This is a genomic window from Paraburkholderia sediminicola, from assembly GCF_902859805.1.
Classification (GTDB): Bacteria; Pseudomonadota; Gammaproteobacteria; order Burkholderiales; family Burkholderiaceae; genus Paraburkholderia; species Paraburkholderia sediminicola.
Genome location: NZ_CADIKC010000001.1, coordinates 1,378,458 through 1,436,128 on the forward strand (window position 1 = coordinate 1,378,458; position 57,671 = coordinate 1,436,128).

The window sequence follows — 57,671 nt, forward strand, 5'->3', positions numbered from 1 at the left end:
GTTTCAGCGTGACCATGCCGGAGGCCGGGTCCACTTTTCTCACCTCCGCATCCGTGAGCGCCGCATTCGACGAGTCCTTTGAAGCCGCCGGCTTCATGGACATGTTCATCCCCGCCATATCGTCGCCCGCAAACGCGGGGGCCGCAGCAACGGCGCCGAAAGCAGCAAACGCAACAATCCATTTCTTCATTGAAGTTCTCCAGTTTGAGTAGTTGGCACGGGTGTGCCGGAAGGTACTGCGTGAGAAAGCTGTACGTCGGGCAGACGTTTCGCGCGGCGGCGTTGCAACAGAAACCACGCTGCGGGAATCACCAGCATCGAAAGGATGGGCGCCGTGATCATCCCGCCCACCATGGGGGCGGCAATGCGCTGCATGACTTCCGAGCCGGCGCCGTGCCCGACCATGATCGGTATGAGACCCGCAAGCACGACCGCGACCGTCATCGCCTTGGGGCGCACACGCTGTACTGCCCCCTCTCGAATCGCATCGAGAAGCAGCGCTTCAGTGAGCGGCTCGCCCGCGTCGAGTCTGCGATTCAACGCGCCCTTCAGGTAAAGCAGCATCACGACACCGAACTCCGCGGCCACGCCCGCGAGCGCAATGAATCCCACGGCTGTCGCGACAGACACGGCATGCCCCAACATCCAGATAAACCAGAGGCCGCCGACCAGCGCGAAGGGCACCGTCGACATCAGCAGCAGCGCGTCACCCACAGAGTTGAACGTCAGAAAAAGCAGTACGAAAATGACCACCAGCGTCACGGGAATGACGGTGCGCAACTTCGCCGCCGCTCGCTCCAGATATTCGAACTGACCGGACCACGCAATCGAATAGCCCGCGGGCAGCGTCACTTTCTCCGCAACCACGCGCTGCATGGCCTGCACGGCCGAATGCAGGTCCGTGTCGCGGATATCGACATACACGTACCCGGCGAGCCGCGCGTTCTCACTGCGAATCATCGGCGGGCCATCGGCAATCGTGATGTGCGCCACGTCCGCCAGCTGGATTTGCGCGCCGCGCTCGGTCACGACTGGCAGCTCGCGCAGCTTCTCGAGCGAATCGCGGATTTCGCGTGGATAGCGGACGTTGATCGGAAAGCGCTCCCGGCCGGCAATCACCTCGCCGACGTTTTCGCCGCCGATCGCGGTGGACACGATCGACTGGATGTCGGCAACCGCGAGGCCGTAGCGTGCCGCTGCCAGCCGGTCGATATCGACGTCGATGTATCGGCCGCCGTTCAGGCGCTCGGCGAGTGCGGACGTCACACCGGGCACGGTCTTGACCGCTGCTTCGACCTGCGTTGCAACCTTGTCGATTTGCCCGAGGTCGGGGCCCGAAATCTTGACGCCAACCGGCGTCTTGATCCCCGTCGACAGCATGTCCAACCGGTTGCGAATAGGCGGAACCCACACGTTCGAGAGCCCCGGCACTTTGACGGTGCGGTCCAGCTCGTCGATCAGCTTCTCCGGCGTCATGCCGGGCCGCCACTCGCTGCGCGGCTTGAACTGAATCGTGGTCTCGAACATCTCGAGCGGCGCGGGGTCGGTCGCCGAGTCGGCACGACCAGACTTGCCGAACACGGTCTGCACCTCCGGAACAGTCTTGATGAGCCGGTCGGTCTGCTGCAGCAGTTCACTCGCTTTCTCCGTCGAGATGCCGGGCAGCGCGGTCGGCATATACAGCAGATCGCCTTCGTCGAGCGGCGGCATGAATTCGCCGCCGAGCCGCGAAAGCGGAATCGCCGACGCTGCGAGTGCAAGCACCGCCAGACCGATCGCGACCCACGGCCGACGCAACGTCGCCTCCAGCAACGGGCGATATAGCCGGATCAGCACGCGGTTGATCGGGTTCGCGTTCTCGTGCGGGATGCGGCCGCGGATCAGCAAACCCATCAACACCGGCACCAACGTCACCGACAGCCCCGCCGCCGCCGCGATCGTGTAGGTCTTCGTGAACGCCAGTGGAGAAAACAGCTTGCCTTCCTGGCCTTCGAGCGAGAACACCGGAATGAACGACAGCGTGATGACGAGCAGCGAGAAGAACAGCGCCGGCCCGACCTCCGCGGCCGCCGTGGCTATGAGTTCCCAACGTTCGGCCGAACTGATCGCCTTGCCAGGATGCGCGTGCTCGTACGCTTCGAGATGTTTGTGCGCGTTCTCGATCATCACGATGGCCGCGTCGATCATCGCCCCGATGGCAATCGCAATACCGCCCAGCGACATCAGATTCGCGTTCACGCCTTGATACCGCATCACGATAAAGGCGGCCAGCACACCCAAGGGCAATGACAGGATGGCGACGAACGCACTGCGCAGATGGAACAGAAAGACCGCGCAGACGAGCCCGACGATAATGAATTCCTCGACGAGCTTGTCCTTCAGGTTATCCACCGCGCGTTCGATCAGCTGTGAGCGATCGTATGTCGTCACGACTTCCACGCCCGCAGGCAGTGAACGCTTCAGCTCGGCGAGCTTGGCCTTCACTGCGTCGATGGTGGTCAACGCGTTCTTGCCGGAACGCATCACAATGACGCCGCCCGCCACTTCGCCCTGACCGTTCAGCTCGGCGATACCCCGTCGCATCTCGGGTCCGATCTGGATACGCGCGACGTCACCCAACAGCACAGGCGTGCCGGCGTCGTTCGTACGCAGAACGACGTTGCGAAAGTCATCGAGCGTGCGCAGGTAACCGGACGAGCGCACCATGTATTCGGACTCCGCCATCTCGACGACTGACCCGCCCGATTCCTGATTCGCCTTGCCCAACGCGTCGGCAACCATCGTCTGCGTGATGCCGTAAGCGCGCAGTTTGTCCGGGTCGAGCACAACCTGATATTGACGCACCATGCCGCCGATGCTCGCGACCTCGGACACATCCGGTACCGACTTCAGTTCGAACTTCAGAAACCAGTCGTTCAGCGCGCGAAGCTGTCCCAGGTCGTGCTGCCCGCTACGGTCGACGAGCGCATATTCGTAGACCCAGCCGACACCGGTCGCATCGGGCCCGAGCGATACTGTCGCGCCCGGAGGCAGCTTGCTCTGCACCTGATTCAAATACTCGAGCACACGGGAACGTGCCCAATACTGGTCGGTTTTGTCGTCGAACAGAACGTAGACGAACGCATCGCCGAATGACGAATACGCGCGAATGGTTTTCGCCCCCGGTACACCCAGCAGCGTTGTGGTGAGGGGATAAGTGACCTGGTCCTCGACGACCTGCGGCGCCTTGCCCGGGTACGACGCCTTGATGATGACCTGCGTGTCGGACAAGTCAGGCAGCGCGTCGAGCGGCGTCTGCATCACCGAGTAGACGCCCCATGCCGTGACGAGCACGGTGGCAAGCAGCACCAGAAAGCGGTTGTAAATCGACCATCTGATAAGACGCGCGATCATTTGGCGCCTCCTACCGGTTCGACTGTCGTCAACTGGTAGCCGCTGTCCGTCTGCCGGAATGCGAAGTGCACTACGTCACCGGGTTTTGCGTCCGGGAAGGCCGTGGGCGATGGTTTGCCGAATGCCATCGTCATCTTGCCCCAGCCCAAAGCCGGGACCGGCTGGTGGGAGAAGGTGATGTCTTCCGCGGTCACCTTTTCGACCCTGCCGGTGGTCTCGTACGTACCGGCCGCACCGGATGCGGATGCTGGCACGGATGCGCTCGCGCCAGCGTTGGCGCTCCCCGCAAGGCGAGGAAGAACCGATTTAAGGCTGGCTTCCGAATCAATCAGAAACTGGCCGGACGCCACGACCTGGTCGCCATCGGTCAAGCCGCTCAGCACTTCGGTTTCGTCGCCTGCATCTTTGCCGACGGTGACATTCACCGGCTGCAAACGGCCATCGCCGTTCCTGACGATAACCACGCTGCGCTTGCCTGTCGTGATGACCGCTTCGGATGGAACAAGCAGACGCGAAGCCGGTTTCTGCGCGCCGACCCGCACGCGCATCAACATGCCCGGCGTCAGCTTGAACGCTGCGTTGTCGATCTCGAGACGCGCCTGCAGCGTGCGGCTGCCCGTGCTGATACCCGGCAGGATTTCGCGGATCTGCCCTTTGAAGTGCTGAGTGGGATCGCCCGCGAATGCCGCGTCCACGGTCATGCCCGGCTGCACGGTCAGCGCAAGAGATTCCGGTATTTCGACGATGAGCCACAACGTCGAGAGCCCGGCGATCTTGGCGAGCGTCTGCCCGGGCGTCACCATGGCGCCATCGCGGACGTTCAGCTCGCTGACCACACCCGTTTCCGGCGAGGTCAGCACGACATGCGTCTGCGCCTTTCCGCTCCGGTCGAGATTCGCAACGACACCATCAGGGATCGACATCGCCCGCATGCGCGCGCGAGCCGCGTCGAGCATGCTGCTGTCCATGCCGCTGCGTTTGAGTGCGAGGTACTCTTCCTGCGGCGCCAGCCAGTCCGGCACGAAGAGCGACGCGATCGGCGCGCCCTTCGTTATCCGTTGCATCGGTGCGTCCGCGTACAGGTGGTCTATGTAGCCCGTGACGCGCGACTGCACCACGGCGGCGCGCGATTCGTCGAATTGCGTGGTTCCGACGGCATCGAAGCCTTCGGTCACCTCCTGCCGTCGCGCCGTTGCGTAGCGGATGCCGAGGTTCTGCTGCAAGCCCGGATCGATTTTGACGCCGCTCGTGCCCGCGTCATCGGCGAAGACCGGTTCGAGCTGCATGTCCATGAAAGGCGACTTGCCCGGCTTGTCGAAATGCTGATTCGGCACCATCGGGTCGTGCCAGTACAGCACCTTGCGCCCCGTCTTCGGGTCGATCTTGTCGCCTGCCGCAGATGTCGCGGCGGGCATCGTAGCGGCAGAAGCCGAACCCGCCTGCGTGGAATGACGCGCGCCGGCCAGGTAGCCTGCGCCTGACAAAGCGGCGGCGGCGAACGCAACGAGAACCGCGCGTGCCAGTTGTTTCTTTTGCATGGTGCTCTCCTTCACTGGCTGATGGACATCGACGCGGGCACGACCTGGTATTCGAGCTGGGCCCAGGTCTGGGACACCTCGCGCCGAAGGTCGAGCACCTGTAGCTGAGCGTCGAGCAATGCACGTCTGGCAGCAAACGCATCCGCAAGCGACCCGCTACCCGCCTGATAGGCCGCGGCGGCAAGCTGGACGCGCCGGTCCGCAGCGGGCAGCAGGGAGTCGGTGAGATGGGTGATGCGCTCGCGGCCGCTGGTGAGGGTCGCCGACTGCGTGCGGATATCCGCTTCGACTTGCCGTTGCGTGTCCTCGTACATCAGCCGCGCCTTGGTGCCGAGTTCCGCCTTCTCGTCGGCGTCGCGGTTCTGGCGATTCTTGCGATTGATCGGCAGCGGAATGCTGACGCCGACCGAAACCATGTTCGAGTACTGCCCGCCACGCTGTTGATAAGAGACTTCCCACGTCCAGTTGGGACTGCGGTCGCTGTTGGCGACAGCCGTATCGGCATCGGCGACGGCGATGTCCCGCGAAGCGGCCACGAGCGCCGGCTGAACGTCGCGAAGCTCGTCGGGTGGCAGAGACGACACATACGATTGCGGCGCGGGCGGATCGCCGCTCACGTCGAGAACCGGTGTGGCAGTCCAGCGGGACAGGCCGATCAGTGCGGTTTGAAACGTCTGTTGTGCTTTGAGCAGCTGATCCTGCGTCTGCGCGAGCATCGCCTGCGCCTGAACGACGTCGGCTGCGCTTGCCTTGGCTCCCCGGTAAGACGCTTTTGTCGCGTCCAGTTCGTGAGCCATATGGCGCACCAGCTCCTGCTGCAACGCGAGCGCCTGCTTTGCATAGACGGCGTTTAACCACGCAACCGCCGTTTGTTGCCGCGTGTTCACGAGCTGCAGCAGATAGCCGGCTCGCTCGCGGTCCACCACATCGTTCGCCCGCGCGGACAGCAAGCGGCGCTTATCACCGGATACCCATTCCTGCTCGATGCCGATACGGCGCATGGTCATGAAATCCTGACCGATGGTGAACCGCTGCGATCCGTTCACCGGCAGGTTGTCGATACCCGCTTTGAGCATCGGGTCGGGCAACTGACCGGCCCGGACCGCGGCATCGGAACTCGCGCGCACAGAGGCCTGTGCGGCCCCCATGGCGGAAGAGCGGTCGGTCGCGGCCTGAAGCGCCGCGTCGAGCGTTAAGCTCGCTTGCTGAGCGTGCGCCGCGCCGCTCGCGAGAATCAGCGCGGCGAAAAGCGAGCGCGCGCGCAGTGGTGGCCGCCGGTTTAACGGCGTGCAAAAAATGAATGGCATGTTCTAACCCCAACGGCGAACTCCCAAAGGGAGTCCACGTCCTGAACGCAGGACGACCTCACCGCAAATGCGGTGAACCTGTCAGCAAGGGATTAGATGGCGCGAGGAGGTCGCCACGGTCCGGTCGGCTCACGGACCGGCAGCGACTGCGCGTAGTGGAAAACAACGGTGCTCGACAACCCGGCAGGCCGGGTTATGCCGGTCGGAGAGACCGGGTGATACAGACTGCCGATCTGGCATTGAGCCATTACCTTGCAGAAAAAGCCCTTGGTCTTTTCGGGCTGCGATGAATGCATCGACTCGCAACCGGGCATGTCAGCCGACATTGCGTCGCTCTCGTCGGCACTCATGCTCATCTGCATCGGACAATCTCCCGTCAAGCCGCTAGCCGCCAGCCCACTAATGGGCAGCGCAGCGCATAGCAACAGAAGGAGCAACGTCCGCAGAAATTTCATGCCGGAGATTATAGCTGCAGTAATTTAACCGGGTGCGTCGGATTGGCTAACAACAGCAGGATCGACGTTGATGCGAAAAAAACGCCCCATGTGGGGCGTTCTTCGTTTGAGCGTCAGCTTGCGGCAGGGCGCGACGTTGCTTAGACGGTCGCTTCGACAATCGCTTGCGTATGGGCCGATCTCATCAACCCTTCGATCATCTTCGCTTCCGCGTTCGCGATCTCGCTCAACGATGCGATCGACAGTTGCCCATCCAGAATCGCCAGCGCGGTGCAAAGACGGGCGTATTCGCTGTCTTCAAGCACCCAGGCGCCGTCTTGATGCTCACGTGCGTCGAGCTGCACCATCGCCGCATGCGCGCTTTCGATATCGGCAATGACGTCTTCACCGAGGCCAAGACGCGCCAACTCTTGCGACACCAGCAGATGCCGGCTCAAGGTCAGGTGTAAATCCCGCGTGCCCCGACCGCGCCGGAATGCATCGAGGGCGGTGTAGCACTGCAGGAGCATCGCCTCGGTGACAGGCTCGTGGGCGGTGCGGCTATAGGTCAGCGCGCGCAGCAGCGGGGACATGGCCGGCTGGGTGTGCTTGCGGACTCGCGATTTACTGGACATATCGATTCAACCTCCTTCGCTAACTCTCGGCTTTGCCACCGAATGCTGTGCTCTCCGGTGGCAAACGCCGCCGATGCGTCGGCGGCTTGACAGGCCCTTAATGTGAGTCTGTGTAGCCATCATGGCAAGCAACTATTAAGACAGACTTAAACAACTCAAAGTCTCGAATGTGCGCGGCATCCCGCCACGCGCGAGCAGATTTTCCGCTACGGCTGGCCGGAAATGCAACGCTGCCATATAGGTTCGGATCGAATAAATACAAGTCACATCGGACGCGCCGACGAAAAAAAAGCCCTGTTCCCGCGAGGGAACAGGGCCGGACAGGATGGAAGAGTCGTACAGGCGCGTGGATGCTTGCCGACTTTTATAACCATCACAAACTACCAAAGCTGTTGCTGCAAGAACTGCTATTGCGCTATTGCGGTGCTGCTTTACTGCTGTATGGCGGTGTTGCGGTGCTGCTCTACTGCGGTGTTGCGGTGTTGCGGTGTTGCGGTGTTGCGGTGTTGCGGTGTTGCGTTACAGCTCGGTCCCTCGCCATCAACATCACCTCGCTGCAACCCCCTGCTGATCCGTGCGCATGACTGCTGCGATCGCGCACTATTTGCATTGCTTCGACTTCCTACTGCTTTGCTGCCCTGCCACGTTGGTCAAACGCGGCAAACTGCCATCAACGGTACGGTTCAAAACAACGCGGGGGAAGACCGCGTCGATGGGCTCGGTGACTTGTCGCTCCATGGAAAACAGTTTATGTGAACACACGAAAATGCAATTGCGCGAAACGAGGGGAATTGGCAGGCCAGTTTGCCGAATCGCCACGGGGTGGCGGTTTCTTCAGACTTGAGCCACGAACGTAAGCGCCCGAAACACAAGCGCATGGTAAAAAAGCGCTGCCGCTGCAACAATCCACGACAATTCTTTCTCACCGCCCGCGCATCGGAAACGTTACCCGCATGTCCGTTCAAGAACCTGCCCTTACCCTGCGCCCCGCGCAGGAAGCCGACGAGCGCTTTCTCCTCGAACTGCGCAAGGCCACCATGACCGAGCATCTGGCACGCGCCGGCGAATCCGTCGACGATGCCCAGCATCTCGCGCGTCTGCACTATCGCTACGATGCAGCGCAGGTGATTTGCGTCGATGGTGCGCCGGCTGGTTTGCTGAAAGCGTATCGCACCGAAACCGAGTGGTTCGTCGTGCAAGTGCAGATCGCGCCCGAGCATCAAGGCCGCGGGATCGGCGAGCGCGCGCTGCAAACTGTCCTGCAAGCGGCGCAGGCCGACGTATTGCCGGTGTGCCTCAAGGTCCTCAAGGGCAATCCCGCCAGACGCCTGTACGAGCGCCTGGGCTTCGAAATCGTCGCCGAAGAGGAAATAGAGTTTCTGATGCGGCGCGCACCGCACGCGTCAGCCTGAATTCGAGCAGAATGACCGTCTGACAAAGACGGAACGAAACCCGCTATGACCTTTCGCGACACCTCAGCCATCGAGAGCTGGCACGCCCACGTTTACTTCGATTCAGGCAGCCGCGACGCCGCGTGGGCCTTTCGCGAGCAAATCGAAGCACACTGGAACGGCAAACTGCAACTAGGCCGCTTTCACGAACGCCCAGTCGGGCCGCACCCGATGTGGTCGTATCAGCTCGCATTCGCGCAGGAGCAGTTCGCCGAGCTCGTCGGCTGGCTCACGCTGAATCACGGCGCGCTCGATATTTTTCTGCACCCGAATACCGGCGACGCCTTGCGCGACCATCGCGATGCGGCGCTGTGGATCGGTCGTTCGCATGAGCTCGTACTGAGCGCTTTGAACTAGGTGCCAAGTCGCGCGTAGCGCGCCCAAGCGCACTAGCTGGCCCAGTCACATATTCGAATACGAATTGCACCAGCCGCGTCCGGCGACCTGCTTGTCGCCGAACAGCGTGCAGCCACCGTAGGCGTCGGTAGGCTTGCCCTGGAATAGCGAACAGTTGGCGCAGGTTTGTCCGGCGGCGTAGCCAGGGAATTTCGCCTTGTCGACCTTCGCCGCGTCCTCTTTATAGCCGACGGCCTGCGCCTTCGGATCGGCTTCGCTCAGTGCGTTCGCGGTGTCGGCGAACGCGGCGCGGGACAGCATGAGCGATGAGCTCACGCCCACACTCAGCATCAGAAAATGGCGGCGTGAGGTTTTCATCATGGTCCGATGGGAAGTGGGTAAGAGGAGCGCCCGTCAATAGGGTTCAATCGAGAAGTCGCGTGAACCGTTCAACCGGTTCGCGATCGGTGCGTAACGTATTGACCAGCGCGTTTTCGTCGGCGAAACCGAGCGACATGCCGCACACCAGTTGCTCTTCGGCCGGCAGGCCGAGATGCTCGGCAATCACGCGATGAAACTGCGTAAAAGCCGCCTGCGGACAGGTATCGAGGCCGCGCCCGCGCGCCGCCGTCATGATCGCCTGAAGGAACATGCCGTAGTCGAGCCAGCTGCCGAGTTCCATCACCCGCTCGATCGTGAAGAACAGGCCAACCGGCGCGCCGAAGAACCGGAAGTTCTGCGAGTGCTGTTCATGCATGCGCGCCTTGTCGCCCTTCTCGATGCCTAGCAGGCCGTACAGATCCCAGCCGATCTTGCGGCGGCGGTCAATGTACGGCGACACCCATTGGTGGGGATAGTAGCGATACTCTTCCTGATACAGCGCATCGCGCTGAGGATCGTCATAGGCGGCGACCAGCGCCTGCGACAGGCGCGCGAGCGACTCCCCCGTCACCACATACACTTTCCACGGCTGAGTATTGGTGCCCGAGGGCGCGCGGCTGGCCGCTTCGAGAATCGCCTCGATATCGGCGCGCGCGACCGGCGTGGGCAGAAAGGCGCGGATCGACCGCCGCGATATCAACGCGGCGTCGACCTGATTGGGGGACGTGGTCATCGGCAGAAATCCGGCAGGGCCAACGGTTTTTGGCGGTCTGCGACGATTCTAGCGCGAGCGCCCACTTTTCCGCTGGCGGGCGTGCAGGGTGCCGGGAGGGCGCGCCAACCGCTGCGGCGCGCCCTCAGGGTCTGCTAGAGCAGACCCATACACACGGCAGCAATGATGGACCCGATCACCAACACCGCGCCGACGGTTTTGCGTTTGTTCAACTCCGTCCAAAGCAGGACGCCGGTGAGCGACAGCAGAATGATGCTGCCCGCCAGCGTATCGATCAGCAGCACCCAGCCGACGCTCAGGCCGACGCCCTTGTGCAGATTCGTGAGCGTCGCGAGAAACGAGTTTTCACTGCGCTTGACCGTCACATAGCCATTGCCGACCCAATACTCCGCGGCGGTGTTTTCGTGCGGCGACGAAAAGGTGAGCTGCCAGTGCTCGGGCTGGAGCACGCTGCGCTCACCCCACGCCACCGGATGCGCAGGCTCTTTCTGCGCGCGTCCCGGGGTACCGGCCAGTTTCAGCTCCTGTTTGAGCCACTTGCCGAGTTCGCGCGGCGTTTCCGGCGCCGGCTGCGGCAGCGGCACCTGCACGACTGAAACCTGCGGCTCGCCGGTCGACACCTTGAGCGGCCCGCCACGATGATTCAACAAAAAACCCGTGGTGCCGAACAGCAAACCCAGCGCAGCGCCCCACAAACCGATCCAGCCATGCACTTTGCGCAGCCATTTGACAAAGGTGGCGCGGCGCGAGCGCTGCTGCCGTGCTTTCAGTTCGTCGCGGTCGAGCCGCTGCGGTTCGACGGCCTCGGCGTCGATGGACTCAGCCGGCCGGAATTCAATAGCCTCGGGTACGCTCACGTTTCGCTCCAGGTGCGCAACAGGTTGTGATAGCAACCGACGAGGCTGCGGCGCGCGGCATCGTCGGCATGCGTGGCGTTCAGACGTTGAATCGCCGTGTCCATATCGAATAGCAAGGCGCGCTGCGTGTCGCTGCGCACGAGGCTTTGCACCCAGAAGAAGCTGGCGAGGCGCGCACCGCGCGTGACCGGCGTGACCTGATGCAGACTGGTGGCGGGATAAACGATCATGTCGCCCGCCGGCAACTTGACCTGTTGCACGCCGTAGGTGTCTTCGACAACGAGTTCGCCACCGTCGTATTCGCCGAGTTCGGAGATGAACAATGTCACCGACACGTCCGTGCGCAGCTTCACGCCGTTGGGCAGCACCCGCACCGCGCCGTCCACATGGCTGCCGAATTCCATGCCGCCTTCGTAGCGATTGAAGAGCGGCGGGTACACCTGATTCGGCAACACTGCGCTGATGAATAACGGGTTGCGCTCGATCGACGCGAGAATCACGTCGCCGAGTTCACGCGCGAGCGGCGAATGCTCGGCGATCTGCTGGTTGCGTTTGACCGGCGCGCCCTGATAACCGGCGGTCGCGCGGCCATCGACCCATGCGTCGCCGGCGCTGTCGAGCCGCTCGCGCACAAAGCGCAACTGTTCGGCGTTCAGTACATTGGGAATGTGCAGCAGCATCTTGAGTTTCCTTGGCCTCTTGACCTCGTTACGTCGGCCTGCCGTTTGCGGGAACAGCAAGCCTACCGTAGCTATGAGACACGCTTCAGAAGCGGTAGTCGAACGTTGCCAGCAACGTGCGTCCGATACCGGGCACGGAACGGCCTCCGTCCGACGGAATCAACGCGTCGTAGTACTGCTTGTTGGTCAGGTTCAGCAGGTTCAGACGGATGTCGTATTTCTTCGCGTGATACGCCGCGGTCGCATCCCAACGCGTGTAGCCCGGCACCTGCACGTAGTTCGTGTTCGACGCGTAGCGCGGCGACATATAGGTCGGGCCGCCGCCGATTTCCCACTGCGGCGTGATCGCATACGTGGTCCAGAATGTGAGCGTGTTGCGCGGCGTATTAGCCGGCACGTGCCCTTGCGTGCCGTCGAGCGCCTTCAGGATGATGGCGTCCATGTAGGTGTAGCCGCCAAACACTTGCCACTTGTCGGTGATGTGTCCCGTCACGCCGGCCTGGAAACCATCGACGCGGATGTCGCCGTCGAGTTCGTATTCGGTCGGCGAAACTTGCGTGCGCGCGTTGGTCATTTCCTCGCGGAAGAACGCGGAGGTCACCGAAATATTGCCGCCCAGCAGATCCCACTTGCCGCCGATTTCATACGATTTGGTCGACTCCGGCGCGAGGTTCTGCGTCAGGTTGGTGACCGTCAACGCCTCGAGCGACGGATCGAACGACGTGCCGTACGACACGTAGTACGACTGCCAGTCGGTCGGCTGATAAATCACGCCGGCGCGAACGCTGGTGAAGTAGTTGGTCTGCGTCGCGTAGCCTGGCAAGCTGATCGTGTTGTGGATCTGCGCCTGGAAGCGATCCCAACGCAAGCCGCCGATCACCTTCCAGTGCTGGCCGATCGACACGGTGTCGTTCACGTACGCGCCAATTTCGTTCGAGCCGGAATCGGCATAGTTACCGACCGTGGTAGTCACACCGGCAGGCGAAGACAGATACGCCGGGTTCACCATCGAAACAACTGGCAAGTTGTTGCGCGTGTAGGCCTGATTCGAATAGCTGTCGTGGCCCAGGTCGACCCCGGCGATCAACTCGTGCTTGAGGGGTCCGGTGTCGAATTTGTATTGAAGCGAGGTGTCGTTGTACAGCGAATGGTTTTCGATCACACGGTCGTGGCTTTGCAACTTGATGAACAGTTGCGACGGCGACAGCGTCGTGAAATTGCCATTGGTGAGCGCGGTGCTGCTGGCAAGCGGCCCCGTCAATACCGCTTGCGGCGCGGTCTCACGCGCGTCGGTCATCGAGTGCGAGAACTGCGTCTGGTTGGTCAGCGTGAGCTGGTCCGAGAACTTGTGTTTGATCGCGGCGGTGAACGTCTGCACGTCCTGAATCGTGCGATCTGTGGTCAAGCCATAAAACGTGTTCTTCGGCACTGGCGACGGGCGGCCGTTCAACGCCTGCACGCCGTAGTCAGGCATGTCGTAGTTGTGCTGGATCAGCGCGGAGATCGTGACTTCAGTCGGCGTGCCAATGCCGAAGCGTACTTCCGGCGCGATACCGTAGTCCTTGTTTTTCATCTCGTCGCGCGTCGAACCGAGGCTTTGGCCGAATGCGTTCAGGCGAATCGCGGCGGTGTCCGTCAGCTTGTGATTCACGTCGACGGTGCTGCGGTAGCGATCGTCGGTGCCGATCATGCCCGTGACCTCCGCCGAGTCCTTCAGGTTCGCCTTCTTGCTGACCTGGTTGATCACGCCGCCCGTCGAGCCACGGCCGAACAACATCGACGACGGACCGTACAGCACTTCGAGTTCTTCAAGGTCGAAGGTGTCGCGATAGTACTGGTTGCGATCGCGGAAGCCGTCCAGATAGATGTCGTTCTGAGCGGTGAAGCCGCGCAGGTTGATGTTGTTGCCGATCTGCCCGCCTTCGGCTGCGCCGATCGTCACGCCCGGCGCATTGCGCAGCGCGTCCTGGAACGACGTGGCGCCCTGCGAGGCGAGCACCGACTTGTTGATCACGGTCACTGTCTGCGGAATGTCGCGCAATGCGGTGGGCGTCTTGGCGCCGACCGTCGAGCGCTCTGCCTGGAAGTCCTGTTGTTCGGCTTGCGCCGCGACGCCGATGGTCGGCAAGGTCGCGTTGTCGGCCGTTGCGGACGACGGCGCGTTTTGCGCTGACGGCTGCGACGCAGCTTGCGGAGCGGTCTGCGCGACGGCGGGCGTGGCAAATGGAACGGCAAAAGCTAGCGCTAACGCAGTCGCAAGCGGCGTGTGGTTGAACATGGGAAATCCCGTCGGAAGTGCGCTTGCCCGATCCGCATGCTCGACATGGAATCAATGACAAAACCGCAATTGGCTGGCTGCCGGTCTCCTGCTTGGAGCAAGAACGACGGGATGGCTGGCTGGTGGTTAAATGAGAATCGATATCATTCCATACGCATAAAGCCCCATCAACCGCGCGGAACCTTACCTGCTGTAATGGGATTATTTCTAATTTTTACCAACGTATGGAATACGTAATTTTCGAAGCGTCATGGTTAGCTGAAAATTACTTATATGTAATGTTTGGCGACCCAACACGTGGCGCCTTCTGATATTTATTAGACGAATACGCGGCCCTGCCCATATCCTCGGAAAACACATCAACTTCTCTCAACGCTCAGCAGAGCTGATCTGAAAAATCCAGTCTATGTCGCGCGGCAATGAAAGTTCGCGTCACTTTCGCAATCGAGTCGAGCGGCACGCCAAGCTTTCTAAATGCTAACGCCTCACTGCGCTTACGTGTGCCCGCGGCCGAACGCGAAATCGCCACACCGTTTATCCTTTTTACAACACCGCATACCGCAACTGTCCCGTCCATCTTCGGAGTTGACCATGCAATACCGCAAATTCGGCCGCACTGGCCTGACCGTTTCGCGCCTGTGTCTCGGCACGATGACCTTTGGCCTGCAGACGGAAGAAGACGTTTCGCGGCGAATTCTCGACACGGCGGCGGACGCCGGTGTGAACTTCATCGATACCGCGAACGTTTATCCGCTCGGCGGCGGCGAAAGCATTGCCGGACGCACGGAGGAGATCGTCGGGCGATGGTTGAAGGGCAAACGCGACCGCTTCATTCTGGCGACGAAGGCGGTCGGCAAGATGGGGCCGTCAGCGTGGGATCAGGGCGCCTCGCGCAAACATCTGCTGGACGCGATCGACGCATCGCTGCTGCGGCTCGGCACGGACTACGTGGACCTGTACCAGCTCCATTCCGACGACGCGAACACTCCGCTCGATGAGACGCTCGAAGCACTCGACGTGATCGTGCGATCCGGAAAGGCGCGGTATATCGGCGTGTCGAATTTCCTGGCGTATCGGCTGGCGCGGGCGCTGGGTCGCGCCGATGTGTTGCGCGTGGCGCGGTTTGTCTCGGTGCAGCCCCGCTATAACCTGCTGTTCCGGCAGATCGAGCGGGAATTGCTGCCTTTGGCGGATGAAGAGCAATTGGCCGTGATGCCTTACAACCCGCTGGCGGGTGGTTTGCTGACCGGCAAGCACCGGGTGGACGCTGCGCCCACGTCCGGGCGATTCACCGAAACCGTCGGGAAGGCGGGAGCCATGTATCAGGAGCGGTACTGGCATCAACGCGAGTTCGAAACGATCGAGAAGCTGAAGGCAATCGCTGCGCCGACGGGCGAGTCTTTGACGCGGGTCTCGCTGGCGTGGGTGCTGGCGAATCCGCTGATTACGTCGGCGATTATTGGCGCCAGCCGCGCTGAGCAGTTGAGCGATACGCTGTCGGCTTCGGAGCTTGTGCTCGACGCACAGGTTAAGACGCAGCTCGATGAGGTAAGTCACGAATATCGATGGGGTGACGCGGCCCGGTAGTGGGGTGCCCTCGACGGCGGCGCCGGTGGTTGCCCGGCTTCCGCCATCGAAGGCATAAGACTCACCGTCCGTATCGCAGCACCGTACTCGCCGCAGCGAGCACATGGTCCTTCATAGCCGCCAGCAACGCGTCGCGCGTCAATCCTGCTGGCAATGCGTCGGGCGGTAAATCAAGCGCATAAACCTGCGCAACATAGTGATGCGGGACGTCCCCAACCGGCGGGCACGGTCCGTAATAGCCAGGGCCACCCGTCCGGTTCGTTCCGCCCACGCTGCCGGCCGGCGTCGCACCCGCACCGAGCCCGGTCGCCGATGGTGCGACGCCATACAACACCCAGTGGACTATGCCCAGACCCTTCGCACCGTCCGGATCGAAGATAGTAATGGCGTAACTCTTCGTGCCGGCCGGCGTGTTCCGCCATTGCAAGGCCGGCGACACATTCCCGCCACCGCAATTATTCGCGCTCGCCGCGTGACTCGAATCCAGTGTGCCGCCGTCGGCCAAACCCGGCGACGACAGCGCAAATGCATCGGCCGCACGGGCACTCGCCGCAGCAAAAGTCAGCGCGGCGCACATGCAGACAAATAACAGGCGTCGTGCAGCGCCGGCGGTATGGCTTCGAATCATCGTTGGCTTCCCCGGATATAAGTTAGCTAAGCTGAAAAAAGTCGCACCGCAACAAACGGGCGTCACGGCCACCGGTGACAAACGTATCGACTGCCCACTTTATTCCGCCGACGCGAAACGAATCCATCCTTAGTTCAAGCATCATTTGAACCGGCCCGTCCGCTCATTCGCCTCCGGCAACTGCCGCGTCTCGCGCAACGACTTCGGATGCCACAGCCGCGCACCGCCTTCGATTCCCGCATCGTTCGAAACAGTTGCGACGTTCGCGGGCAACTTGAACGTCAGCCGCGCCGCGTTGCCACCGCCGATCCACAGCTTGTCGTAGTTCACCAGCGAATTGAGAATGCCGATTATTTTCTCGACCCGGCGATTCCAGCGCTTGTTTCCCGCCTTCTCGCGCGCCGCGTCGCCGATGTATTCGTCGTACGCCACCCCTTTCTTGCTGACCGGATGATGCGCAAGCTCGAGATGAGGCATCAACTCGCCATCGCGGAACAGCGCCGTGCCCGCGCCAGTGCCAAGCGTCAGCACGAGCTCGATCCCGTGGCCCTCGATCGCGGCGAAGCCCTGCATCTCCGCGTCGTTGATCATGCGCACCGGCAGACCGCCGAGGCGCTGCGCCAGCGAATCCGCAAGCGGAATGTCGTGCCAGCCTTCGGCGCCAAAATGCGGCGCCGTCAGAATGCGGTTGTTGCGCACCACGCCCGGGAAGCCAATCGACATCAGCGTAGGCGGCTCCTTTTCGACGAGCGGCTCGACCAGCTTCACCAACGCATCCACCAGTTGCTCCGGCGTGCACGGATGCGGCGTCGGCACGCGCAAACGGTCGGTTTTCATCTGACCGTCCGCATCGATGATCGCGGCTTTCAAGCCGGTGCCACCGACATCGATCGCCAGAATCCGCTCGGTGCTGCTTTTTACTTTCGTCTTACGTGTGGCCACGGTGTCCCCCGATTGTGTTGGTGCGTCTCATGGAGTTACTTCTTTTCGACTGCATCCTGCTTTAAGGGCCGCCATGAATGGCCGTCGCGTGCGAGCAGCGCGTCTGCCTCAGCGGGTCCCTCGCTGCCGGCAGCGTAACCGTGCACCGGTATCGCGCCGCCGGTTTTCGGGTGCAGCACGTCGTCCACCGCGCACCAACTCGTTTCGATGCTGTCGGCGCGCTGGAACAGCGTCTCGTCACCCAGCATGCAGTCGTACAGCAAGGTCTCGTAGCCAACGTTGGCCCGTTCGGCGAAGAAGTCTGCATAGTCGAACGACGACTGCACCGCGCCGATCTGCATCACCGGCCCCGGCGTCTTCACATTGAAGTCGAAGCTCGTGCCGTGCGCGGGATCGATGCGCAAGGTCAGCACGTTCGGCGTCAACGCGTCGACCGGAGTGTCGCGGAACAGACGGAACGGCACCGGCTTCAGTTGCACCGAGATCTCCGTGCGGCGCGCGGCGAGCCGCTTGCCGGTGCGCAGATAGAACGGCACGCCCGCCCAACGCCAGTTCTCGACATACACGCGCGCGGCGGCATAGGTTTCGGTCGTGCTGTCCGGCGCGACGTCGGGTTCCTCGCGATAGCCGATACCCGCCGGACCCTTCTCGTATTGACCGAAGACGACGTCGTCGGCAGTCAGCGGCTGGATTGCATCGGAGATTTCGGCCTTCTTGTCGCGCACGGCTTCGGCATCGAACGAATTGGGCGGCTCCATTGCGACCATGCCGAGCAACTGGAACAGGTGGTTCGGCAGCATGTCGCGGAACGCGCCGGTCTGCTCGTAAAACTTGCCGCGTCCCTCCACGCCGATCGTTTCGGCCGCGGTGATCTGCACGCTGTCGATATATTCGCGCCGCCAGATCGGTTCGAACAGCGCATTCGCAAAGCGCACCGCGAGAATGCTCTGCACGGTGTCCTTGCCGAGAAAGTGATCGATGCGATACACCTGAGACTCGTCCGCGTACGACAGAATGTGCGCGTTCAGGTCACGCGCCGAAGCGAGATCGGTGCCGAATGGCTTCTCGATGACGATGCGGCGGAAGCCGCCCGTATTGCCCTCACCCGCGCCCTCGCCTTCTTTCAGCAAGCCCGCTTTGCCGAGATGCTCGACGATCGGCTTGAAGAAGCGCGCAGTGACCGCCAGGTAAAAAATCACATTGCCACCCGGCGATTGATCGAGCTTTTGCTTGAGCTTTGCGAACGTGTCGTCGGTTTCGAATTCACCGGCCATGTATTCGAGTCGCTGCGCGACCCAATTCCACGCTTTGTCGTCGAGCTTGCCGGCGTGGAAAGTGCTGGCTTTGTCGGCGGCGAACTGCTGCAGCGACTTATGCAAGTCTTCGCGCCATACGCTCGTCTCGCGTTCGCCGTGATTCACGCCGATGATCTTCATGCCGTCATCGAGCAGGCCGTCTACTGCGAGGTTGTACAGCGCGGGCATCAGCAACCGTTTGGTCAGGTCGCCGCCCGCGCCGAAGATCACCAGTGTGCAGGGCGGCGCAGGCCGCTTGCCGGCCGGCGACGACGGCGCATCATGCGGACCCGCGCTGACTTTGCAACTGGGTTCGCGACTGGCGGAAGCTGGGGTGTTCGGAGTAGTCGACATGGGATTCGCTTAAGAAAGCTACTTGGTTACGGCCGTTACCAGCGCAGGCGCAGGTTCGGGCGCGGACTCGGGCGCAGACTCGGGCGCAGACTCAGGTGGGCAGGCGGGAGCAGGCGTTGAGGTCGACGTGGGTATCGGCGCCCGGTCCGGCTCGCCAGCCAGCGGCACATTGCCGGATGCGCCCATCGCCCTCGGTTGCAACAGCAGCGCCACCAGGCCGCTCCAGCCGGTTTGATGCGAAGCACCCACGCCACGCCCGTTGTCGCCATGGAAATACTCATGGAACAGCACGAGATCGCGCGACCGCGGGTCAGCCTGCAAAAGTGGATACGCGCCCATCACCGGACGTTCGCCGTTCTTGTCCTTCAGGAACAGGGTGGTCGCCCGGCGCGCCAATTCGTCGCCGATTTCGCAGAGCGAAAACTTCTGCCCTGAGCCGGTCGGATATTCGACGCGAAAACTATCGCCGTAGTAACGATGAAATTCGTAGAGCGATTCAATCAGCAGATAGTTCACCGGCATCCATACCGGCCCGCGCCAATTCGAATTGCCGCCGAACACGCGGGTGTCGGATTCGGCCGGCAGATACTTGACGGTGACACTGGTGCCGTTGTGATTGAACTCGAACGGATGGTCGCGATGGAATCGCGACAGCGCCCGCACGCCATGGTCGGAGAGGAATTCGCTTTCGTCGAGCGCCCGGCGCAGCAACGCTTTCATCCGATGCCCGCGCAGCAGCGAGAGCAGTAACGCGTTGCCCTTGCCGGGCTCGTTCCAGCGCGAAACCAGCTTTGCCAGATCGGGGCGGTGCTCGAGGAACCAGACGAGCCGCTCGCGCAGACCCGGCAGGTGGCCATGCAAACGTTCTTCAAGCACGTGCACGGCGAAAAGCGGAATCAGGCCGACAATCGAGCGCAGGCGCATCGGAATATTGCTGCCGTCGGGCAGGCGCAATTTGTCGTAGAAGAATTCGTCTTCGCTGTCCCATAGGCCGGTATCGCAACCGTCGTCGCAACTCACGGCTTCGGCGATATACAGGAAGTGCTCGAAAAACTTCACACCGATATCGACGAACACGTGGTTCGCATACGCGAGCTCAAGCGCGATCCGCATCAGGTCGAGCGCGTATGCGGCCATCCACGCGGTGCCGTCGGCTTGATCGATGTGACCGCCCGTCGGCAACGGCGACGAGCGGTCGAAGATACCGACGTTGTCCAACCCGAGAAAGCCGCCCTGAAAAACGTTACGGCCGTCCGCATCCTTGCGGTTCACCCACCACGTGAAGTTCAGCAACAGCTTGTGAAATACGAGTTCCAGAAAATCCCGATCCGCCTTGCCGGTCAGCGCGCGGTCGATTTCATAGACGCGCCACGCGGCCCAGGCATGCACGGGCGGATTCGCGTCGCCGAGCGCCCACTCGTAGGCAGGCAATTGACCATTCGGATGCTGATACCGGTCCTTCACCAGCAGCAACAATTGCCGCTTGGCAAACGCGGGATCGATCAGCGCGAACGCGGCCGCATGAAACGCCAGGTCCCATGACGCGTACCACGGGTATTCCCACTTGTCGGGCATCGACACGATGTCCGCGTTACACAGATGCCGCCAGTCCACATTGCGGCCACGTTTGCGGGACGCAGGCGGCGTGGGTTGCAGCGGATCGCCTTCGAGCCAGCGCTGCACGTCGTACTGGTAGTACTGCTTGGACCACAGTATGCCGGCGAGCGCCTGGCGCTGCACGAGGCGCGCGTCAGGATCGCTGATCTCGTGCTGCAGCGCGCCATAGAATTCATCGGCCTCGGCAATCCGGTGAGCGAACACCGCATCCGCATCGAGTTGCGTGTCGTCCGGCGCCGACTGCGGACGCCAGCGCATATACACCACGGCGCGGCCGTGCGGGCCGAGTTCAATCGACGCATGCGCGCCCGCCTTGGTGCCGGCGTCGCGGCGGACCGCCTGTTCGTCGCCGTGGACGAGGTAGTCGTTGAAGCCGTCCTTGAACGGCCCCGCGCCATCCATGTTGAACAAACGCTTGACGTTGGTGTCGTTCTCGCAAAACAGCCACGCCATTTGCGGCGCGTCTTTCGACCACGCTGTCACGACGATCGGCTCATGGCCATGCTGCTTGCCGATCAAATGGACTTCACCGTTGTGGTCCTTGCCGGCGACCAGCGAAGGCTTGTCCTTGTTCTCCTTCCACGACCACGAATTGCGCGCCCAGATCTGCGGCAGCACATCGAGCGAAGCCGCCTCGTCCGCGCGATTCTCGATCGTCACGCGCATCAGGATGTCGTCGGGCGCGTGCTTCGCGTATTCGACCTGCACGTCGAAGTAACGGCAATCGTCGAACACGCCGGTATCGAGGATTTCGTATTCCGGCATGTCGCCATCACGTCGCGCGTTTTCCTGCACGAGATCGTCGTACGGAAACGCGGCATGCGGGTACTTGTAGAGCATCCGCATGTACGAATGCGTCGGCGTGCCGTCGACGTAGAAGTACAGCTCCTTCACGTCCTCGCCGTGATTGCCCTGCGCGTTGGTGAGGCCGAACAGACGTTCCTTCAGGATCGGGTCTTTGCGGTTCCACAGCGCGAGCGATACGCACCAGCTGAGTTTGTCGTCGCCGAAACCGGCGATGCCGTCTTCGCCCCAACGGTAGGCGCGGCTGCGTGCATGGTCGTGGGGAAAAGAATCCCAGGCGGTGCCGTCCGCGCTGTAATCCTCGCGCACCGTGCCCCATTGACGCTCGCTGAGATACGGCCCCCAGCGTTGCCAATGGGCACAGTCGGCGGAGTGAAGGCGGGAACCTTCGATCGTGTCGAGCAGATTGGCAGCGCGCAGCGGTGGCATGACTACGTCCTTGCGTCGGGCCTGGCGGTGGGACTCACATCGTAGCGCGGTTTAAGGGGCGATGGACTCCAATCGGGCAAGCAGGTTTTCAATGCGCAGCAACTCCCCCAGCGACCACGCCTGAAACGGCGTGCCGGCGGGCGTGTGCGGCGCGTCACCGTCGGCGATTTCGGAGAGATGGTTAAGGCCGGCGTGATCGAGATGCGCGTACAGCGGGTCGAGAAAGTGCGCTTTGGCTTGCGCACGGGCATCCGGCTCGGCGCCGTGAACCCGCAGCCATGCTTCGACGAATGGGCCTAACAACCATGGCCAAACCGTCCCTTGATGATAGGCACCATCGCGCTCCAGCGGCGTGCCGCCGTAGTGCCCGCGGTAGGCGGGATCGGACGGGGCGAGCGTTCTGAGGCCAAGCGGCGTGAGCAGGTGCGTTTCGACCTGATCGACCACTGCGCGCGCCGCCGCGCCTTCGAGTAACGGAAACGGCAGGCCGCCTGCCGCGAAGATCTGATTCGGGCGGATCGAGCGGTCAACGGCGCCTTTCACGAAATCCACGTCGACGTTGTCGACGAGCGCTTGCGTCGACGGATCGGTAAAACGTTCATGAAACGCTTGCAACGCTCGGTCACCAGGTTGCTGCCATTGCGGATTCCACGTTGCTGCAATGCGCAATGCGTTGATCCAGAGCGCCTGCACTTCCACAGGTTTGCCGATGCGCGGCGTGACCACCCAGTCGCCGACCTTTGCGTCCATCCACGTGAGTTGGACACCGGGGACGCCGGCGCTCAGGAGGCCGTCTTCGGTAGAGGCTTTGATGTTGAAGCGCGTGCCTTTCGTGTAACCCGTGAGGATAGTTTCGACTGCCTGCTGCAGACGCGTTCGGGTGCCGGCTGTTGCGTGGTTCGTCGCCAGATAGTCGTGGACGGCGATGACAAACCACAACGATGCATCGACGGAGTTGTATTCCGGCGTGTCGCCGTAATCGGGAAAACGATTCGGCAGCATGCCTTCGGACAAGGTGCCCGACCATTCGAGCAGGATCGCTTCCGCTTCGTCGAGGCGGCCCGTTGCGATCAGCAAGCCGCGCATGGCGATGAACGTGTCGCGGCCCCAATCGGTGAACCATGGAAAGCCGGCGAGGATCGTGCGGCCTTCGTTACGCGCTACGAGGTAGGCATCGGCGGAACGTTGCAGGCGTGAGCCGAGTGCGCTGCGGCGCTGCTGTTCGATGTACGCGAGTTCGGTTGCGTGAGCGGCGGCTGGTTTGGTGCTTGCCGGCACCGCCGCCGGGGACGCGATCGATGCGCTCGACGCGCTGAGGATCATCACCGCTTCGCCATCCGCGAGATTGAAGCTGAACACACCTGGCGTGGCGAGGTCTTCGCTGAAGTCGAGGCCACGCTCGCGCTCGCGAACGTAGCAGAAGTTTCGGTACCAGTCGGGAGCGTGCGTGTAGACGCCATTGGTCGCCGCGTTGATGACCGGCAGGTCGCCATAAGGTTGCCAATTCACGCACGCCTGATCGCTGCTTGTCTGCGCGTTGAAATTGAACGCGGCGTTTTCGTGGTGCAGTGCATGGTAGTCGCGCCCGGAGAGCAAAGGCCTGACTTTCAGGTTGAACGCGCCCGTGCCGGAAGCTGCCACTACGCCGTCCAGCCGCCACCGCAAAACCGTTTCGCGCGTCGCCTTGCTGACGAACACGTCCGCTATCAGCGTTACGTGCGAATCGAGTTGCAAACGCCACGTCGGCCACGGGTCGGTGTCGAACGCGAGAAGACTCGCTGTCAGGTCGGGATAGATCACGTCCGGCATATACCGCTGCATGCTCAGCGAATAACGCTGGCCGTTCGCTTCGAGCCATGCTTCCACGCCGTTCACGAGCACCACGCGCCCACCAGGCGCGCGCGTGGCTGTGAGCAGCAAGGCCTGATAGCGGCGCGTGCGCAGCGTACCGACGGTTCCCGAAGCGAAGCCGCCGAAGCCGTCAGCCTCGAGCCATTCGTCTTCGAGACGCGTGATGTCGAAAGGTCTTTCGATGCGTGTCATGGACTTGCCAAAGTATGTGAAGCGCAAATCGTTCGGTGTGCCAGGGCTTCAGCCGTATGGCGCCAACGTGACCATTCTCCTGCTTACTGCTTTCCAACTCCTTTCGAATAGCCGACATCGCAACGTAAGTCTATCCACTCGCAAACGTTTCACAATTATTTCTCGAAAGGAATGGAGACTGCATCCGCCGCCACACACTGGATGGATGCAGACATGAGAACAGATACCCGCCTCGTCAGCGCCATGTTCGTTGCATTTGCAACTTTGGCGCTGAGCGGTTGTGGCGCCGATGACTCCGGCTCGGCCTCAACGTCTTCATCGCCAACCGCCGAGAACAATGCTGTCGCGCAAAGCGCCACGGCAGCCCCCGCAGCAGGAATGCTCAACGCATCAGCGCCACTCGCCGCCGACCCTGCCGCTGCGTCCGACCCGATCACACAAAACATGCAAGCGACGCTCGCTGCCGACAGCCAGCAAGTCACGCCCGTGATGCATTACGCACCGGGCGACAACGCCAACAGCAACTGATCCGACTCCACCGGCGCGCGCGAGGCGCGCTATTCTTTCTCCACCCGCAGAAGGTGATATTCGATGACATCAAATAGCCGTCGCCGTTTCCTGCAGACCGTGGCTTCATCCGCCGGCGCTGCCGCCGCGCTGACCGCGCTGCCCGAGTCCATTCGCAATGCGCTTGCTGTACCGGCGTTTTCGCGCACCGGCACGATCCGCGATGTCGAGCACATCGTCGTGTTCATGCAGGAGAACCGTTCCTTCGACCACTACTTCGGCCATATGCGCGGCGTGCGTGGATACAACGACCGTTTCCCGATTCCGCTGCCGGGTGGCAAGCAACCCGTGTGGTATCAACCGTCGAAGGAAAACGCCGCGCAACCGGTGCTGCCGTTCCACCTGAACACGGCGACGACCAGCGCGCAATGTATCGGCGACCTCGACCACTCGTGGTACCCGACGCACTACGCGATGAACAATGGCGCGTACAACCAGTGGCCCCAGTACAAGACGGACATGACGATGGGCTACTACCTGCGTAGCGACATTCCGTTCCACTATGCACTGGCCGATGCGTTCACCGTGTGCGATGCGTATTTCTGCTCGCTGCCGGGACCGACGCACCCGAACCGGTCATACCTGATGACCGGCATGGTCGATCCGACCGGCACCATGGGCGGCCCGCTGCTCGACAACAACGATTTCGTCGACAACGACGGTCCGCCGGCCTATCAGCTGCTCTCGTGGACCACGTATCCGGAACGCCTGCAAGCCGCGGGAATTACGTGGCAGGTGTACCAGCAGGGTCTGACCGGCGCCGATCCGTTGAATGGCAACTACGGCACCAACGTGCTGCAGAATTTCGCGAATTTCATCAACGCCCAGCCGGGCAGCGCCCTGTATGAACGCGCGCAGACCGTGCGCACGATTGCGGACCTGAAGAACGACGTGCTCGCGGGTAATCTGCCGCAGGTGTCGTGGTTGTGCCCGCCGGCCGCGTACTCCGAGCACCCGAGCTACACGCCCGCATATGGCGCGGAATACACCTCGCAGATTCTCGATGCGCTGACGTCGAATCCCGAAGTGTGGAGCAAGACCGTGCTGTTCATCATGTACGACGAGAACGACGGCTTCTTCGATCACCTCGTGCCGCCACAACCGGCAACGACGCCCGCCCAGGGACAGTCGACGGTCAGCACCGACGGCGAAATTCACAACGTAGTGAATCCCGGGCGTGGTGGCAGCTACACCGCGGACGGCCTGCCGTATGGCCTCGGCCCGCGCGTACCCATGACGATCGTGTCGCCGTGGAGCAAGGGCGGTTTTGTGTGCTCGCAAGTGTTCGATCACACCTCGGTGATTCGCTTTATCGAAACGCGCTTTGGCGTTTATGAGCCGAACATCACCGCATGGCGCCGCGCCGTGTGCGGCGACCTGACCACGGCGTTCGACTTCCGCACGCCGGACGCCTCCGTCCCTGCGCTCCCGGACACGAGCAATTACCAGCAGGTCGCCAACGAGTGCTCGTCGCAGCCGAAACCCACGGTGCCTACCACGCCAGTGGCATTCGACCCGCAGGAAAGCGGTATCCGTTTCGCTCGTGCCTTGCCGTACGAGTTGCACGTGAACGGTCACGCTGACGTGAAGAAGAACACGTTTGAAATCGCGTTTGCCAATAGCGGCAATCAAGGCGCGCATTTCTACGTGTACTCGACGAATCGCACGGATGGTCCGTGGCGTTATACCGTCGAAGCCGGCAAGTCGCTCAACGAGACCTTCGATCTGACGACGACGAGCGGCGTGTACGCATTCGAAGTGTTCGGGCCGAATGGCTTCGTGCGTAAGTTTGCGGGTAATACGCAAGCGGCGACGGCGCAGCCTGCGCAGGCAGCCTTCGGCGGACATGGCAACAACAAACCTGCACAGCCGGAAATCAAGGTGCAATACGACGTTGCGAACGGCAATGTGTTTATCAAGTTCAGCAACAAGGGCGGCGGTATTGCCCGCCTGACGGTGACGGACAACGCGTATGGCGCACGCACGCGCCCGGTGCTGGTGCCGGCAGGGGCACACATCGAAGAGGCCTGGGTGCTGGCGTCGAGCCACCACTGGTACGACTTGACGGTGACGAGTAACGACGACGCCAGCTTCTCGGTTCGTCTGGCTGGGCACGTTGAGAATGGCCGGCCGAGCATTAGTGATCCGGCAGCTGTGGCGCCGGTGTTGGTGGTGAATTAAGCGCGCGCATTTCGCGTGAGCTTCCGAAGCCCGCCCATCGGCGGGCTTTTTTTCGTCCGTAGCGTGTGACGCTTCAGATCTTCTCAACCGCGTGATTTGCCGGCACGTCGCGCCCCGCAGCGCTTCGCGCCTCGTTTGGCGACAGAATCGCGTCGAGCCGTGTATGATAACGATTCTCATTAACAAACACGGACCAGGCACGCCGTCTTGCTACATATGGGGAACGTTTTCATTGTCGCGCCGGCGTTTGCCGGCGCTTTGCTGTTCTATTTCAGTGTCCCAGGCCAGCGCTGGCTACACAGACCTTGGCCCGCGCGACCAGCCCGCGTGGCCGCGGCCGTATGCGTCGCGTTTTCGCTCGCTTGCGCAGGGGCGGCGTTGCATCCGGCTACCTCGCTGGCCGTCGTCGTCACGACACTCATGGCGAGCCTGACCGCGCTGCCTTTTGTCGGTGTGCTTATCGAACGGTCCCGCGCGCAGCGCGCTGCGTCATGACGCGTGTTTCGGCACGCCCACGCGCGAGCGCTTCCATCGAGCGCGGCTTGCTGCTGAAATTCGTCGCCGGAGTGATCGGCGGTTTCGGTTTGGCGATAGCGGCAAGTGCGTTGTTCGCGCGACTGTCGCCGGGTGGCCTGGCAGCCGCGAGCAAATTTCATGTCGCAATGTGGCTCGTGCCGCCTGTGTGGATCGCAGTCGCTTCGGCATCGTTTTTTTTTCGCAGCAGTGCGCGCGCTTTTGCCGGCCTGGCGCTAGCCAACGTGGCCGCTTTCGCGCTGGTGCTGCTCTGTCAGCGCATGCCGTTCTGATCGCGCGCGACAGCCGTTAATTCCACGAGCGGTCCGCCGCTTGTTTCATTTGTGTCCAGCATGCGCAGCGATATCCTTCGCGTCTATAAGACCGTTCATACGTGGACCGGCATCGTCGCCGGCCTGCTGCTTTTCATCGCCTTTTACGCGGGCGCGGTCACGATGTTCAAGGACTCGCTGTCCGAATGGACCACGCCGCCCACGGTGAAGGCGATGCCGTCGGTGCTGATCGAGCGCACGCTCAGCGCCAATCCGGCCGCGCGCAAGGTCTTCAGCCTCGCGCTGGTCGACGAGGGCCGCGTGCGTCTCTCGTGGCAAGCCGCACCGGGCCAACGCTGGCATGCGTGGCTCGACGATCAGGGCCAGTTGCGCGCGGCCCAAAGCCAGCCGTCGGACGCCGCGCGCCTCATCGACGCGCTCCACATGACGGGCGGCGTGCCGGGCACCTATGACGTCGGTGTCGCCGTGATGGGCATGGTGTCGTTGCTTTACGGGCTCGCGCTGGTGTCCGGCGTGATCGTGTTGCTGCCGACGCTGGTGAAAGATCTGTTCGCGTTGCGCATCGGCAAGAATCTGAAGCGGATGTGGCTGGATGCACACAACGTGGTCGGCATTCTGAGCCTGCCGTTTCATCTGATGATGGCGTTGTCGGTGGTTGCGTTCGGTTTGGGCGATTACATCTTCGACGTGCAGGACAAGCTGATCTACGACGGCGGCCTCAAGCCGATGATGACCGCGCAGAATCCGTTCTTCGCGAAGGCACCCGGCTCGGGCAAAGGCGCCGCGCCGGCGCCCACGATGCTGCCGCCGGCCGAATTGCTGGCGAAAGTTCGTGCGCGCGCACCGCATTTCGTGCCCACCGCACTGCGTTACCGTAGCGCGGGCAAAGCTGGCGCCACGGTGTTTGTCGCCGGCGACGACGAACGCTATCTCGCACGCGACGGCGGCTTCGCGCTCATGAACCCGGTCGACGGCGCGTTCCTCAATACTCAGTTTCTGCCGGACGGCGGCAACGGCAGTAAATGGTCCGCGTCGACAAGCGCGTTCTATGCGCTGCATTTCGGCAGCTACGGCGGCGCGCCAGTGCGATGGGGCTACTTCGTGCTGGGTCTGGCGGGCGCGTTCCTGTTCTACTCAGGCAACCTGCTGTGGATCGAAAGCCGGCGCAAGGCGATGCGGCGCGACGGCGCGCCGGTCACGCAGCGCCGTTCGACCTTCGTGATGGCGTCCTTGACCGTCGGCGTCACGCTCGGCTGCATCTGCGGCATTTCGCTGACGCTCGCGGCGGGCAAGCTGCTGGCCGGACGCGTCGGCGATCTGCACACGTGGCATATCGCGATCTATTACACCGTGTTCGTCGCCTCGATTGCATGGGCGATGCTGCGCGGCGCCGCTCGCGCTTCGGTGGAATTGCTAGCGCTCGCGACGTGCGCCACCGCTGCGATTCCGCTGGCGAGCCTGATCGGATGGTTCGCGCCGTCGAGCGGCTTATGGTTCTCGGCCGATGCCGGGCCGCTGGGTGTCGATATCGGCGCAGCGCTCGGGGCGCTGTGCTTCGCGTGGATGTGGCGCAAGACGCGTCAGCGAATCGCGTCGGATCGTACCGATAGCGTGTGGTCGCTGCAGGCTGGGCATGCGCCCAAGGAAATCGGCGGCGTTACATCGGATACGGCGGAGGCGCAGCAGGGGCGCTAGCGCCTGATTGTCTGGTTTGCCGACCTACGGGCGATGAGATTAACGCTGCGGGCCGACCCGGCAGACTCACGGGAGCTGCCGCTCTTCAAACAAGAACGCCGCCGGTTGACTCAACCGGCGGCGTTTCTCTTTTTCCGGCAAGGGTGGCTCCAACAGCGAGCCACGCCGGAGCCATCTCAAACGATCAGAAGTCCGTACTCATCGAAAGCAGGAACGTGCGCGGCGCGCCTTGCGTCAGATACCCGCCACTCGTCGATGCCCAGTACGACTTGTTGGCGACGTTGAGCACGTTCGCGCGGAACGTGGTCGGCTTGCCGAACAGCTCGGTCGCGTAACGCGCGCCAAGGTCGACGGTGTCCCAGGCGCGGATCGACAGCGTGTTGGTCGCGTTCAGATATTGCGGCCCGGTGTGAGTCCAGCGCGCAGTCAACGTCAGACCGTTGAGCAACGGCACGTCGTATTCGCCGCCGAGGTTGAGCATGAAGGTCGGCACGCCGATCGGGCGCAGGCCGTTGGTCGCGCCATTTGCCGTATCGAGTTGCTGCGCATTGATGTAGGTCGCGCCGGCGATCACGCGCACACCCTTGAGCGGTTCGCCGGTCACCGACGCTTCGATGCCGCGATGGCGCTGATTGCCGTCCGCCACGAAGAATCCGGCGCTGTTCGTATAAGTCGACGGTTTTTCGATCTGGAAGGCCGCCAGCGACGCACCGTACTGACCGTTGTCGTACTTCACACCCACTTCGTACTGCTTCGAGCGCTCGGGCGGCAGCAGCGCGCCGAAGTTAAGTGCGGTGGAGGGCGCCTGCGATCCGATAGTCAACGCTTCGCTGTGGTTCGCGAAGAACGAGACGTTCTGCCACGGCCTGACGACCAAGCCGAACAGCGGCGTGGTGACCGAGTCGTTGTAGGCCTCGGTCTGCACGCCGGTGTAGCCGAACGCATTCGAATGAATCTCCTGATGGCGCGCGCCGATCGTGAACAGCACCCGGTCGTTCAGGAAGCCCAGCGTGTCGGAGACCGCGACGCTGCGCATCAGCGAGAGCGCAGTGGTTTGCGGATCGGCCAGGTTGCCGCCCGTGAACGCCGTAGCGGGGGAGGCAACCTGCGGTGTGTTGTAGAGATCGGTGTTGAACGACTTGCTCAGCGTATAGGCCGACTGCGAGTCCACCCGTACGATCGACGCACCCGCCGTCACGAAGTGCGTGACGGGTCCGGTCGTGAAGCGTCCGCGAACCCCCGCCTCCGCCGATGTCGCGTCTTCCTGATGCGGCACGCCGAGGCGCGAGGCGGTCGTGCCGGTGTTTCTCACGGTCGGCGACGAATACTCACCGTGTTCATCGGTGTGTCGCGCGCCGCCCGCTACGTACGCCGTCCAACCGGGAAGGAAGTCATATTCCGCACGCAGAATGCCGACCGTGTCTTCGAGCGACGAGGAGGTCCAGCTCTGCCCGTAGTTGTAGGTGGCCGACGGAGGTTCCGGCACAAAGTTGCCGGCGACGTTGACGGTTGGCCGGCCGCCGTTGACGCGCTGGCGCTGATACAGGAAGTCGCCGTACAGACGCACTTTGTCGCCGCGCCAGTCGAGCGAGACCGCCGTGGTGTTGTCGCGCCGATGTTCGCCGTCGATCGCAGTTTCGCCGTCGTGATTCGCCTGATTCACGCGGATGCCGAACTGGTCCTGACTGCCGAAACGGCGGCCCACGTCGATATGTTCGCCGAACCCGCCCGAGCCCGTGCCTTCCAGGGTGACGCGCGTGAGCGGTTTGTCGTCGGCGCGTTTCAATTGCAGGTTGATGCCGCCACCGACCGCCGATCCCCCCGGCGAGGCGCCGCTCAGAAACGCATTGGCCCCTTTGAAGACGTCCACGCGTTCGAGCGCATCGGTCGCCACCAACTGGCGCGGCGTGATGCCATACAGACCGTTCAGCGAAATGTCGTCGCCCTGGAGTTGGAAGCCACGGATCACGAACGTCTGCGAGAAGTTGCCGAAGCCGTACGCCATGCGCACGGAAGGGTCGTTGGCGAGCACGTCCGCGAGCGTGCGGGCCTGTTGATCTTCCATCAGTTTCGATGTGTAGGTCGTCATGCTGAATGGCACGTCGATGTTCTTCTGCTGGCCCAGCACGCCGAAGTCGGCACCGCGAGCAACCTGTCCGCCGCCGTAGGTCGGGGCGAGATCGCCCGGCAGGGCATCTTTGGTCGCCTGAACCTTGACGGCGGGCAGGGTGCTGTCGGTAGCGGATTTCGGATCGGCGGATTGGGCCGAAGCGAGATTCGGAAGACCGGAGAGTACGGCGATGGCGGCGAGGATGGCTGTACGGCTGGCCGGGGTTTTGGCAGGCATGGCCTGCAAGAACTGCAATCGCGAAACGGACATAAAAGGAGGTCGAGAGCGTGGTCGTTTACCTTCCGTCCCGGGGCACGTTCGGAATCCGGGCGGCATTTTTCTGGTTTCCCCGGTGTGTCGCGCCGATTTGTGTGGCTATCAACCGCACGGCACTCCGAAGTATTTGATCTGCATAATTGTAATGCAAATGCGAATCGTTACTATTAACAAAAATGTAAGCGAGGCCGAAATTTTTGTTGTTGCGGCTGGTTGTGGACTTTAGGTGGGCCGAGATTGCACCGATTTAGTGCATGGTTTGCGTCTGCACTGCACGAACTGGCGCTTGGCGCTACAGTGAATGTCCTACATCGCCTGCCAAGGAAACGTCATGGACCGCGAGACATTCACTGAAAGCCTGACAAAAGACAGCTTCCCCGACGCCGTCGTTGTGACGCGGGAGGCGAACACATCGATGGATGTTCATGAGCATCCGTTCGAAGCGAAGGCGTTGATTCTGGAAGGCGAGATGGTCATACGCGCGGGAGACACGGAGCAAACTTATAAAGTCGGCGACGTGTTCCACTTGCCGGCGAACAAGCTGCATGCGGAGCGCTATGGTCCGAATGGAGTGACGTATCTGGTGGGGCGGAAATAAGAAAACCTGCGGACGGCAGAGGCACCCAGCAAGCGGGCGTGGTCTGAAACCACCCGTGCGGCCGCCGTCAGCAGAACGAATAACTTACGCCCCTAACAAAACCCCGGTCCTGAACGCTTTCTTCCCAGTCACCCGCCCCAACGGCGCCCCCGCCGTCACAAACCGAATAGCGCGCCGCATATAAAACACCCCTTCGGTATTGCTAACAAGCGTAGTAGTCTCATCCGTCAACGGATCGACAATATCGAACAGCGCCTGCCCGACACGAATCGTCTCCCCGATCTTCGCGCGATGAACAAGAATCCCGCTAACTGGCGCATAAAACTGCTCGCTGCCAGCGAGCGGCGTGGCGGGCGACAACAACTCGGGCAAAGGCTTCACATCAAGCTTGATAGCCTTGCGCCAAACCAGATAATCGACCAGCGCGTCCGCATCCTCCTGCGCAACTTCATAAGACACATCGCGCTGCCCACGGCACTCCACCGTCACGGCAATCGCCCCATCCGGCACCGGCCTATCAGCAGGCATAGCTTGCTGCAGTTGCCACCACAACAAACTATGCGTCTCATCAAACGACTCCCCACCCGAGTTAGTCGCCAGCAACGAAGCTTGCGCGCCCAGATACCGTGACAGAGGTTCGAATTCAGGCCAGGCAGCCTCACTGGTATAGAGATGCATTGCCGCTTCCAACGAGCAATGCAAATCGATCACCACATCCGCATCGAACGAGAGCTTCAGCAGCGCCAATTGCAGCGACTCGAACTCAGTCAACGGTTTCTGTTCAGCCAGTTCAGCCGCAATCAACTCGCGAACAATCCGCCGATTCTCCGCAGCATCCGAACCCAACGCATCCTTAGCCCGCTCCACCAGCTTCGAGAACTGCATGAAGTGTCGATTGAAGTTCTTGCCGCTGCCCAGATCGAAGCGCCCAAGAAATTGCCCGAGCACATACTGCCCGAGCCCAACCGGATTCGCGACGGGCACCAGCACGATTTCCGCGTTCAACGCACCTTGCTTCTCCAGTTCAAGCAATCGACGCTTAAGCAAAACCGTCGTCAACATCGCCGGTGTTTCATCGGCATGTAGCGACGACTGGATGTAAATCTTCTGTCCGCTATCCGAAGGACCAAAATGAAACGACACCAGTTCACGGTGCGTGCCGATAGCCGGCGACAGAAGCGGAATCGATTGCTTATTCATGAGAGCAAGAAGTCTGGAGAAGAATATGAAGTGAGTAAATCAGTTACCGTACGGATCGAAGTCGAAGTACTTCTTCGCGATCTGCGCGTACGTACCGTCCTTGCGCATCGAAGCAATCGCCTCGTTAATGGACGCCTGCACCGCAGTCTCATCCTTGCGCAGGCCGATGCCCACGCCGCGATCCCCCATCGAAAGCGGCTCGCCGACAAACGCAAACCCCTTCCCCGCCGGCGTACGCAAGAAGCCGTAGTCGGCTTCAACAGATCCGAGCAACGCGCCATCCAGGCGACCGTTCTGCAAGTCGGCGAACACCTCATCCTGACTCTTGTAGGCAACCACGTGCACGCCAAGCGGCGCCCAATTCTTCAGCGCGTAACCCTCGAACTGCGTCCCCGACTGCACGCCAATCTGCTTGCCGGCCAACGCATTCAATCCACCCGCGAGCGCCGAACCTTGTCGCGCGATCAGCCGCGATTTGAACTGGAACAGCTTCGACGAAAACAGAATCTGTTGCTCGCGTTTCTCCGTGATCGCCATCGACGAAAGGATCGCGTCGATCTTGCGCGCCTGCAGCGCCGGAATCATCCCCGAGAATTCGAGTTCGACCCACTGGCAATGCGCATGGATGCGTCGGCAGATTTCGTTGCCGAGATCGACGTCGAAACCTTTGAAGCTGCCGTCGGGCGCCTTGGAGTCCATCGGCGGATAGGTCGGATCGATACCGAGGCGCAGCGTGGCGGGGTCGGCGGCAAACGCAGCACTGCTGAAAGCCAGCGCGGCGCTCAAGATCATCAGCGGAATTTTCATGGGAGGCGGGTATAGGTTGGGCGGATTACTACAGAGCCATGCTATGTCGCCGTTGCGCCTCAAAGAAGTCCCGAAAGTAATATCATGATCACTTTTACCGATCACAGAGACTTCACATGGCGCTGACGATCTCCCAGCTACGCGCATTCACCGCGATTGCCGAGCACGGCAGCATTCGCGCGGCGTCGCGGGCACTCGGCATCGCCCAGAGCGGCATCACGCAGCAGTTGCAGAACCTCGAATCGATGCTGGGCGCGACTTTATTCACCCGCACGAACCGTGGCATCGCGCTAACCGCGCTCGGCCAGCGGCTCCTGCAGCGCGCCGGCGCGATTCTCGGTGAATGCGAGCGGGCTGAACAGGAAGTGCAGCAGTTGCGTGGCGACTACGCGGGCGAGGTCACGTTCGGCATGACCACCGAGCCGCTCATCGACGCCTTCGCGCCGGTCCTGATGGAATTCCGCGCGCGCTTCGAGCGCGTCGCCGTACATTTGCGCACCGGCACCTCGCGGATGATGATTTCGTGGATTCGCGAAGGCAGACTCGATTTCGCCGTCGCGCTAGTGTCGAAGTACACCGATACGGCCGATCTGTCTGTAACTCCGCTCTATCCGTCCGACCCGGTGGTGGTCTGCCGTCGCGGTCATCCGAAAGCGGGCGCCACCTCGATTGCCGATCTTGTCGATTGCACGTGGGTGGCGACGCCCTCACCGAACCTCACCGACGATCCGCAAGTCAATCGCCTGAATCATCTGTTCGAGAGCCACGGGCTGCCGCCGCCGAAAGTCATCGCGACGGTGGAAGGTCTGTACGAGACGCTGCATCTGGTCGGCGCGACGGACTGCCTGTCGCTGGAGTCGTCGATCGTCGTAAAGCGCGGGCCGTTTGCGAGCACCCTTACGTCGATCGACGTGCGCGAGCGAGCGGTCGAACAGAACGTGTGCCTGCTGCAGCGCGCGGCGATTCCCGTCACGCCCGCTGCACAGGAACTCGCGACGATGATTGCGTCGTACATGCGCACGGTGCGGGCGCGATGAAGCAGATGCGCGCAGCGCAGGGCCGTGCGCAGGCGCCCTGGTCATGCGCCTGGTTGGGCTGGACGGCGTGGCGTTCGAGCTAAGGCAACCGTCGGCCCGATGCCGCGATTCCGGCTATGTGGCTGCCGGCGTGCTCAGCCCAGCGTTTCGAGCGCGATCAACTCCTCGATAGTCTGCCTGCGCCGAATCAACCGCGGCATGCCGTTTTCCACCAACACTTCAGGCGCCAACGGCCGGCTGTTGTAGTTCGATGACATCGACGCGCCGTATGCGCCCGCGTCATGAAACACGATGAAGTCCCCCACTTCCGGCGCCGGCACGGAGCGGCTCGTGACAACACCACCCGCCTCCTGCGTGAACACATCCCCGGCCTCGCACAACGGCCCTGCAACTGCGAAAGAGCCACTCGGCGCTTCGCTCGGCATGCCATTGCCCTTCACCACCGTCATCTCATGATGACTGCCGTAAAACGACGGCCTTACCAGATCGTTGAATCCCGCATTCACCAAGGCAAATTGCCGGTTCGGCCGCCGGTTCAGCGCGTGCACCTCGGTAACCAGCACACCCGCTTCGGCAACCAGAAAGCGCCCCGGCTCGATTTCGAGTCTCACGCGATGTCCAAGATGCGCTTCGATCTCCCGCCGCGCCGCATCCCAAAGACGGAAATAATGCTCGACGTCGATCCGCGGCTCACCTTCGCGGTACGGCACTGACAAACCGCCGCCGGCCGAAATCGCTTCGATATCGTGGCCTAAACCTTGCACCGCTTCGACCATCGCATCGCATACGCGCGATAGATGCGTGTAGTCGACACCGGAGCCAATATGCATGTGCAGCCCGACCAGCTTCAGTCCGTAACGCCGCACGATGGCAATCGCCAGCGGCATATCGTCTAGCCAGATGCCATGCTTGCTATGCTCGCCGCCCGTGTTGGTTTTGTTGCTATGGCCGTGCCCAAAACCAGGATTGATCCGCAACCACACACGATGGCCTTCAGGCGCGTGTTGTCCAATACGTTCAAGCATATCGAGCGACCCAGCGTTGACCGTGATGCGATGCTCGATCACGGTGGCCAGCGTCGCGTGATCGATGAGGTCAGCGGTAAACACCACACCCTCAGGATCGCCGTTCGGCTGGAAACCCGCTGCAAGACTGCGCGCGATTTCACCCAAAGACACAGCATCGACCATCGCCCCTTCGTCGCGCATCAGCTTCAGGATATGCACGTTCGAACTCGCCTTCTGTGCATAGCGAATCACGTCGAAGCTGCGCAGTTCGGCGATACGTTGGCGGATCACGTCGGCGTCGTAGACCCAAAGGGGCGTGCCGTACTGATGCGCAAGTTCGACGAGTTGTGCTGGATTGAATGTGGTCACGGTTCGCGGCTCTCTGTATCGAAGCATTAGTGAGCGACATGATGCTAAGAACTGGTCATTCAGTAAAATACCTATTCTTCGTTGACCCATTCATTTCTGATATAGACATCATGGCGCTCACTCATCGACATATCGAAGTCTTCCGCGCGTTGATGACGGCAGGCAGTGTCACCAAAGCGGCCGAGATGCTCTTCACGTCGCAGCCCACAGTAAGCCGCGAGCTTGCGCGCATGGAACAGAGCGTGGGCTTTGCCTTGTTCGAACGCGTGCATGGGCGGCTGCGTCCGACCATGTCCGCGTTAACGCTTTTCGATGAAATCAAGCGCGCATATATCGGGCTCGAACGAGTGGCGTCTACGGCGGCAAGTCTGCGCGAATTTCAGGGCGGCCAGCTTTCCGTCATCGCGTTGCCCGCGTTTTCGCACTCGATCCTGCCAGGCGCAGCGAAACGTTTTCACGACGCACAGCCCGGCGTCAGCCTTTCGATCGCGACGCAGGAATCACCGTTTCTCGAAGAATGGCTGACCGCGCAGCGTTATGACCTCGGCTTGACTGAACACGGCGCGCCGCCTGCTGGAACACGCCTGACGCCCTTGCTTGAAGTGGACGAAGTTTGCGTGCTACCCGATGGGCATCCATTGCTCGCCAAGCGCGTGATCGATTTGAAGGACTTCGCGAATCAGCCCTTCATCAGTCTTTCGTCGAACGATCCGTACCGGATTCAGATCGACGAAGCCTTCACGCAAGCGGGCATCGCGCGCCGCCAGATGATCGAGACGCCCACCGCCGTCTCCGTGTGCAGTTTCGTGCGGCAAGGTCTCGGCGTGGCCATTGTCAATCCGCTTACGGCATTGGATTTCGCGGGCCGCAATCTGCATATCCGGCCGCTCGCCGTGTCGTTGCCGTTTCGGGTGAGCGTGATTCATCCAGAGCATCGCCCAAGCCATCCGCTGGCCGGCGCATTCGTCGAAGCGCTGCAAAGCGAGGCCGCCGCGTTAAGAATAGAATTAAAAACTCACTCAAAACGCAAGCAGCAATAAGGGCGCTATTCGACTAACAAACCGCGCCACGTTCGCCCATCAACAGGAGTTTCCCAAATGATGAATCGAGACAATCCCGTCTGGCTGATTACAGGCTGTTCAACCGGCTTCGGCCGCGAGTTGGCAAAGTTGGTGCTGGAGCGCGGATGGCGCGCGGTGGTCACCGCACGCGACGCGTCGAAAGTGAAAGATATCGCCGAAGCGCACGGCGATCGCGCGCTGGTTCTCCCGCTCGACGTGACGAACCGCAAGCAGATCGCGGATGTGGTCGCGCAGGCCAGGCAGCGTTTCGGGCGCATCGATGCGCTCGTCAATAACGCGGGTTACGGCTATCTGGCCGCGATTGAAGAAGGCGAGGACGACGAAGTCCGCGCCATGTTCGAGACCAACGTGTTCGGTCTGGTCGACATAACGAAGGCCGTGCTGCCGATTATGCGTGAGCAGCACAGTGGCTTGATTGTGAACGTGTCGTCGATTGGCGGCATCACGAGTTTCGCTGCAACCGGTTATTACCACGCCACCAAATACGCGGTGGAAGGCTTGTCCGAATCGCTTGCGACGGAAGTGAAGCCGCTCGGCATCGATGTATTGATCGTCGAGCCCGGCCCGTTCCGCACGAACTGGGCAGGTCCGTCGATCAAGCAATCGGCAACGGAGATCGACGACTATGCGGCCACGGCTGGCGAGCGCCGCAAGCAGACCGAAGCGCGCAGCGGCAAGCAGGCGGGTGACCCGGTGCGCGCCGCCCAGGCGATCATCGACACCGCTCTGTCGGACAACCCGCCGCTGCGTTTGCTGCTCGGCAAGACAGCACTCGAACTGGCGCGCAAGAAGCTGGACTTCATGCGTGGCGATTTCGATGCATGGGAAGCCACGACGGTCGGCGCGGATTTTCCGGCTTAAAACTCGACCAACGCAAAATCTTCCTTGCCCACGTCGCACAGTGGGCAGCGCCAGTCAGCCGGGACATCCGCCCAACGGGTGCCCGGCGCGATACCTTCTTCCGGCAAGCCGGCGGCTTCGTCGTAGATCCAGCCGCAGATCACGCAAACCCATTGTTTGAAGTCGTCCGCAGGCACCGCGCTTTCTTGCGCCGCATGCGGCGCATCGGCCGCGTGCGAAGCTACCGCCATCTCATCAAGGCTCACAACCAAAGGCGCGACGGTACCCACGCTACTTTCAGCCAGGCGTGTCTGCAAGTTTTCCAACAGCTGTTGCGCTTCGACATGCGTCAAATCGATCCAGTACGGATCGCCGGCGCCGTCGTTGAGCCGCTCGGGAGAAAACTGGATTTCTACAGCGACGCCCTTCTTGTACATGGCAAATCGGAATATCGATGAAGCCGGCGCGAACGCCGGCATAGGGTCGGATGCTTGAAGCGAGGGCTTCGTGGCGGAGTTAAGCGAACTGGTTCAGCACGATCGCTGCGATCAGTCCCGCTGCGCCGATGAGGCCCAGCAGTTGCAGCAAAGTGAGGGATTTACGGGATGCGGTGGGGATGTGTTGCGTAGTCACGAGGCGTTCTTAAAGATCGGAAAAAGCGAAATGGTACACGGATCGGAGGTCGGCGCATCTCGATTGGCGCAAACCTCAGTGTGTCAGATGCCATTATCGCTGCTCGATCAGCCTGAATTCCCTACCCGGTGGAGATGGATTCATTCTCCACCGGGCGGAATATCAGGTATTCGACAATGGATTGCCGTGACGCGAATCCCAGAAGCGGATCACCGCGCCGCCGCCCGTGCCGGCGCCCACCACCTGATCCGGTGCGCCGCTTTCGCGCAACAAGGCGCGTAGTTCGTTGATGACCGGAAACACCTCGTGATTCCAGTCCGCGCCCTGCGAATCGTGCGCACGTTGTTCCGCTTCGACGATCTCGCGGTCTTCCTTGAAAATGCGCTCGGTGAACCACACGAGCAACGGCCACGCGAGATTCAGCACGCCGGGAATGCCCGGTTTGCGAATCGACAGCAGGCCAAACGTGCGGTTCGTGCGCTGCTCACGATCGAGCGGCACGTAGGCGATCCACAAATCCATCACCAGTGTCTGATCGGACGTGCGGATCTGCAGCGTCTGATACGGATACTCGGTGCGGATCGTCATCACGTCCTTGTCGTTGTCGCCACCGGTCTTGCGGCTCTGGCCGAACACGATCGCTTCACCGATCGGCTGCTGGCCGGCCATGCGCGCAAACGTGTAATCGACTTCGACCCAGCCCTCGCCGCGCCGCCGGCCCAGCGAACGCGCGCGCATCTGACCCATCTGGCGGCGATGCAGGAACTGATGGTTCATATCCATCAGATTCTCGTGCATGAACGAATAGTGGCAATTCACCGGACGGCCGAAACGGCGGGTCTTGTACTTCTTGTCGGATACGGAACCGAACGCGGGTAGCGGCCGCTCTTCGGCCAACTCTGCATTGCCGGGAAACACGAAAATCACGCCTTCGACTTCGCGGCACGGATAAGAACGCACGCCATTGGGCAAACGGTCGCGGCCCAGATACGGCACGTCGATGCAGGCGCCTGAACAGTCGTAGGTCCAGCCGTGATATCCGCAACGGATCGACTCGCCGTCCACCACACCCTGATGCAACGGCACCTGGCGATGCGCGCAGCGATCTTCGAGTGCGAATACCTTGCCGGACTCCGTACGCGCCAGCACGATCGGCTCGCCCGCGAACGTCACACCATGCGTCTTACCCCGCTTTACCTCGTGCGACCACGCGAGCGGATACCAGTAATCAGGGTGAATACCTACACGCCGCAGATCGCGCACTGGGGCGTCATGGGCGGCCTGATCCGGCGCGTGAGGTTTCGCGCCTGTTGAGGCGTTGGTTTGCGCGGCTGCATGAGCAGGCGACGTATCGACCGGCGCATCGACGGTGTCTTGTTCGAGCGGGGGAACAGCATGCATAGGTGGAGCCTCCGTGCACGAGCGGATAGAAGTTAGTCGCCCTGCAATTCGCGGGCCGACATCGCCGTACAGTCTACTCGAACCCGAAGCGGCATGGTTCCGCCACCTGCATGCCATGTCCGGCTCGCCGCCCGTTGAGCGGGCGCGCCAGCCTTGCGACCCATGTGCCTTTGCCCCGGCGATTGGCGACTAGCTTTCGTCGCGCGTCACGAGGCCGGAGCGACGCTGCACGCCCCACGAGCGTCCGCCGCGCAGGAAATGCAGCCAGCCCAGCAGTGCGCCGACGTGCCGCACCAGCTGGAACGTGAACGGCTCGGCAATCGCCGCGAGCACCGCCATCCACAAACTGGAGCCGGTGCGGTGGCCGGTCCAGCGGCGGTACAGATGGATACACCAGAGATAGAACGCGAGGTCGATCGCCGTTTTGAGGCCGATCACGCTGAAAATCGACACGACGATCGCACCATGCCCGCCGAACAGAAAGCCGAGCAGCAGAGCAAAGGCGGTCAGCCCGTAGATCGGCTGCATCGTATCGATGGCTTTGACCGGCAGCATCAGCATGCCCATCGTGCCGTAGCGCGGGTTGCCGGTCATGTCGCGGTTCCAGTATTGCGTTTGCAGGAAACCCGCAAACCAGCGGCGGCGCTGCCGCAGGAAACTGCCGAGGTTGTCCGGCGCGTCGGTGTGCGCATGGGCATCGCCGACCACACGCACGTCCCAGCCGAGACCATGATCGACCGAATAGCGGCGCAGCCGGTGAATCAGTTCGTAGTCTTCGACGAGACACTGCGGATCGAAACCGCCCACGTCGACCAGCGCATCCCGCCTGAACGACGCGAAGGCACCGGAAATCAACAGCAGACTGTCGGCGCGCATCCACGCAAAACGGGCGATGAAGTTGCGCATGTACTCGTAGGTCTGGAACCACTGGAACACGCGGCCTGAAACCGATTTTCCGCACACCGGCACCAGGATGCCGGCCGCCGCGACCAGCTTCGGCTCGCTCGCGAAGGCGGCGCGCATCGCGTAGGTGGCGTCGTCGTCGAGCAGCGTGTCGGCGTCGACGGTCATGACGGTCTCGGTGGTCATGACCGTGATGGCTGCGTTCAGCGCACGCGCCTTGCCGCCGTGCGGCACACGCAACCAGTACAGATTCGGGTACAGCGAACTCGGCGCACTCAGCACGCCATCAGCGGCGGCAGTAAGGCCAAAGCGTTCGGTGAGCAGCGCATGGGTGGCATCGGTCGAACCGTCGTCGGCGATCACAATTTGCGCAGGGCCATGCGTCTGGCGCAGCAGCGCGGCGAGCGTCACCGGCAATACCGTCGCCTCGTTATGCGACGCGACGATCACACCCATGCCTGGCAAGTTGCGCGCATCGAAGTCCGGCTCGAGCGGCGGCGTGGGCCGCATCAGCGGCAGCGTTTTCCAGGTGACGAATGCAAGCAGCAAGGTGTCGTACACGACGTACGCAATGCCGGTCGACCACGCCACCACGCCTTGCAGAAAGAAGGCGCGGGCGAACAGCAGCAACCACAGCACGACAACGCTGAAATGAATCAGCGTGCTCAGCAGCGTAGTGGGACGCGGCAGAATGCGCGGCGATGCAAGGGCGAGCGCCTGTTCCAGAGTTTTCTTCAAAATGACTGCCGAGTCCGTCGTTGGTGCGGTTATCAGGTAGACAGCAAGTTAGAAGGTGCTTACGGCACCATGCGTTTCAGAACCGACTTGCGGTCGATCCATTGATGCTTCAGCGCACCGCCGATATGCATCGCCAGCAACGCATACAGCGCGTAGCCGAGCCACGTATGCAAAGCGCCGAAGCGGTCGTGCAGCGTCTCCTTGAGCACCGGATCGAGATTCATCACATAGCCGATGCGCGGCCAGGGAAACAGATTGAAAAGGTGCATGGGATGCGTGGCGGCATCTTTCCACGCAGAATCGTGCAGCCAGCCGGAAAGCGGCAGCGCAATCATCAGCAGGTACAGCAGGAAATGGGCAACGTGCGCGGCGATCTTTTCCCACGACGGAAACTCACGCGGCAACGGCGGCGGCTTGTGCGTCACGCGCCACAAGATGCGCATCAGCGCGAGACCAAGCACCGTGATACCGATCGACTTATGCGTATCGACCACCGGACGCACCCAGTCGTCGGGCCATGATTCCGCCGTGAGGCCGAGTACGACATTGCCGATCATCAGCAGCGCGATCAGCCAGTGCAGCGTTATCGCCGTGCGGGTATAGCGCGACGCCAGCGGCGTGCCGGTTGAATCGGTCAGGGAGTCGGCGTGAGTATTCATCAATCGTTCCGTCTGCAAATGGTTTTCTGGCGAAAGCTGTTTGAAAATTCGGCCGTGCCGCAGCAGGTCTGATCTCGCCGCCGGTATGAAGCAAACGCATCAGTTTGCCGTTTTATTCCGTCAGGCGCTTAATTGTGTGTTTCAGATTATTTCGCGGTATTTCGATGGCGCGAGGCGAATCATTCCTGGAGCACCGCGCGAACCCGCGCCCGCAAAGTCGGCAATACATCCGCTTCGAACCAAGGATTGCGCTTGAACCAGGCGATATTGCGCGGCGAGGGATGCGGCAGCGGTATTACGCGGGGGCCGTAATCTCGCCAGCGCAGCAGCGTATCGGTCAGCGTCGGCCCGAACGCGTCACCGAGGCCAAAACGCTGCGCGTATTGGCCAATCAGCACCGTGAGCCGCACCTCGCGCAACTGAGCCAGCAGGGCCTGATGCCAAAGCGCGGCGCATTCGGGCCGCGGCGGCAAATCGCCACTCGCGCCTCTGCCCGGAAAGCAGAAACCCATCGGCACGATGGCAAATTTCGAGGCATCGTAAAAGGTTTCGTCGGCAACCTCGAGCCAGTTGCGCAAACGTGCACCACTCGCGTCGCTCCATGGAATGCCAGAAGCATGCACGCGCGCACCGGGCGCCTGGCCGATGATCAGAATGCGCGAATCGGCCGACGCCACGACAACCGGCCGCGGCGCATGCGGCAGCACCGGCGCGCACACCGTACAGGCGCGAATGTCGTGCAACAACGTGTGCAGTGGAATGAGTTTCCTTGCGGTCATACGGAGGCGCGGGTCAGGATTCGGTTTAGCGTTTTACAAACCGATAGTGTCCCACGCCCCACTCATTCCCGTTCGCGTAGCCGAACAACTCGGCCACGGCCATATAAAACATCCGCCACCGTTGAAACCATACAGCCGCATTGCGCGCGCCATAGGTATGGACCAGCATTGGCATCACGCGGTCACGTGCTGCATCGAGCGCGGCGAGCCAGTGATTCGCCGTGCGCTCATAGTGTGTGCCGTTCACCCACCACTGCCGTTCCATGCGCAGATCGTCCTGGAAGTTCAGCAGCAGCGCTTCGGAGGGCATCGTGCCGCCGGTGAAAAAGTACTTCGACATCCAGTCGTTGCCGTCCTGCACCTGAAAGTGATACGCAAGCGTGCGATGCACGAAGATATGCACGAACAGCTTCGCGTCGTCGCGCATCCAGCGTGAAATCTTGGCAAGCAGCAGCCCGTAGTTCTTCATATGCTCGAACATCTCGATCGACACCACGCGATCGAAGCCGCCGCCAAGTTGCGCTTCGTCGAATTCGAAATCGACGACATTGCCCGTGACCACCGAGAGGTTGTGCAAACCGAACTCCGCCGCACGCGCTTCGATGAACGCGCGTTGCCCATGCGAATTAGACAACGCGACAATCTGCGCTTGCGGATAGTGCGCCGCCAGCCACAACGATAACGAGCCCCACCCGCAACCGAGATCGAGAATCCGCTGACCGTCGGCCAGTTCCGCGCGTTCGGCGTAGCGCTCGAGCATCGCCGCTTCGGCTTGCGCGAGCGTCTCGTTGCCGGTTGGGTACAAACAGCACGAATACTTGAGATGCGGTCCGAGATGCGCGTGGAAAAACGACGCCGGCACCTCGTAATGCTGCGTGTTGGCGGCCTGCGTTTCAATGGCGATCGGACTCGTGCGCAACTCGTCCAGCAGACGGTTGAGCCGTTGCGCGCGCACCTCGCCGTTGTCGATCGCTTCGTCGCGCAAACGCTGGCGCATGAGCTGACGCATGCCGAAACGGATCAGGCTGTTGGGCAGCCAGCCGCGTTCGCAGCTCTGGATCAACCAGCCGTCACCCGGTTCGGCGGGCGACGAAGGCGGCATTGTTTGGTCGGTAGTGGAAAGGCTCATGAGGCTGACTCCCTGGTGTTTTTCCAGACTTTCCTGAACATGAACGTGAACACGTGCTCGCCGTGGCTGGCTCAGCTCAATGCCGCGGCGGCCACGGAATCAGCGCGCTGGTGGTGCGCATGTAATCGGCGTAACCGGCGCGCCTTTTCGCCATGCTTTCTTCGAGCAACGGAATGCCGGAGAGCTTGAGCAGCAGAAACGCCATCAGCACCGGCGGCAACAAGGTGAACCAACCCCAAGGCGTGCCGATCGACAGCGCGATGTAAGCAAGCCAATGCACGCATTCAAAGAAGTAATTCGGATGCCGTGAATAGCGCCACAAGCCAACGCGGCACACGGTGGTGTGATTGGCCGGGTCTTGCGTGAAGCGCTTGAGTTGACGGTCCGCGAGGCCTTCGCCGACTACCGATGCGATCCACACTAAAACTGCCAGCACGATCCAGCCGACGGCCGGTGCGGTACTCCGGTACGACGGCACCAGAAATGCGATTGACAGCAGCATGGAAATCACGACTTGCACCTGGAAAAACCAGAACATCTTGCTGGCAGCCTTGTCGCCCCATTCTTCACGGAAGCGGCGATAGCGCGCGTCTTCCGGTTTGCCGAAATTGCGTTTCCACAGATGCGTGCCTAGCCGCACGCCCCAAACCAGGCCACCCAGCGCAGTTAGTGCACGCGATACCGGATCGCCGTTGCCGAGCACGGCGTAAAGCACCGCGACCAGGCCGAGCGAATAAGCCCAGACCGGGTCGACCATGCCGGCGTTCCCGGTCTTCAACTGCCACGCCCACACGGCGCTGAAGATCGCGATGAGCGCAATCAGGGCGATCACGGCGGCGGCAAGTGGCGGCATGGAGTTCTCGTTCAAGGGCGATGCGGGTTATACGCGCAGAGGGCGCGATCGGATGCGACGGGCGTGGCGTCCGATACGCCCATCGCTAAGTCCTTGTCACCCGGCGAAGAGAAGCCCGCCTTGCCCAATTGATCAGGCCGCTGAGGCACACGCCTGAAACGCGACGTGTCGTAGCCCATCGCATCGAGCCGCCCGAGCAGCGCCCGGTAGGTGTCGTCGCTCATATCGGGCTCGCGCAAAAAAATCCAGCCGAGGTTTTTACCGGGGTAACCCAGGATCGTGTAGTGATAATCGGGGTCGACATAGAGCGTCAGTTGCGTCACGTGAACCGGCCAGAACAGTTGCACGCTCCATTCGCCGCCTTCTTTACCGGGCACGGGCGTATCGAGGAATTGATAATGTTTTTCGGGTGCGCCGAAGCTCTTCTTGCGGCCGTAATACGAATCGTCGATCTTGCCGTCCGGCCGCAATTTCCATTCCGCGCGGCTCCCCACCATATCGCGCTCGGCAAAGTACGGGATGTTCGCGATGATGTACCAGGTCCCCATGTAGCGCGGCAGGTCTAGCGGCACCGTCACGAGCGGTTCGCTGGCGCGCGGGTTGGGATTGGGAGGATTGTTGGAGCACCCCGTGAGGGACAGCAGCAGAACGGTCGCAACAGCGGCGGCGGTATAGACAACGCGGCGCATGGCGGTGGCCTCAAACGTAGCGGTAGTAAGCGTATTACGTTCGACGCGCCCGGATGGATGCGTACGGGCGGGATCTCGAGCCCGAACGCCAGCCTGTTCGGCGGCGTTAGACACCCGCGGCCCGATAGCGGTATCGTGTCGGCAACGCCTGCCCGCTCCGAATCTCCCGCCCATGCCGACTCGCTTCAACGCAGCTTTCACCGCTCTGCTCGCCGCCGCCTTGTTCGGCGCAACCACGCCGCTCGCCAAGGCGCTGCTCGGCTCGCTGTCGCCGTTTCTATTGGCCGGACTGTTCTACCTCGGCAGCGGCACGGGCCTTGCCGCCGTGATTCTGGCGCGCCGCCTGAAAGGTCAGGCGGACGGGCAGCCGGTCAGTCACCATCGCTTCCCGGCGCGCGAAGTGCCGTGGCTCGCTGGCGCAATCCTGGCCGGCGGTGTCGCGGGGCCGGCGCTGCTGATGCTCGGCCTGAAAACGACGCCGGCCGCCACCGGCTCGCTGCTGCTGAATCTCGAAGGCGTATTCACCGCGCTGATCGCGTGGATCGTGTTTCGCGAGAACGTCGACATTCAGGTGTTCCTCGGCATGGCCGCGATCGTCGCGGGCGGCGTGGCATTGTCGTGGCAGCCGGGTGCTGCGGGCCTGCCGCCCGGCACACTGCTGCTGATCGGCGCCTGCGTCTGCTGGGCAGTCGACAATAATCTCACGCGCAAGGTGTCCACGCACGACGCCATGTTCATCGCCTGCGTAAAAGGGCTCGTGGCCGGGTCGGTCAACGTGACGCTCGCGCTCACTTTTGGTGCAGCGTGGCCCAAGGCCGCGACCGTTGCGCTTGCCATGTTGACGGGGTTCGCGGGCTACGGCGTGAGTCTCGTGCTGTTCGTCGTCGCGCTGCGCAATCTCGGCACCGCGCGCACCGGCGCCTATTTCTCGGTCGCACCGCTATTTGGTGTGACGTTATCGTGGCTGCTGTGGCCGGAGATGCCGCCGCCGTTATTCTGGGTGGCCGCTGCCCTGATGACGCTGGGTGTCTGGCTGCACATCCGCGAACGTCACGAGCATCCGCACACGCATGCCCCGCTGGACCACACGCATCGTCATCGGCACGACGCGCATCACCAGCACGAGCATGATTTCGCGTGGGACGGCAACGAGCCGCACACGCATCCGCATTCCCATGCGCCAATCACGCATGCGCACGCGCATTTCCCAGATATTCATCATCGGCATTCACATTGATTTTCCGCGTCACCGCATGGCGCGGGCGCTTGCTGCAGCGCAAGACAAAAATCTCTGTGGAGCGAGTCATTCGATAGACCAATTCAATTGGCATCGTGGCCAATCGCATCCTCTAATGAAACTCCTGTCGTGCGCCCGTTCCCGGCAACCCCGCCGGTCCATCCCGCTTGTCCCGGAGAGTTCCATGTCCCAACCCGAGCCTAATGTCGACGAAGTGGTGAGAAGCATCGCAGAGGAAACCGATACCCCCACGGAAACGGTTTCGAAGATGTATGCAGACACACTGGCCGACTACCGGCACGAAGCGCGTGTATTCGATTACGTGCCGCTGTTCGCCGCGAAGAAAGTGCGCGACAAGCTGCGCCATCCGTCGAAACACAAACACTGACACGGCGGCGCGCGGAGACCACCCCCTGCCTGGTAGCACGCTGGATCGCCCCCGCTGGCTCGCGCGGCGATTCTTCAGACTACATACTGAATTATTTTTCGCGTTACCAGAACGCGTACCGGTTTATTTTTCCCACTGCTAGACTCTGACCCGGATACATCGACTCGGGGGAAGATGGCATGCGGGTGACAATCGTAGGCGCGGGCATTGCCGGCTTAAGCACAGCGTGGTCGCTTGCAAAGCTGGGACACGACATCACTCTGATCGAGCAGGGCTCGATTCCGAACCCACTCGCCGCCTCGGGCGACCGGAGTCGCATGATCCGTCGCGCGTATGGCGATGCTGACGGCTACGCACACACCATCGCCGAGGCATTCGATAGTTGGGATCTGCTGTGGAATGACCTGGGCGTGTCCCACTATGCGAACTGCGGCGTGCTCGGCATTTCGCAACACGCGGGCGATGGCGCCGAGCAATTTCGCACCGGTCTCGACCGCATGAAATTCGAGTACGAACAGCTCGACCCGCGCGAAGCGGCCGAGCGTTATCCGTTTCTCGACCCCGCCACGTTTCGCTACGCCTACCTCGATCAGGATGGCGGCGCGCTATTTAGTGAACGCATTGCACGCGACATGAAAGCGTGGCTCAAGATGCGCGGCGCCGAGATTCGCACCCATGCCAAAGTGCTCGCAGTCGATGCGCATGCGGCCTCCGTGCGGATCGAAGACGACACGATCATTCGCGCCGACCGGCTCGTGGTCACCGCCGGCGCGTGGACGCTGCAACTGTTCCCCTCGCTCGCCGAAAACCTGATGACTTATCGCAACGTGGTCGCCTATATGGAGCCACCGGCGGATCTGGCAGACGCATGGTCGAATGCGCCTGCTATCGTCGATATTGGCGGCGCCAGCAGCGGTTACGTGCTGCCGCCAATCGATTGCGTCGGCCTGAAGTTTGGCGCCGGTGTGCACAAATCACGTGCGCCTGATCCTGATGCCAATCGCGTCGCGGCGCCCGGAGAAGGCGATAGTCTGCGCAGGTTGTTTTCACCGCCGTTCAGCCGCATCGACGAATATACGGTCACCGAAGTAAAAACCTGCGCTTATGCGTTCACTGCGGACCAACGCTTTTTTTCGAAGCGCATCGGCAACACGCTGGTGGTGTCGGCATGCTCGGGCCACGGCTATAAATTCGGCGCGGCAGTCGGGCGTCGGGTCGCACAAGCGCTAGACACCGATGACGACGCGGGGCTCGCACGTTGGCTCAGGGCAGAAGCGGTCTAGTTCTCTTTCGTCTAACAATACGACGTTCGTTCGTGATCTAACCTAGCCCACGCACCACGGCGGCGAGTCGCGCCACCAAGGCGTCGGCTTCGTGCGGTTTGACACCCGCGTAGCCGAGCATGAAGCCGTTGTAGCGCGCGGCGTCTTTAGCAGGCGGCTGACAAAACGCACTGAGCGCCGCGATATGCAAACCGTGCTTGCGGGTTACTGCGCTCACGTCCTGGTCGCGAAGCGGCACATCGAGCCGCATCGTCAAATGCATGCCGCCGCCGTCGGACGAGACTGTCACCAGGTCGCCCATATGCCGCTCGATCGCATTCACCAATGCGGAGCGGCGCTGCTGATACAACCGCCGCATGCGCCGCAGATGCCGCGCATATTTCCCACTATCGATGAAATCCGCCAACGCGATCTGTTCAGCCACGCGCCCCTGCCGCGCGATCTCGCTGAGCGCCTCGTCGATGTCCGCAACGAGGTGCGCCGGCACGACCATGAAGCCCATCCGCAGCGCCGGAAACATTGTCTTACTGAAGGTGCCGAGGTAAATCACCGGCGTGTCGGCTGCGAGGCCCTGGATCGACGGCAACGGTGGACCGCTGTGGCGCAGTTCGCTGTCGTAGTCGTCCTCGATGATCCAGGCGCCGCGCGCCACTGCGTTCTCGATGATCGACCAGCGCCGTTCCAGGCTCAGCACACTGCCGAGCGGGTACTGGTGCGAGGGTGTGATGTACATCAGGCGTGGTGGCGTCTGTTCCCAATGATCGGGCGTCGGCGCCATTCCGGCGGCGTCGACGGGAATCGGCACCAGTTGCAAACCGGCGGCCTGGAACGCAGCCTTCGCGCCGTGATAGCCGGGATCCTCGACCCAAACGCTGTCGCCCGGGTCTGCCAGCATGCATGCGCATAGATCGAGACTCGCCTGCGTGCCTGAGGTGATGAACACCTGCTCGGCCGAACACCGCACACCACGCGACACGCGCACGTACTCTGCAATCGAACGGCGCAATGCGGGGTGCCCAGCGTTGTTGCCGTAACCGAGTTCCCGCGGTTCGACCGTGCGCCATGCGCGCTCCATCGACGCACGCCATTGCGCAAGCGGAAATTCATCGAGTGCGGGCACGCCGGGACGAAACGGCGTGGGGTCGTCGGGATTCGTGCGCTCGCGCGGCAGATCGGCGACACGGCGTGACAAGTGGTTTTCAGGCGTCTGCACGCTGCCGCTTGCTGCGGAGATCGAAGCGCCTGAACCGCTTACCATGCTGACGATGGAACCATGCCGGCTCGCCGTGATAAAGCCTTCATCAGTGAGCCGTTCATAGGCGTAGAGCACCGAATTGCGCGCAATGCCCAACTGTTCGGCAAGCGCACGCGTGGCAAGCAAACGGCTGCCGTGGCGGATATCGCCGTCGAGAATCGCGCGACGCAGACTCTCGTAGAGCAAGTCCTGCTGCGTGAGCTTGCGCCCACCCATTGCGCGCTCGACGTTCGACATCAACAGGCCGTAGTCCAATTCCGTGGCTCCAAATTCTGGTCGCATTGTGGAGCTAACAATGGTGCCACAAATTTCTTATGCTGACGGTTCTGGAGTCGCTGAATACTGCGAGAGAGCCATTGCCATGAATACACATGCACGTCACGCCGTCACCGCACGCCTGCGCTATGGCGCCGCGGTGAAGTGGTGCGTGGCGCTGGCGTGCGCGGCTTATGCCTACGGGCTGCTCGAGCCGGCGGCAACGGCGCGCGCAAGGTTGGATGCCTGCGTGAATGAAAATCTGGAGCAAAGCGGTAGCGCAGCTTCAGCAACGTCCGCAACATCTACTACGGAAGAAGAGCGCAAGCAGGCATTCAGCGCAGCCGTCTATGCCTGTTCGACTCAGCCTTAGCAGCCGCGAGCGACTCGCCCTCAACCATCACCACACAAGGAGCCACACCCATGTCCGACGCGATTCAAATCCGCCCCGTCACGCCCGCCGACTTCGACGCCTGGCTGCCGCTGTGGGACGCCTACAACGCGTTCTACGGCCGCTCGGGCGAAACGGCATTGCCACGCGAGATCACGCAAGTCACGTGGGGCCGTTTCTTCGACGCCTACGAGCCGATGCACGCGATGGTCGCCGAACGCAATGGCCAGTTGCTTGGCCTCGTGCACTTCCTGTATCACCGTCACACGACCATGGTGGCGTCGACCTGCTATCTGCAAGATCTCTACACGCTGGAATCGGAACGCGGCAAAGGTGTCGGCCGTGCGTTGATCGAAGCGGTGTATGCACGCGCCAAGGCTGACGGCTTGCAACGGGTCTACTGGCAAACGCATGAGACGAATCACACCGCAATGAAGCTGTACGACAAGGTCGCGGACCACTCCGGTTTCGTGGTGTACCGCAAGGCATTGTGACGTTGTGATACAGCGCAGCAGGCCCGCCTGGCGGGCTTTGCGTCCCCACTTCACATCCCGTTCTCGCATCCCGTTCTCGCGTCGCCATTCTTGTGCGACCAGACATCGCATTCGCATGGCCGGCGGCCCATCCAGCCGCCATGCGTATCGCATCGCCGGCTTCGACTCTCACCGCATTCGTTCCCCTCGCCGCTCAAGTTTGCAGGCAGTCTGCCGTTATCGCCATTGGACGGAGCGCCATCTGGCTCCCACGCGACCTTGGGCGATCTCCTCACGAAGGGGCGCAAAACGAATCGGAAACTGTACATGCCTTCGATCATCGGCATCGATCTTGGAACCACGCATAGTCTTGCGGCCGTCTGGCGCAATAACGAGGCTGCCCTCATCCCGAACGCACTGGGCGATGTGCTGACGCCGTCATGCGTCTCGATCGACGACGACGGCTCGATCCTCGTCGGCCGCCCCGCTCATGACCGGTTGCATACGCATCCCGAACGCACTGCCGCCAACTTCAAACGCTACATGGGCACGAATCGCAACGTGTCGCTCGGCATGCAGACACTGCGTCCTGAAGAACTGTCTTCGCTGGTGCTCAAATCGCTGAAAGCCGATGCTGAGGCCTTCCTCGGCGAAACGATAAGCGACGCCGTGATCGCCGTGCCCGCCTATTTCAGCGACGCGCAACGCAAAGCCACGCGCATCGCAGGCGAACTGGCCGGGCTCAATGTGCTGCGCCTCGTCAACGAACCGACCGCGGCCTCGCTCGCGTACGGCGTGCATCAGCGCGACAGCGAACGCAAGTTCCTGATCTTCGATCTGGGCGGCGGCACGTTCGACGTCTCCGTGCTCGACTTCTTCGAAGGCGTGATGGAAGTGCGCGCCAGCACGGGTGACAATTTTCTGGGTGGCGAGGATTTCACGGAAGCGCTCGTCGAGTTGTTCTGCCAGCGCAATCGCCTTCAGGTCAAATCGCTTACGCCGATTGCCGCACAACGTCTGCATCAGCAGGCCGAACGTGCGAAACGTCTGTTCACGCAGAGCAGCGCCGATACCGTCACGCTCAAGCTCACGGTTGGCGATAACGAACACAGCCTCGAACTCGATGCGGCGGCCGCGGAACGAACCTGTGAGCATCTGCTGCAACGTCTGCGCAAACCAGTCGAGCGAGCGTTGCGCGATTCGAAAATCGCCGTCGATGCGCTCGACGAAATCATCCTCGTCGGCGGCGCCTCGCGTATGCCGATGGTGCGCAAACTCGTCTCGAAGATGTTCGGCCGTTTGCCCGCCGCGAATCTGAACCCGGATGAAGTCGTCGCGCTCGGCGCCGCCGTGCAGGCAGGGCTCGTCACGCGGGACGCAGGCCTCGACGAAATGGTGCTGACCGATGTCGCGCCGTATAGCCTCGGCATCGATACTGCGATGCAGGTCGGCACCAATCAATATGTGCCCGGGCATTTTCTGCCGATCATCGAGCGCAACACGATCGTGCCGGTGAGTCGCATGCAGCGTATTTTCACTGTGAACGACCGTCAGCAGATGTTGAGCATCAAGGTATTCCAAGGCGAAGCGCGCTTGACCGTCGACAACGTGCCGCTCGGCGAATTCACGCTTGAAGTGCCGGTCAAGCCGGCCGGCCAGGCCGGTGCGGATGTGCGCTTCACCTACGACGTCAACGGCGTGCTCGAAGTGGAAGCCACTGCGTTTCCTGGCGGCGTGAAGCGCGCGATGGTGATCGAAGAAAACCCGGGCGTGCTGACGCCGGAAGAAATCCGCGAACGACTCGCGGCATTGAGTGCGCTAAAGATTCATCCGCGCGATCAAATGGAGAATCGCACGCTGCTCACTCGCGCGGATCGTGTCTATGAGGAAACGCTGGGGGAGCATCGGCAATATCTGGCCGCGCATATCGCGCGTTTTCAGTCGCTGCTCGAGCGGCAGAACGCCGAGGAGATCGCCCGTGCGCGCAGCGAATTGAGCGCGCTGCTGAATCGCTTCGATGTGCACGTGACGTACTGACCGGCTATGGATATGACTTCTGCCCACCACTGGCCGTGGGACGTGCTCGGCATTGCGGCAAACGCCGACGAGCGTACCGTGCGCCGCGCTTATGCGCGTCTTTTGAAACAGCGACGCCCGGATGAGGACGCTGAGGCGTTTCAGCGGCTTCGGTATGCGTATGAGTCGGCGCTGCAGATGGCGAACGAAGGCGCGGCCATCGTCGAACCCATGCCCAGCACGGAAACTGCGCCGGTTTCACGTCCGACACCCGTAGCGCAAAAGACGCCGCAATCATCCGGCTTCATGCAGGCGCCGCCTGAAGCGCCCGTTCGCGAGCACGACGCCTTTGAAAGCGCTGTGCAGCTGTGGCAGCACTTCGCTTCGCAACGGGAGCAGCTCGAGTCGCGTCGTTCGCTGCAGGATCTATTCGCGGCCGTCGTCAATATTCAGATGCGCGACGAACTCGAGTGGCAAGCACTGGTTCATTGCCTGACCGACGATGCGCCGGCCACGCTGCGTATGAACCTGAGTGCGGTTCTGGGATGGCGGGATAACGCCGCGCATCTGCGGCGGCGCAACGCAGCGATCGCAACACTCGCGCTGGACCGTGTGTTCGCCGACGAGGACTACAACGCGTTACGCCTGCGCTTCACGAATGCAATGGCGCTGCTCGAAGGGCCTCAACCTCCGTTGGCGGCCGGCGCACACGCACTGTTGCGTGCTGGCGTGCGAACTGAGATGGAACAGTTGTTGACCGCACTCGGCCGCTACCATCCGAATGTCGCGCGCCTGCGGCTCGACAGTGAGAAGGTCGAATTCTGGACCCGCTGCCTGTCGTTCCGGATTGGTGCGGGACGCCTGTTCGGTCCGACGCTCGCGCTGAGCGCCTGGTGCGGCTTGCTGTTCGCCAACGCGTCGATGAACCTGGATAGCAATCGGTGGTTTGATCAATGGACGCCCGTTCAACTGGCCGTGCTTCTGGCCACGCTGATGGTGACGCTGGTCGCCAGTGCCGCGACAACCGTGCTGCTGTCCGAACCGCAGCAACAGCGGCTGCGGACGCTGCGCTCGATTGGCTGGCTACGTTACGGCTGGATTCCGGTGTGGCTTGGCGCCACTGCCGCCGCATTGTGCGACGGAGGCAGCGGGCGCTTGACGTCGATCGCAATGGACACACTTGGGATCTGCACGGTGTGGGCAGCGCTGATCTACGGATGGCCGCACATCAAACAACTCGCGGTACTCGCCGCAGTCGGAGCTCTCGGATTCGGCTTCGCCGGCCATTGGCTCTCCACTGATCCTCGCGCGTGGCAAATGCCGTTCGCGCACGGCGTGCTGTTCGCTTTTTTCTTCTCTTTTGCGCAACAGGAGTGTCGCGGCTGGCTCGCACGTCGGCCGCGCCTTGCGTGGTTTGTAGCGATGATGTGGTTTGCGGGCTTCGCCGCGTTGGTCGTTTTGCTGCTGCAACGAGACGAGCGTTCGACGCAATTTGCGTGGGCACTTTTTACGGTGATGGCCGCAGCGGGCGGTGTGTTGGCGACGACGCGCTGGGCTGATCTGCGCCGGGCCGTGCCGCCCTTTTTCCGCGGCTACGTTCATCTCGTCTGGTTGGCGCTTGCAGTCTCCAAACCGGACATCATCGCTTGCGTGAGCGCGGGGTTGATGAGTGTCTGGATTATTGAGGAATTCAAGCAGCGGCGTTTGTCGGCGCGCACGCTGCGATAGCGGCTCGCGTAGCGACCTGTGCATCGGATGGCCCTTCTTCCCGTGGACGAAGCTCCCGCGTCGCGGCCCACCCGTAATGGGCATGAGTTTGGACTCACCAAACGGATCCGTGAACTGAACCGGATTGCCACCCACATAAGCATACGCATTCGTCCGCCCACTTGCCCAGCCAACCGGATCTTCGCTGATGAACTTCGCGGTGTTCGGATCGTAATACGAGTGCCGAAAGTAATGCAGTCCCGTCCCGTCATTCTCCCGCTGAGGATGGGTGGGCGTCGCGAACCTACCGCGCGCTGGCCAACAAACTCTTCGATGCGTCCATACCCTCCCCCCAAAAAACAAAGGGCGCACCACCCAGTGCGCCCTTCGCCTTCCTGCCATTGCGGTACGACATCAACCGCCCACCAAACCCATCACACGCTAAGAGGCGTCAAGCCTCGAGCTGCTCCAGCACCTTCCCCTTGGTCTCAATCCCAAGAAAGTGCACCGCGATTGCCGCAATGAACGGCACAGCCGCGAGAATATAAAACGCCACTTCCAGATTGCCGCCGATCATCGTCTTCGACACGATGGCCGGCGCGAAGATCGCCGCTACCTTGAGCCACGCGCCGCCTACACCGCAGCCCATCGCACGGATACTCGTCGGGTACAGTTCCGGCGTGTACACATAAGCCGTGATGAAACCGCAAGCAAGGAACCCAAGCGAGAAGGCGCAACACGTCGCGACCACATACACCGACGAATTGTGGAACACACCCGCCAACAGCAACGACAACGCGCACGCCACGAACGAGAAATTGATGATCGGCTTACGCCCCACCTTGTCGACCAGCAACGCACAGGTCAGCGAACCCACCACGCCCAGCACCGAAGCCGCCACCGCCAGATTCAACGCCAGTTGCAGCGGCGCGTGATATACCGTGCGATAGATCGTCGGCAGCCACGTCGACAGACCGTACTGAATGAAGCCGCACGTAATCCACAGCATCGCGACAGCCATCGTGCGTTTCAGATACGCCGGCCCAAACAGATCGCTCATGCGGCGCTTCGGATGGCGATTGGCCATCGCGTCGAACTCGGCCGCATTGGCAACCGGCGGAAGCGGACCTTTCACGGCGCGTTCGAAAGCATGCACTGCGGTATCGGCATCGGCCATCCGTTCGCGTTCGGCCAGCCAGCGCGGCGATTCCGGCACCAGTTTGCGCAGCACGAAGAACAGGATCAACGGCATGCCGCCGATGAAGTACATCGCCTGCCAGCCGAAACGCGGCACGATCCACGCGCCCAACGCGTTCGACGCAAGCAAGCCAACCGGAAAAACGATTTCATACAAGAGCACGAAACGTCCCCGGCCATGCGCACGGCTGATCTCGTTGATATAGGTCGCGGCCACTGGCAATTCGCCGCCGAGCCCCAAGCCTTGAATCACGCGCAACACGACAAACGCGGCGAAGGTCGGCGCGAAGCCGCACGCAATACTCGTAATGCCGATGATCCCCGAGCTCAACGCAATCGCCTTCACGCGGCCTTTGCGTTCCGCGTACCACGGGAACACGAACGCGCCGATCAACTGGCCGACCGAGCCGGAGCCGATCAGAAAGCCAATTTCCCACGGCGTCAGATGCCATTTCGCAATCAGGATCGGCAGCGTGGCCGCGATTGCGATCACGTCGAAACCGTCGAAGAACGTCGCGAGACCGATTAGTATGCGCGCGCGCACCTGCATCGCATTCTTCGGCAAACGCTCGAGACGCGCGATGATCGAGCCCCGGGTCACAGGGCCTGAGACACCGGCGCTGCTGCGGTCCCCCATGGTGTTGTCGATGGTTCTCATGCCGTGGTGCCGTCCGTAGGTGTGGTTAGGCAAGCGCCGTTGAGGCGTCGGTCAGGGTGGCAAGGTCGATAGTGCGGCCCTGGTTCATCCATTTGCGCGACAGTTTCAGTTCGCGCGGCGTGTTGATGGCGATGACACCGCGAATCGCGCCGTCTTCCAGATGGAAAAGCGTGGCGCGTTTGCCCGGCAAATCGCCGCGTACCGCGAGTTGCGCATCGCCCGGAATGTCGCCGAGGATTTGCAGATTGACGTCGTATTGATCGGACCAGAACCACGGAATGTCCGCGTACGGTTCGAAATTGCCGAGTAAGGCCTTTGCCGCCGAGATCGCCTGGTTCTGCGCGTTGGCCCACGATTCGAGCCGCACGCGGCGCTTCAACCAGGCACTCGGATGGTTCGCGACGTCGCCGCAGGCGAAGATGCGCGGGTCATCGGTCGCGCCGAAATGATCGACGACAATGCCGTCTTCCACCTTGATACCCGCTGCTTCCGCCAGCGCCGTATGCGGCGTCAGGCCGATGCCGGCGACCGCGAAATCGGCGTCCAAAGTGGAACCGTCAGCGAACGTTGCCCGAATACGGTTGGCATCGTTCGGATGATCCGCAATCGACACAAGTGATGCGTTCAAACGCACATCCACGCCATTCGCGCGATGCAGCTGCAACAGGAAATCCGACACCATCGGCGGCAACGAGCGGGCGCACAGACGCGGCGTGCCCTCCACTACCGT

The 57,671-nt window shown here is 61.9% G+C and carries 50 protein-coding genes and 1 pseudogene (2 of these 51 cut by a window edge); 19 read left to right on the forward strand and 32 right to left on the reverse strand.

Annotated features, from left to right (window positions below; genetic code table 11):
* The 6 genes from R8871_RS06180 to R8871_RS06205 all read right to left on the reverse strand — a co-directional run.
* On the reverse strand, window positions 1-190 hold the 5' portion of the coding sequence (locus R8871_RS06180) for a copper-binding protein (RefSeq protein WP_175049522.1). Its footprint begins 161 nt before the window's first position; the window shows 190 of its 351 coding nt (coding positions 1-190); it begins with the start codon at window positions 188-190; its stop codon lies beyond the left edge, outside the window.
* Window positions 187-3,393: an efflux RND transporter permease subunit gene (locus tag R8871_RS06185; protein ID WP_175049523.1), complete on the reverse strand. Its 3,207-nt coding sequence runs from the start codon at window positions 3,391-3,393 to the stop codon at window positions 187-189. Before R8871_RS06185 ends, R8871_RS06180 begins: the two co-directional genes overlap by 4 nt.
* Complete coding sequence (locus R8871_RS06190) at window positions 3,390-4,931, reverse strand: efflux RND transporter periplasmic adaptor subunit (RefSeq protein ID WP_175049524.1); 1,542 nt, start codon at window positions 4,929-4,931, stop codon at window positions 3,390-3,392. Before R8871_RS06190 ends, R8871_RS06185 begins: the two co-directional genes overlap by 4 nt.
* Window positions 4,932-4,942: 11 nt before the next feature.
* On the reverse strand, window positions 4,943-6,238 hold the full coding sequence (locus R8871_RS06195; protein WP_175049525.1) for a TolC family protein: 1,296 nt from the start codon (window positions 6,236-6,238) through the stop codon (window positions 4,943-4,945).
* A 92-nt stretch (window positions 6,239-6,330) separates the two neighbouring features.
* Entirely contained in the window at window positions 6,331-6,693 is a 363-nt protein-coding gene (locus R8871_RS06200; protein WP_175049526.1) for a hypothetical protein, read from the reverse strand.
* Window positions 6,694-6,833: 140 nt separating this feature from the next.
* Entirely contained in the window at window positions 6,834-7,307 is a 474-nt protein-coding gene (locus tag R8871_RS06205) for a hypothetical protein (protein ID WP_175049527.1), read from the reverse strand.
* 350 nt (window positions 7,308-7,657) lie between these two features.
* On the opposite strand from R8871_RS06205, the gene R8871_RS06210 reads away from it, so the two are divergent.
* The 3 genes from R8871_RS06210 to R8871_RS06220 all read left to right on the forward strand — a co-directional run bounded on the left by R8871_RS06210 (window position 7,658) and on the right by R8871_RS06220 (window position 9,115).
* Window positions 7,658-7,891, forward strand: a complete 234-nt coding sequence (locus tag R8871_RS06210; protein WP_175049528.1) for a hypothetical protein — start codon at window positions 7,658-7,660, stop codon at window positions 7,889-7,891.
* A gap of 369 nt (window positions 7,892-8,260) precedes the next feature.
* Window positions 8,261-8,719: a GNAT family N-acetyltransferase gene (locus R8871_RS06215; protein ID WP_175049529.1), complete on the forward strand. Its 459-nt coding sequence runs from the start codon at window positions 8,261-8,263 to the stop codon at window positions 8,717-8,719.
* Between the two features lie 45 nt (window positions 8,720-8,764).
* Entirely contained in the window at window positions 8,765-9,115 is a 351-nt protein-coding gene (locus R8871_RS06220; RefSeq protein ID WP_175049530.1) for a DOPA 4,5-dioxygenase family protein, read from the forward strand.
* Between the two features lie 45 nt (window positions 9,116-9,160).
* Here the strand turns inward: R8871_RS06220 and R8871_RS06225 are convergent, their stop codons facing one another.
* From R8871_RS06225 to R8871_RS06245, 5 genes are all read right to left on the reverse strand, one after another.
* Entirely contained in the window at window positions 9,161-9,472 is a 312-nt protein-coding gene (locus tag R8871_RS06225; RefSeq protein WP_175050019.1) for a high-potential iron-sulfur protein, read from the reverse strand.
* Between the two features lie 46 nt (window positions 9,473-9,518).
* Entirely contained in the window at window positions 9,519-10,208 is a 690-nt protein-coding gene (locus tag R8871_RS06230) for a nitroreductase (protein ID WP_175049531.1), read from the reverse strand.
* A gap of 134 nt (window positions 10,209-10,342) precedes the next feature.
* Complete coding sequence (locus R8871_RS06235) at window positions 10,343-11,065, reverse strand: PepSY-associated TM helix domain-containing protein (protein WP_175049532.1); 723 nt, start codon at window positions 11,063-11,065, stop codon at window positions 10,343-10,345.
* The gene (locus R8871_RS06240; protein WP_175049533.1) at window positions 11,062-11,745 is read right to left on the reverse strand and encodes a Fe2+-dependent dioxygenase; all 684 of its coding nucleotides are present in this window, start codon (window positions 11,743-11,745) and stop codon (window positions 11,062-11,064) included. Before R8871_RS06240 ends, R8871_RS06235 begins: the two co-directional genes overlap by 4 nt.
* A gap of 85 nt (window positions 11,746-11,830) precedes the next feature.
* Window positions 11,831-14,023: a TonB-dependent receptor gene (locus R8871_RS06245; protein ID WP_175049534.1), complete on the reverse strand. Its 2,193-nt coding sequence runs from the start codon at window positions 14,021-14,023 to the stop codon at window positions 11,831-11,833.
* Between the two features lie 591 nt (window positions 14,024-14,614).
* Between R8871_RS06245 and R8871_RS06250 the strand changes: the two genes are divergently transcribed.
* Window positions 14,615-15,610: an aldo/keto reductase gene (locus R8871_RS06250; protein ID WP_175049535.1), complete on the forward strand. Its 996-nt coding sequence runs from the start codon at window positions 14,615-14,617 to the stop codon at window positions 15,608-15,610.
* Between the two features lie 61 nt (window positions 15,611-15,671).
* Here R8871_RS06250 and R8871_RS06255 read toward each other — a convergent pair whose 3' ends face one another.
* From R8871_RS06255 to R8871_RS06275, 5 genes are all read right to left on the reverse strand, one after another.
* Complete coding sequence (locus R8871_RS06255; protein WP_175049536.1) at window positions 15,672-16,238, reverse strand: YbhB/YbcL family Raf kinase inhibitor-like protein; 567 nt, start codon at window positions 16,236-16,238, stop codon at window positions 15,672-15,674.
* A 141-nt stretch (window positions 16,239-16,379) separates the two neighbouring features.
* Window positions 16,380-17,180 carry an ROK family protein gene (locus tag R8871_RS06260; protein ID WP_175049537.1) on the reverse strand — a complete coding sequence of 267 codons (801 nt, stop codon included), beginning with the start codon at window positions 17,178-17,180 and terminating at the stop codon, window positions 16,380-16,382.
* Window positions 17,181-17,215: 35 nt separating this feature from the next.
* A complete protein-coding gene (gene zwf / locus R8871_RS06265) occupies window positions 17,216-18,829 on the reverse strand; it encodes a glucose-6-phosphate dehydrogenase (RefSeq protein ID WP_175049538.1) in 1,614 nt (537 codons plus the stop codon).
* Between the two features lie 18 nt (window positions 18,830-18,847).
* Window positions 18,848-21,679 carry an MGH1-like glycoside hydrolase domain-containing protein gene (locus R8871_RS06270; RefSeq protein WP_175049539.1) on the reverse strand — a complete coding sequence of 944 codons (2,832 nt, stop codon included), beginning with the start codon at window positions 21,677-21,679 and terminating at the stop codon, window positions 18,848-18,850.
* A 51-nt stretch (window positions 21,680-21,730) separates the two neighbouring features.
* Window positions 21,731-23,722, reverse strand: coding sequence for an amylo-alpha-1,6-glucosidase (locus R8871_RS06275; protein WP_175049540.1), 1,992 nt, complete (start codon window positions 23,720-23,722; stop codon window positions 21,731-21,733).
* A gap of 213 nt (window positions 23,723-23,935) precedes the next feature.
* On the opposite strand from R8871_RS06275, the gene R8871_RS06280 reads away from it, so the two are divergent.
* From R8871_RS06280 to R8871_RS06295, 4 genes are all read left to right on the forward strand, one after another.
* Window positions 23,936-24,250: a hypothetical protein gene (locus R8871_RS06280; protein ID WP_175049541.1), complete on the forward strand. Its 315-nt coding sequence runs from the start codon at window positions 23,936-23,938 to the stop codon at window positions 24,248-24,250.
* A 63-nt stretch (window positions 24,251-24,313) separates the two neighbouring features.
* Entirely contained in the window at window positions 24,314-26,470 is a 2,157-nt protein-coding gene (locus tag R8871_RS06285; protein WP_175049542.1) for a phosphocholine-specific phospholipase C, read from the forward strand.
* A gap of 491 nt (window positions 26,471-26,961) precedes the next feature.
* Window positions 26,962-27,276, forward strand: coding sequence for a hypothetical protein (locus tag R8871_RS06290; protein WP_175049543.1), 315 nt, complete (start codon window positions 26,962-26,964; stop codon window positions 27,274-27,276).
* A 60-nt stretch (window positions 27,277-27,336) separates the two neighbouring features.
* Window positions 27,337-28,971, forward strand: coding sequence for a PepSY-associated TM helix domain-containing protein (locus tag R8871_RS06295; protein WP_175049544.1), 1,635 nt, complete (start codon window positions 27,337-27,339; stop codon window positions 28,969-28,971).
* Window positions 28,972-29,155: 184 nt separating this feature from the next.
* On the opposite strand, the gene R8871_RS06300 is transcribed toward R8871_RS06295, so the two are convergent.
* Entirely contained in the window at window positions 29,156-31,351 is a 2,196-nt protein-coding gene (locus tag R8871_RS06300) for a TonB-dependent receptor (RefSeq protein ID WP_175049545.1), read from the reverse strand.
* Window positions 31,352-31,688: 337 nt separating this feature from the next.
* On the opposite strand from R8871_RS06300, the gene R8871_RS06305 reads away from it, so the two are divergent.
* Window positions 31,689-31,955, forward strand: coding sequence for a cupin domain-containing protein (locus tag R8871_RS06305; RefSeq protein ID WP_175050020.1), 267 nt, complete (start codon window positions 31,689-31,691; stop codon window positions 31,953-31,955).
* Between the two features lie 84 nt (window positions 31,956-32,039).
* Here R8871_RS06305 and R8871_RS06310 read toward each other — a convergent pair whose 3' ends face one another.
* Window positions 32,040-33,155 (reverse strand): succinylglutamate desuccinylase/aspartoacylase family protein, encoded by a 1,116-nt coding sequence (locus R8871_RS06310; RefSeq protein WP_175049546.1) that lies wholly within the window; start codon window positions 33,153-33,155, stop codon window positions 32,040-32,042.
* A gap of 39 nt (window positions 33,156-33,194) precedes the next feature.
* Complete coding sequence (locus R8871_RS06315; RefSeq protein WP_054034078.1) at window positions 33,195-33,962, reverse strand: transporter substrate-binding domain-containing protein; 768 nt, start codon at window positions 33,960-33,962, stop codon at window positions 33,195-33,197.
* A 116-nt stretch (window positions 33,963-34,078) separates the two neighbouring features.
* On the opposite strand from R8871_RS06315, the gene R8871_RS06320 reads away from it, so the two are divergent.
* Window positions 34,079-34,999 carry a LysR substrate-binding domain-containing protein gene (locus R8871_RS06320; protein WP_175049547.1) on the forward strand — a complete coding sequence of 307 codons (921 nt, stop codon included), beginning with the start codon at window positions 34,079-34,081 and terminating at the stop codon, window positions 34,997-34,999.
* Window positions 35,000-35,133: 134 nt separating this feature from the next.
* Here R8871_RS06320 and lysA read toward each other — a convergent pair whose 3' ends face one another.
* Window positions 35,134-36,375: a diaminopimelate decarboxylase gene (gene lysA, locus R8871_RS06325; RefSeq protein ID WP_407673110.1), complete on the reverse strand. Its 1,242-nt coding sequence runs from the start codon at window positions 36,373-36,375 to the stop codon at window positions 35,134-35,136.
* A gap of 110 nt (window positions 36,376-36,485) precedes the next feature.
* On the opposite strand from lysA, the gene R8871_RS06330 reads away from it, so the two are divergent.
* Together R8871_RS06330 and R8871_RS06335 are read left to right on the forward strand one after the other, a co-directional pair.
* Entirely contained in the window at window positions 36,486-37,415 is a 930-nt protein-coding gene (locus R8871_RS06330) for a LysR family transcriptional regulator (RefSeq protein WP_175049549.1), read from the forward strand.
* Between the two features lie 57 nt (window positions 37,416-37,472).
* Window positions 37,473-38,318, forward strand: a complete 846-nt coding sequence (locus R8871_RS06335) for an oxidoreductase (protein WP_175049550.1) — start codon at window positions 37,473-37,475, stop codon at window positions 38,316-38,318.
* On the opposite strand, the gene R8871_RS38390 is transcribed toward R8871_RS06335, so the two are convergent.
* The 8 genes from R8871_RS38390 to R8871_RS06380 all read right to left on the reverse strand — a co-directional run bounded on the left by R8871_RS38390 (window position 38,315) and on the right by R8871_RS06380 (window position 46,081).
* A complete protein-coding gene (locus tag R8871_RS38390) occupies window positions 38,315-38,734 on the reverse strand; it encodes a rubredoxin (RefSeq protein ID WP_246287423.1) in 420 nt (139 codons plus the stop codon). The genes R8871_RS06335 and R8871_RS38390 overlap by 4 nt on opposite strands.
* Before the next feature lie 358 nt (window positions 38,735-39,092).
* On the reverse strand, window positions 39,093-40,331 hold the full coding sequence (locus R8871_RS06350; protein ID WP_175049551.1) for an aromatic ring-hydroxylating oxygenase subunit alpha: 1,239 nt from the start codon (window positions 40,329-40,331) through the stop codon (window positions 39,093-39,095).
* A gap of 189 nt (window positions 40,332-40,520) precedes the next feature.
* On the reverse strand, window positions 40,521-41,972 hold the full coding sequence (locus R8871_RS06355; protein ID WP_175049552.1) for a glycosyltransferase family 2 protein: 1,452 nt from the start codon (window positions 41,970-41,972) through the stop codon (window positions 40,521-40,523).
* A 59-nt stretch (window positions 41,973-42,031) separates the two neighbouring features.
* Complete coding sequence (locus R8871_RS06360) at window positions 42,032-42,631, reverse strand: cytochrome b (protein ID WP_093634273.1); 600 nt, start codon at window positions 42,629-42,631, stop codon at window positions 42,032-42,034.
* Between the two features lie 179 nt (window positions 42,632-42,810).
* Window positions 42,811-43,410 (reverse strand): uracil-DNA glycosylase family protein, encoded by a 600-nt coding sequence (locus R8871_RS06365; RefSeq protein ID WP_175049553.1) that lies wholly within the window; start codon window positions 43,408-43,410, stop codon window positions 42,811-42,813.
* Window positions 43,411-43,435: 25 nt separating this feature from the next.
* On the reverse strand, window positions 43,436-44,539 hold the full coding sequence (locus tag R8871_RS06370) for an SAM-dependent methyltransferase (protein WP_175049554.1): 1,104 nt from the start codon (window positions 44,537-44,539) through the stop codon (window positions 43,436-43,438).
* Window positions 44,540-44,615: 76 nt separating this feature from the next.
* A complete protein-coding gene (locus R8871_RS06375) occupies window positions 44,616-45,392 on the reverse strand; it encodes a DUF1295 domain-containing protein (RefSeq protein ID WP_175049555.1) in 777 nt (258 codons plus the stop codon).
* An 11-nt stretch (window positions 45,393-45,403) separates the two neighbouring features.
* Window positions 45,404-46,081, reverse strand: coding sequence for a lipocalin family protein (locus R8871_RS06380; RefSeq protein ID WP_246287425.1), 678 nt, complete (start codon window positions 46,079-46,081; stop codon window positions 45,404-45,406).
* Between the two features lie 172 nt (window positions 46,082-46,253).
* Between R8871_RS06380 and R8871_RS06385 the strand changes: the two genes are divergently transcribed.
* From R8871_RS06385 to R8871_RS06395, 3 genes are all read left to right on the forward strand, one after another.
* Window positions 46,254-47,318 carry a DMT family transporter gene (locus R8871_RS06385; protein WP_175049556.1) on the forward strand — a complete coding sequence of 355 codons (1,065 nt, stop codon included), beginning with the start codon at window positions 46,254-46,256 and terminating at the stop codon, window positions 47,316-47,318.
* A 184-nt stretch (window positions 47,319-47,502) separates the two neighbouring features.
* Window positions 47,503-47,706: a DUF3562 domain-containing protein gene (locus tag R8871_RS06390; protein WP_054034100.1), complete on the forward strand. Its 204-nt coding sequence runs from the start codon at window positions 47,503-47,505 to the stop codon at window positions 47,704-47,706.
* A gap of 179 nt (window positions 47,707-47,885) precedes the next feature.
* Complete coding sequence (locus R8871_RS06395) at window positions 47,886-48,989, forward strand: NAD(P)/FAD-dependent oxidoreductase (protein ID WP_175049557.1); 1,104 nt, start codon at window positions 47,886-47,888, stop codon at window positions 48,987-48,989.
* A 37-nt stretch (window positions 48,990-49,026) separates the two neighbouring features.
* Here R8871_RS06395 and pdxR read toward each other — a convergent pair whose 3' ends face one another.
* Window positions 49,027-50,499: a MocR-like pyridoxine biosynthesis transcription factor PdxR gene (gene pdxR / locus R8871_RS06400; RefSeq protein ID WP_175049558.1), complete on the reverse strand. Its 1,473-nt coding sequence runs from the start codon at window positions 50,497-50,499 to the stop codon at window positions 49,027-49,029.
* 40 nt (window positions 50,500-50,539) lie between these two features.
* On the opposite strand from pdxR, the gene R8871_RS06405 reads away from it, so the two are divergent.
* The 4 genes from R8871_RS06405 (at window position 50,540) to R8871_RS06420 (ending at window position 55,107) form a co-directional block, all read left to right on the forward strand.
* Window positions 50,540-50,872: a hypothetical protein gene (locus R8871_RS06405; protein ID WP_175049559.1), complete on the forward strand. Its 333-nt coding sequence runs from the start codon at window positions 50,540-50,542 to the stop codon at window positions 50,870-50,872.
* Window positions 50,873-50,922: 50 nt separating this feature from the next.
* Window positions 50,923-51,384 carry a GNAT family N-acetyltransferase gene (locus tag R8871_RS06410; RefSeq protein ID WP_175049560.1) on the forward strand — a complete coding sequence of 154 codons (462 nt, stop codon included), beginning with the start codon at window positions 50,923-50,925 and terminating at the stop codon, window positions 51,382-51,384.
* Between the two features lie 306 nt (window positions 51,385-51,690).
* On the forward strand, window positions 51,691-53,400 hold the full coding sequence (locus R8871_RS06415; protein ID WP_175049561.1) for a molecular chaperone HscC: 1,710 nt from the start codon (window positions 51,691-51,693) through the stop codon (window positions 53,398-53,400).
* A gap of 12 nt (window positions 53,401-53,412) precedes the next feature.
* Window positions 53,413-55,107: a J domain-containing protein gene (locus R8871_RS06420; protein ID WP_246287427.1), complete on the forward strand. Its 1,695-nt coding sequence runs from the start codon at window positions 53,413-53,415 to the stop codon at window positions 55,105-55,107.
* A 156-nt stretch (window positions 55,108-55,263) separates the two neighbouring features.
* Here R8871_RS06420 and R8871_RS38395 read toward each other — a convergent pair.
* The 3 genes and pseudogenes from R8871_RS38395 to R8871_RS06435 all read right to left on the reverse strand — a co-directional run.
* Window positions 55,264-55,488: pseudogene (locus tag R8871_RS38395) on the reverse strand (hypothetical protein); the annotation flags it as partial.
* Between the two features lie 49 nt (window positions 55,489-55,537).
* Window positions 55,538-56,941, reverse strand: coding sequence for an MFS transporter (locus tag R8871_RS06430; RefSeq protein ID WP_175049563.1), 1,404 nt, complete (start codon window positions 56,939-56,941; stop codon window positions 55,538-55,540).
* A 25-nt stretch (window positions 56,942-56,966) separates the two neighbouring features.
* Window positions 56,967-57,671, reverse strand: partial view of an NAD(P)/FAD-dependent oxidoreductase gene (locus R8871_RS06435; RefSeq protein WP_175049564.1) — the 3' portion only. It continues 561 nt past the right edge of the window; 705 of the gene's 1,266 nt are visible here — the last part of the coding sequence; the start codon falls outside the window, past its right edge — the gene reads right to left on this strand; the stop codon is at window positions 56,967-56,969.

Coding starts and splice junctions, on each gene's coding strand:
- R8871_RS06315 (WP_054034078.1), bottom strand. CDS start 33,962: ATGAAAATTCCGCTGATGATCTTGAGCGCCGCGCTGGCTTTCAGCAGT.
- R8871_RS06230 (WP_175049531.1), bottom strand. CDS start 10,208: ATGACCACGTCCCCCAATCAGGTCGACGCCGCGTTGATATCGCGGCGG.
- R8871_RS06220 (WP_175049530.1), top strand. CDS start 8,765: ATGACCTTTCGCGACACCTCAGCCATCGAGAGCTGGCACGCCCACGTT.
- R8871_RS06195 (WP_175049525.1), bottom strand. CDS start 6,238: ATGCCATTCATTTTTTGCACGCCGTTAAACCGGCGGCCACCACTGCGC.
- R8871_RS06240 (WP_175049533.1), bottom strand. CDS start 11,745: ATGCTGCTGCACATTCCCAATGTACTGAACGCCGAACAGTTGCGCTTT.
- R8871_RS06270 (WP_175049539.1), bottom strand. CDS start 21,679: ATGCCACCGCTGCGCGCTGCCAATCTGCTCGACACGATCGAAGGTTCC.
- R8871_RS06305 (WP_175050020.1), top strand. CDS start 31,689: ATGGACCGCGAGACATTCACTGAAAGCCTGACAAAAGACAGCTTCCCC.
- R8871_RS06385 (WP_175049556.1), top strand. CDS start 46,254: ATGCCGACTCGCTTCAACGCAGCTTTCACCGCTCTGCTCGCCGCCGCC.
- R8871_RS06415 (WP_175049561.1), top strand. CDS start 51,691: ATGCCTTCGATCATCGGCATCGATCTTGGAACCACGCATAGTCTTGCG.
- R8871_RS06215 (WP_175049529.1), top strand. CDS start 8,261: ATGTCCGTTCAAGAACCTGCCCTTACCCTGCGCCCCGCGCAGGAAGCC.
- R8871_RS06205 (WP_175049527.1), bottom strand. CDS start 7,307: ATGTCCAGTAAATCGCGAGTCCGCAAGCACACCCAGCCGGCCATGTCC.
- R8871_RS06255 (WP_175049536.1), bottom strand. CDS start 16,238: ATGATTCGAAGCCATACCGCCGGCGCTGCACGACGCCTGTTATTTGTC.
- R8871_RS06280 (WP_175049541.1), top strand. CDS start 23,936: ATGAGAACAGATACCCGCCTCGTCAGCGCCATGTTCGTTGCATTTGCA.
- R8871_RS38390 (WP_246287423.1), bottom strand. CDS start 38,734: ATGTACAAGAAGGGCGTCGCTGTAGAAATCCAGTTTTCTCCCGAGCGG.
- R8871_RS06185 (WP_175049523.1), bottom strand. CDS start 3,393: ATGATCGCGCGTCTTATCAGATGGTCGATTTACAACCGCTTTCTGGTG.
- R8871_RS06330 (WP_175049549.1), top strand. CDS start 36,486: ATGGCGCTCACTCATCGACATATCGAAGTCTTCCGCGCGTTGATGACG.
- R8871_RS06375 (WP_175049555.1), bottom strand. CDS start 45,392: ATGCCGCCACTTGCCGCCGCCGTGATCGCCCTGATTGCGCTCATCGCG.
- R8871_RS06370 (WP_175049554.1), bottom strand. CDS start 44,539: ATGAGCCTTTCCACTACCGACCAAACAATGCCGCCTTCGTCGCCCGCC.
- R8871_RS06250 (WP_175049535.1), top strand. CDS start 14,615: ATGCAATACCGCAAATTCGGCCGCACTGGCCTGACCGTTTCGCGCCTG.
- R8871_RS06335 (WP_175049550.1), top strand. CDS start 37,473: ATGATGAATCGAGACAATCCCGTCTGGCTGATTACAGGCTGTTCAACC.
- R8871_RS06350 (WP_175049551.1), bottom strand. CDS start 40,331: ATGCATGCTGTTCCCCCGCTCGAACAAGACACCGTCGATGCGCCGGTC.
- R8871_RS06395 (WP_175049557.1), top strand. CDS start 47,886: ATGCGGGTGACAATCGTAGGCGCGGGCATTGCCGGCTTAAGCACAGCG.
- R8871_RS06365 (WP_175049553.1), bottom strand. CDS start 43,410: ATGACCGCAAGGAAACTCATTCCACTGCACACGTTGTTGCACGACATT.
- R8871_RS06320 (WP_175049547.1), top strand. CDS start 34,079: ATGGCGCTGACGATCTCCCAGCTACGCGCATTCACCGCGATTGCCGAG.
- R8871_RS06410 (WP_175049560.1), top strand. CDS start 50,923: ATGTCCGACGCGATTCAAATCCGCCCCGTCACGCCCGCCGACTTCGAC.
- R8871_RS06390 (WP_054034100.1), top strand. CDS start 47,503: ATGTCCCAACCCGAGCCTAATGTCGACGAAGTGGTGAGAAGCATCGCA.
- R8871_RS06290 (WP_175049543.1), top strand. CDS start 26,962: ATGACGCGTGTTTCGGCACGCCCACGCGCGAGCGCTTCCATCGAGCGC.
- R8871_RS06405 (WP_175049559.1), top strand. CDS start 50,540: ATGGTGCCACAAATTTCTTATGCTGACGGTTCTGGAGTCGCTGAATAC.
- R8871_RS06295 (WP_175049544.1), top strand. CDS start 27,337: ATGCGCAGCGATATCCTTCGCGTCTATAAGACCGTTCATACGTGGACC.
- R8871_RS06285 (WP_175049542.1), top strand. CDS start 24,314: ATGACATCAAATAGCCGTCGCCGTTTCCTGCAGACCGTGGCTTCATCC.
- R8871_RS06245 (WP_175049534.1), bottom strand. CDS start 14,023: ATGTTCAACCACACGCCGCTTGCGACTGCGTTAGCGCTAGCTTTTGCC.
- R8871_RS06380 (WP_246287425.1), bottom strand. CDS start 46,081: ATGCGCCGCGTTGTCTATACCGCCGCCGCTGTTGCGACCGTTCTGCTG.
- R8871_RS06360 (WP_093634273.1), bottom strand. CDS start 42,631: ATGAATACTCACGCCGACTCCCTGACCGATTCAACCGGCACGCCGCTG.
- R8871_RS06430 (WP_175049563.1), bottom strand. CDS start 56,941: ATGAGAACCATCGACAACACCATGGGGGACCGCAGCAGCGCCGGTGTC.
- R8871_RS06200 (WP_175049526.1), bottom strand. CDS start 6,693: ATGAAATTTCTGCGGACGTTGCTCCTTCTGTTGCTATGCGCTGCGCTG.
- R8871_RS06420 (WP_246287427.1), top strand. CDS start 53,413: ATGACTTCTGCCCACCACTGGCCGTGGGACGTGCTCGGCATTGCGGCA.
- R8871_RS06310 (WP_175049546.1), bottom strand. CDS start 33,155: ATGAATAAGCAATCGATTCCGCTTCTGTCGCCGGCTATCGGCACGCAC.
- R8871_RS06190 (WP_175049524.1), bottom strand. CDS start 4,931: ATGCAAAAGAAACAACTGGCACGCGCGGTTCTCGTTGCGTTCGCCGCC.
- zwf (WP_175049538.1), bottom strand. CDS start 18,829: ATGTCGACTACTCCGAACACCCCAGCTTCCGCCAGTCGCGAACCCAGT.
- R8871_RS06275 (WP_175049540.1), bottom strand. CDS start 23,722: ATGACACGCATCGAAAGACCTTTCGACATCACGCGTCTCGAAGACGAA.
- R8871_RS06210 (WP_175049528.1), top strand. CDS start 7,658: ATGCTTGCCGACTTTTATAACCATCACAAACTACCAAAGCTGTTGCTG.
- R8871_RS06300 (WP_175049545.1), bottom strand. CDS start 31,351: ATGTCCGTTTCGCGATTGCAGTTCTTGCAGGCCATGCCTGCCAAAACC.
- R8871_RS06225 (WP_175050019.1), bottom strand. CDS start 9,472: ATGAAAACCTCACGCCGCCATTTTCTGATGCTGAGTGTGGGCGTGAGC.